The organism is Mesorhizobium sp. WSM4837 (genome assembly GCF_055811435.1).
Genome location: NZ_JBVVQE010000010.1, coordinates 1 through 55351, shown reverse-complemented (window position 1 = coordinate 55351; position 55351 = coordinate 1). Strand labels below are relative to the sequence as shown.

Annotated in this window: 58 protein-coding genes and 1 pseudogene (1 of these 59 cut by a window edge); 30 read left to right on the top strand and 29 right to left on the bottom strand. The window is 62.4% G+C overall.

The window, feature by feature from the left end:
• A protein-coding gene (gene pstS, locus AC0L3D_RS08030; protein WP_473629791.1) for a phosphate ABC transporter substrate-binding protein PstS crosses the window boundary here: on the bottom strand, positions 1-754 show its 5' portion. Its footprint begins 332 nt before the window's first position; the window shows 754 of its 1086 coding nt (coding positions 1-754); its start codon is at positions 752-754; its stop codon lies beyond the left edge, outside the window.
• Positions 755-1212: 458 nt separating this feature from the next.
• Positions 1213-1953 carry a 2OG-Fe(II) oxygenase gene (locus AC0L3D_RS08025; protein ID WP_473524574.1) on the bottom strand — a complete coding sequence of 247 codons (741 nt, stop codon included), beginning with the start codon at positions 1951-1953 and terminating at the stop codon, positions 1213-1215.
• 184 nt (positions 1954-2137) lie between these two features.
• Here AC0L3D_RS08025 and AC0L3D_RS08020 point away from each other — a divergent pair, with 184 nt between their 5' ends.
• The 4 genes from AC0L3D_RS08020 (at position 2138) to AC0L3D_RS08005 (ending at position 7109) form a co-directional block, all read left to right on the top strand.
• Positions 2138-3535, top strand: coding sequence for an NfeD family protein (locus tag AC0L3D_RS08020; RefSeq protein ID WP_473629792.1), 1398 nt, complete (start codon positions 2138-2140; stop codon positions 3533-3535).
• Positions 3532-4296 (top strand): slipin family protein, encoded by a 765-nt coding sequence (locus AC0L3D_RS08015; protein ID WP_023799095.1) that lies wholly within the window; start codon positions 3532-3534, stop codon positions 4294-4296. Before AC0L3D_RS08020 ends, AC0L3D_RS08015 begins: the two co-directional genes overlap by 4 nt.
• Before the next feature lie 293 nt (positions 4297-4589).
• Complete coding sequence (locus AC0L3D_RS08010) at positions 4590-5120, top strand: putative pterin-binding protein (RefSeq protein WP_419693942.1); 531 nt, start codon at positions 4590-4592, stop codon at positions 5118-5120.
• Positions 5121-5141: 21 nt separating this feature from the next.
• Complete coding sequence (locus AC0L3D_RS08005; RefSeq protein ID WP_473629794.1) at positions 5142-7109, top strand: putative bifunctional diguanylate cyclase/phosphodiesterase; 1968 nt, start codon at positions 5142-5144, stop codon at positions 7107-7109.
• Positions 7110-7179: 70 nt separating this feature from the next.
• On the opposite strand, the gene AC0L3D_RS08000 is transcribed toward AC0L3D_RS08005, so the two are convergent.
• Positions 7180-7446: a hypothetical protein gene (locus AC0L3D_RS08000; protein ID WP_023799099.1), complete on the bottom strand. Its 267-nt coding sequence runs from the start codon at positions 7444-7446 to the stop codon at positions 7180-7182.
• A gap of 148 nt (positions 7447-7594) precedes the next feature.
• On the opposite strand from AC0L3D_RS08000, the gene AC0L3D_RS07995 reads away from it, so the two are divergent.
• The 5 genes from AC0L3D_RS07995 to AC0L3D_RS07975 all read left to right on the top strand — a co-directional run bounded on the left by AC0L3D_RS07995 (position 7595) and on the right by AC0L3D_RS07975 (position 12484).
• A complete protein-coding gene (locus AC0L3D_RS07995; RefSeq protein ID WP_023799100.1) occupies positions 7595-8530 on the top strand; it encodes a hypothetical protein in 936 nt (311 codons plus the stop codon).
• A 105-nt stretch (positions 8531-8635) separates the two neighbouring features.
• Positions 8636-9496 carry an FAD binding domain-containing protein gene (locus AC0L3D_RS07990; protein ID WP_473643806.1) on the top strand — a complete coding sequence of 287 codons (861 nt, stop codon included), beginning with the start codon at positions 8636-8638 and terminating at the stop codon, positions 9494-9496.
• Positions 9496-9972: a (2Fe-2S)-binding protein gene (locus AC0L3D_RS07985; RefSeq protein ID WP_128173039.1), complete on the top strand. Its 477-nt coding sequence runs from the start codon at positions 9496-9498 to the stop codon at positions 9970-9972. The genes AC0L3D_RS07990 and AC0L3D_RS07985 overlap by 1 nt, the downstream gene beginning before the upstream one ends.
• Before the next feature lie 2 nt (positions 9973-9974).
• Complete coding sequence (locus tag AC0L3D_RS07980; RefSeq protein ID WP_023799103.1) at positions 9975-12251, top strand: xanthine dehydrogenase family protein molybdopterin-binding subunit; 2277 nt, start codon at positions 9975-9977, stop codon at positions 12249-12251.
• Positions 12239-12484, top strand: a complete 246-nt coding sequence (locus AC0L3D_RS07975; protein ID WP_473643804.1) for a MoaD/ThiS family protein — start codon at positions 12239-12241, stop codon at positions 12482-12484. The genes AC0L3D_RS07980 and AC0L3D_RS07975 overlap by 13 nt, the downstream gene beginning before the upstream one ends.
• Positions 12485-12691: 207 nt before the next feature.
• Here the strand turns inward: AC0L3D_RS07975 and AC0L3D_RS07970 are convergent, their stop codons facing one another.
• From AC0L3D_RS07970 to AC0L3D_RS07955, 4 genes are all read right to left on the bottom strand, one after another.
• Complete coding sequence (locus AC0L3D_RS07970) at positions 12692-14248, bottom strand: serine hydrolase (RefSeq protein WP_473643803.1); 1557 nt, start codon at positions 14246-14248, stop codon at positions 12692-12694.
• Positions 14249-14374: 126 nt separating this feature from the next.
• Positions 14375-14557 (bottom strand): hypothetical protein, encoded by a 183-nt coding sequence (locus tag AC0L3D_RS07965; RefSeq protein WP_287284381.1) that lies wholly within the window; start codon positions 14555-14557, stop codon positions 14375-14377.
• 344 nt (positions 14558-14901) lie between these two features.
• A complete protein-coding gene (locus tag AC0L3D_RS07960) occupies positions 14902-15543 on the bottom strand; it encodes a peroxiredoxin-like family protein (RefSeq protein ID WP_473643883.1) in 642 nt (213 codons plus the stop codon).
• A 513-nt stretch (positions 15544-16056) separates the two neighbouring features.
• The gene (locus AC0L3D_RS07955; RefSeq protein WP_473643801.1) at positions 16057-16947 is read right to left on the bottom strand and encodes a LysR family transcriptional regulator; all 891 of its coding nucleotides are present in this window, start codon (positions 16945-16947) and stop codon (positions 16057-16059) included.
• Positions 16948-17050: 103 nt separating this feature from the next.
• Between AC0L3D_RS07955 and AC0L3D_RS07950 the strand changes: the two genes are divergently transcribed.
• Together AC0L3D_RS07950 and AC0L3D_RS07945 are read left to right on the top strand one after the other, a co-directional pair.
• Positions 17051-17920: an SDR family oxidoreductase gene (locus AC0L3D_RS07950; RefSeq protein WP_091599220.1), complete on the top strand. Its 870-nt coding sequence runs from the start codon at positions 17051-17053 to the stop codon at positions 17918-17920.
• 39 nt (positions 17921-17959) lie between these two features.
• Positions 17960-18433 carry an AtaL-like protein gene (locus AC0L3D_RS07945; protein WP_473643799.1) on the top strand — a complete coding sequence of 158 codons (474 nt, stop codon included), beginning with the start codon at positions 17960-17962 and terminating at the stop codon, positions 18431-18433.
• Positions 18434-18534: 101 nt separating this feature from the next.
• On the opposite strand, the gene AC0L3D_RS07940 is transcribed toward AC0L3D_RS07945, so the two are convergent.
• From AC0L3D_RS07940 to AC0L3D_RS07915, 6 genes are all read right to left on the bottom strand, one after another.
• Positions 18535-19293 carry an ABC transporter permease gene (locus tag AC0L3D_RS07940; RefSeq protein WP_473643797.1) on the bottom strand — a complete coding sequence of 253 codons (759 nt, stop codon included), beginning with the start codon at positions 19291-19293 and terminating at the stop codon, positions 18535-18537.
• Positions 19290-20066: an ABC transporter ATP-binding protein gene (locus tag AC0L3D_RS07935; protein WP_473643795.1), complete on the bottom strand. Its 777-nt coding sequence runs from the start codon at positions 20064-20066 to the stop codon at positions 19290-19292. The genes AC0L3D_RS07940 and AC0L3D_RS07935 overlap by 4 nt, the downstream gene beginning before the upstream one ends.
• The gene (locus AC0L3D_RS07930) at positions 20066-21112 is read right to left on the bottom strand and encodes an ABC transporter substrate-binding protein (protein WP_473643793.1); all 1047 of its coding nucleotides are present in this window, start codon (positions 21110-21112) and stop codon (positions 20066-20068) included. Before AC0L3D_RS07930 ends, AC0L3D_RS07935 begins: the two co-directional genes overlap by 1 nt.
• A 68-nt stretch (positions 21113-21180) precedes the next feature.
• Positions 21181-21618 carry a VOC family protein gene (locus tag AC0L3D_RS07925; RefSeq protein ID WP_023799114.1) on the bottom strand — a complete coding sequence of 146 codons (438 nt, stop codon included), beginning with the start codon at positions 21616-21618 and terminating at the stop codon, positions 21181-21183.
• Positions 21619-21620: 2 nt separating this feature from the next.
• Positions 21621-22349 carry a FadR/GntR family transcriptional regulator gene (locus AC0L3D_RS07920; RefSeq protein WP_473521433.1) on the bottom strand — a complete coding sequence of 243 codons (729 nt, stop codon included), beginning with the start codon at positions 22347-22349 and terminating at the stop codon, positions 21621-21623.
• Between the two features lie 11 nt (positions 22350-22360).
• A complete protein-coding gene (locus AC0L3D_RS07915) occupies positions 22361-23812 on the bottom strand; it encodes an FAD-binding oxidoreductase (RefSeq protein ID WP_473643792.1) in 1452 nt (483 codons plus the stop codon).
• Positions 23813-24003: 191 nt separating this feature from the next.
• Between AC0L3D_RS07915 and AC0L3D_RS07910 the strand changes: the two genes are divergently transcribed.
• The 4 genes from AC0L3D_RS07910 to AC0L3D_RS07895 all read left to right on the top strand — a co-directional run bounded on the left by AC0L3D_RS07910 (position 24004) and on the right by AC0L3D_RS07895 (position 27726).
• Positions 24004-24744, top strand: coding sequence for an ATP-binding cassette domain-containing protein (locus tag AC0L3D_RS07910; protein ID WP_023799117.1), 741 nt, complete (start codon positions 24004-24006; stop codon positions 24742-24744).
• Positions 24734-25843 (top strand): ABC transporter permease, encoded by a 1110-nt coding sequence (locus AC0L3D_RS07905; protein ID WP_473510536.1) that lies wholly within the window; start codon positions 24734-24736, stop codon positions 25841-25843. The genes AC0L3D_RS07910 and AC0L3D_RS07905 overlap by 11 nt, the downstream gene beginning before the upstream one ends.
• Before the next feature lie 53 nt (positions 25844-25896).
• A complete protein-coding gene (locus AC0L3D_RS07900; RefSeq protein WP_287307569.1) occupies positions 25897-26901 on the top strand; it encodes a sugar-binding protein in 1005 nt (334 codons plus the stop codon).
• Between the two features lie 75 nt (positions 26902-26976).
• A complete protein-coding gene (locus tag AC0L3D_RS07895; protein ID WP_091599240.1) occupies positions 26977-27726 on the top strand; it encodes a glucose 1-dehydrogenase in 750 nt (249 codons plus the stop codon).
• A 69-nt stretch (positions 27727-27795) separates the two neighbouring features.
• On the opposite strand, the gene AC0L3D_RS07890 is transcribed toward AC0L3D_RS07895, so the two are convergent.
• The 4 genes from AC0L3D_RS07890 to AC0L3D_RS07875 all read right to left on the bottom strand — a co-directional run bounded on the left by AC0L3D_RS07890 (position 27796) and on the right by AC0L3D_RS07875 (position 30216).
• Positions 27796-28326 carry a dihydrofolate reductase family protein gene (locus AC0L3D_RS07890; RefSeq protein WP_473643881.1) on the bottom strand — a complete coding sequence of 177 codons (531 nt, stop codon included), beginning with the start codon at positions 28324-28326 and terminating at the stop codon, positions 27796-27798.
• Between the two features lie 168 nt (positions 28327-28494).
• Positions 28495-29028: an SRPBCC family protein gene (locus AC0L3D_RS07885; protein ID WP_473643790.1), complete on the bottom strand. Its 534-nt coding sequence runs from the start codon at positions 29026-29028 to the stop codon at positions 28495-28497.
• Positions 29025-29432, bottom strand: coding sequence for an ArsR/SmtB family transcription factor (locus AC0L3D_RS07880; RefSeq protein WP_023799123.1), 408 nt, complete (start codon positions 29430-29432; stop codon positions 29025-29027). Before AC0L3D_RS07880 ends, AC0L3D_RS07885 begins: the two co-directional genes overlap by 4 nt.
• A gap of 148 nt (positions 29433-29580) precedes the next feature.
• A complete protein-coding gene (locus tag AC0L3D_RS07875; protein WP_128246956.1) occupies positions 29581-30216 on the bottom strand; it encodes an ankyrin repeat domain-containing protein in 636 nt (211 codons plus the stop codon).
• 407 nt (positions 30217-30623) lie between these two features.
• Here AC0L3D_RS07875 and AC0L3D_RS07870 point away from each other — a divergent pair, with 407 nt between their 5' ends.
• From AC0L3D_RS07870 to AC0L3D_RS07855, 4 genes are all read left to right on the top strand, one after another.
• Positions 30624-31862, top strand: coding sequence for an MFS transporter (locus AC0L3D_RS07870; protein WP_473643788.1), 1239 nt, complete (start codon positions 30624-30626; stop codon positions 31860-31862).
• A gap of 90 nt (positions 31863-31952) precedes the next feature.
• Positions 31953-32522, top strand: coding sequence for a histidine phosphatase family protein (locus AC0L3D_RS07865; protein WP_473643786.1), 570 nt, complete (start codon positions 31953-31955; stop codon positions 32520-32522).
• Positions 32523-32609: 87 nt separating this feature from the next.
• Positions 32610-33002 carry a VOC family protein gene (locus AC0L3D_RS07860; protein WP_473643784.1) on the top strand — a complete coding sequence of 131 codons (393 nt, stop codon included), beginning with the start codon at positions 32610-32612 and terminating at the stop codon, positions 33000-33002.
• Positions 33003-33050: 48 nt separating this feature from the next.
• Positions 33051-33206 (top strand): hypothetical protein, encoded by a 156-nt coding sequence (locus AC0L3D_RS07855; RefSeq protein WP_473643782.1) that lies wholly within the window; start codon positions 33051-33053, stop codon positions 33204-33206.
• A 149-nt stretch (positions 33207-33355) separates the two neighbouring features.
• Here the strand turns inward: AC0L3D_RS07855 and AC0L3D_RS07850 are convergent, their stop codons facing one another.
• Positions 33356-34498, bottom strand: a complete 1143-nt coding sequence (locus AC0L3D_RS07850; RefSeq protein ID WP_210334896.1) for an MFS transporter — start codon at positions 34496-34498, stop codon at positions 33356-33358.
• 475 nt (positions 34499-34973) lie between these two features.
• Between AC0L3D_RS07850 and AC0L3D_RS07845 the strand changes: the two genes are divergently transcribed.
• Positions 34974-35984: an Lnb N-terminal periplasmic domain-containing protein gene (locus AC0L3D_RS07845; protein WP_473643780.1), complete on the top strand. Its 1011-nt coding sequence runs from the start codon at positions 34974-34976 to the stop codon at positions 35982-35984.
• 157 nt (positions 35985-36141) lie between these two features.
• The gene (locus AC0L3D_RS07840; RefSeq protein ID WP_473643778.1) at positions 36142-36996 is read left to right on the top strand and encodes an aldo/keto reductase; all 855 of its coding nucleotides are present in this window, start codon (positions 36142-36144) and stop codon (positions 36994-36996) included.
• A 117-nt stretch (positions 36997-37113) separates the two neighbouring features.
• Here the strand turns inward: AC0L3D_RS07840 and AC0L3D_RS07835 are convergent, their stop codons facing one another.
• From AC0L3D_RS07835 to AC0L3D_RS07825, 3 genes are read right to left on the bottom strand one after another with little or no spacing between them, the layout of a single operon-like run.
• Positions 37114-37932: a hypothetical protein gene (locus tag AC0L3D_RS07835; protein WP_473643776.1), complete on the bottom strand. Its 819-nt coding sequence runs from the start codon at positions 37930-37932 to the stop codon at positions 37114-37116.
• Positions 37929-38369, bottom strand: a complete 441-nt coding sequence (locus AC0L3D_RS07830; protein ID WP_473643774.1) for an alpha/beta fold hydrolase — start codon at positions 38367-38369, stop codon at positions 37929-37931. Before AC0L3D_RS07830 ends, AC0L3D_RS07835 begins: the two co-directional genes overlap by 4 nt.
• Positions 38311-39258, bottom strand: a complete 948-nt coding sequence (locus AC0L3D_RS07825; protein ID WP_473643772.1) for an AfsR/SARP family transcriptional regulator — start codon at positions 39256-39258, stop codon at positions 38311-38313. Before AC0L3D_RS07825 ends, AC0L3D_RS07830 begins: the two co-directional genes overlap by 59 nt.
• 176 nt (positions 39259-39434) lie before the next feature.
• On the opposite strand from AC0L3D_RS07825, the gene AC0L3D_RS07820 reads away from it, so the two are divergent.
• Positions 39435-39773, top strand: a complete 339-nt coding sequence (locus AC0L3D_RS07820; protein WP_473643770.1) for a hypothetical protein — start codon at positions 39435-39437, stop codon at positions 39771-39773.
• Positions 39774-39842: 69 nt separating this feature from the next.
• Here the strand turns inward: AC0L3D_RS07820 and AC0L3D_RS07815 are convergent, their stop codons facing one another.
• The 3 genes from AC0L3D_RS07815 to AC0L3D_RS07805 form a co-directional block, all read right to left on the bottom strand.
• On the bottom strand, positions 39843-40148 hold the full coding sequence (locus AC0L3D_RS07815; protein ID WP_023799134.1) for a hypothetical protein: 306 nt from the start codon (positions 40146-40148) through the stop codon (positions 39843-39845).
• Between the two features lie 139 nt (positions 40149-40287).
• The gene (locus AC0L3D_RS07810) at positions 40288-41094 is read right to left on the bottom strand and encodes a class I SAM-dependent methyltransferase (protein WP_473643768.1); all 807 of its coding nucleotides are present in this window, start codon (positions 41092-41094) and stop codon (positions 40288-40290) included.
• A 160-nt stretch (positions 41095-41254) separates the two neighbouring features.
• Complete coding sequence (locus AC0L3D_RS07805) at positions 41255-42307, bottom strand: acyltransferase family protein (protein ID WP_473643766.1); 1053 nt, start codon at positions 42305-42307, stop codon at positions 41255-41257.
• A 391-nt stretch (positions 42308-42698) separates the two neighbouring features.
• Between AC0L3D_RS07805 and AC0L3D_RS07800 the strand changes: the two genes are divergently transcribed.
• Entirely contained in the window at positions 42699-42851 is a 153-nt protein-coding gene (locus AC0L3D_RS07800; protein WP_473643764.1) for a hypothetical protein, read from the top strand.
• Positions 42848-43249, top strand: a complete 402-nt coding sequence (locus AC0L3D_RS07795; RefSeq protein ID WP_473643762.1) for a DCC1-like thiol-disulfide oxidoreductase family protein — start codon at positions 42848-42850, stop codon at positions 43247-43249. The genes AC0L3D_RS07800 and AC0L3D_RS07795 overlap by 4 nt, the downstream gene beginning before the upstream one ends.
• A 191-nt stretch (positions 43250-43440) precedes the next feature.
• On the opposite strand, the gene AC0L3D_RS07790 is transcribed toward AC0L3D_RS07795, so the two are convergent.
• From AC0L3D_RS07790 to AC0L3D_RS07775, 4 genes are all read right to left on the bottom strand, one after another.
• Positions 43441-44838, bottom strand: coding sequence for a thiol-disulfide oxidoreductase (locus AC0L3D_RS07790; RefSeq protein WP_473643760.1), 1398 nt, complete (start codon positions 44836-44838; stop codon positions 43441-43443).
• A 429-nt stretch (positions 44839-45267) separates the two neighbouring features.
• Positions 45268-45456, bottom strand: a complete 189-nt coding sequence (locus AC0L3D_RS07785) for a hypothetical protein (RefSeq protein WP_023799140.1) — start codon at positions 45454-45456, stop codon at positions 45268-45270.
• Between the two features lie 266 nt (positions 45457-45722).
• Entirely contained in the window at positions 45723-46973 is a 1251-nt protein-coding gene (locus AC0L3D_RS07780; RefSeq protein WP_473643759.1) for an NAD(P)/FAD-dependent oxidoreductase, read from the bottom strand.
• A 10-nt stretch (positions 46974-46983) separates the two neighbouring features.
• Positions 46984-48372: an aminotransferase-like domain-containing protein gene (locus tag AC0L3D_RS07775; RefSeq protein ID WP_473643757.1), complete on the bottom strand. Its 1389-nt coding sequence runs from the start codon at positions 48370-48372 to the stop codon at positions 46984-46986.
• Between the two features lie 315 nt (positions 48373-48687).
• On the opposite strand from AC0L3D_RS07775, the gene AC0L3D_RS07770 reads away from it, so the two are divergent.
• Genes AC0L3D_RS07770 through AC0L3D_RS07755 form a run of 4 tightly spaced genes read left to right on the top strand, consistent with a single transcriptional unit; the run spans position 48688 to position 53037 of the window.
• On the top strand, positions 48688-49869 hold the full coding sequence (locus AC0L3D_RS07770; RefSeq protein WP_473643879.1) for an ABC transporter ATP-binding protein: 1182 nt from the start codon (positions 48688-48690) through the stop codon (positions 49867-49869).
• A gap of 5 nt (positions 49870-49874) precedes the next feature.
• Entirely contained in the window at positions 49875-50924 is a 1050-nt protein-coding gene (locus tag AC0L3D_RS07765; RefSeq protein ID WP_473643755.1) for an ABC transporter substrate-binding protein, read from the top strand.
• Positions 50925-50929: 5 nt separating this feature from the next.
• Positions 50930-52210 carry an ABC transporter permease gene (locus AC0L3D_RS07760; RefSeq protein WP_473643753.1) on the top strand — a complete coding sequence of 427 codons (1281 nt, stop codon included), beginning with the start codon at positions 50930-50932 and terminating at the stop codon, positions 52208-52210.
• 2 nt (positions 52211-52212) lie between these two features.
• On the top strand, positions 52213-53037 hold the full coding sequence (locus AC0L3D_RS07755; protein ID WP_091599287.1) for an ABC transporter permease: 825 nt from the start codon (positions 52213-52215) through the stop codon (positions 53035-53037).
• 44 nt (positions 53038-53081) lie between these two features.
• Here AC0L3D_RS07755 and AC0L3D_RS07750 read toward each other — a convergent pair whose 3' ends face one another.
• Positions 53082-53420, bottom strand: coding sequence for a winged helix-turn-helix transcriptional regulator (locus tag AC0L3D_RS07750; RefSeq protein WP_473643751.1), 339 nt, complete (start codon positions 53418-53420; stop codon positions 53082-53084).
• Positions 53421-53557: 137 nt separating this feature from the next.
• Here AC0L3D_RS07750 and AC0L3D_RS07745 point away from each other — a divergent pair, with 137 nt between their 5' ends.
• Together AC0L3D_RS07745 and AC0L3D_RS07740 are read left to right on the top strand one after the other, a co-directional pair.
• Positions 53558-53851, top strand: a complete 294-nt coding sequence (locus AC0L3D_RS07745) for a glycosyltransferase (protein ID WP_473643749.1) — start codon at positions 53558-53560, stop codon at positions 53849-53851.
• 677 nt (positions 53852-54528) lie between these two features.
• Positions 54529-55280 (top strand): annotated as a pseudogene (locus tag AC0L3D_RS07740) (IS256 family transposase); the annotation flags it as partial.
• Between the last annotated feature and the right edge of the window lie 71 nt (positions 55281-55351).

The following is a 55351-nucleotide window of genomic DNA, read 5'->3' as shown; positions in this document are numbered from 1 at the left end:
TCAGCGCATAGGCAAGGTTGGCGCGCTGGGCCTGGCCGGATTCGGCATAGGCGATCGCGCCCTTCGTGTCGTGCACGGTTTGAATAAGGTTCTGTGTGCCTTCCGCGTCAGTGCCGAGCGGCCACGAGATCAGTGTATTGGCGCCGTATTTGGCCTTCCACTCCCCGCTGACCGCCGACAGGTATTCGGTGAAGACAAAGGTCGAGCCGGAGCCATCCTTGCGGTGAACAACGCTGATCCTGAGATCGGGCAGCGTCAGGTCCGGATTCACCGCCTTGATCGCGGGATCGGACCATGACTGGATCTTGCCCAGATAGATGTCGGCCAGCACCGGCCCCGTCAGGCGAAGGCTTCCCGGGCCGATGCCGTCGAGATTGACGACGACGGCGATGGCGCCCATCACGATCGGAAACTGCTGGCGGCCAGCTTTCCCAAGTTCGGCGGCATTGATCGGCGCATCCGTCGCGGCAAAGTCGATGTCCGGCTGGTCGAGACGCAGAACGCCGGCGAGCGAGCCAACGATTTCGTAGTCGACCTTCCAGTCGGGCGAGACATAGTCCCCGCCGTCGGCGCGGGCGCTCTCGTAGGCCGTTGCCCATTTGCCGATGATCGGGGCGGCCAGTGTCGATCCGGCGCCGCGGATAGGCTCAGCCTGCGCAGCGGCCCCGACCATCAAGCCAACAGCAAGCGCGATGGCGCCGCTTATCTTCGCCGATTTGCGCCGCAGTGATGCAAAGCTTGCTGGAAACATCATGGCGACCCCCGACGCGCGAACAAATAGCTACTTTTCAGTCTTGGCAGATATCGACAGTCATCCGCCCGGCGAACGAACGCCGTCAGAGAAACAACATCGCTCACCGTATGAACCTTGGTTAACGATCGGATGACAAAGATCTTTGCGGGTGAGATTTTTTATTTTTCCGCGATTGCCGCGGTTGCCTGAAGAATTGTTCGGCAGCCAATCGCTTCAGCTTTGCGCTGCCCCTCACCTGCCTGCCGGCACCCTCTCCCCGTATAGTGACGGGGAGAGGGGCGCTCTCATCGATGGTTTCGCCAATCACCAGCGTTGCAGAATATCCGCCACGGTGCGACCAGTCCCTTCTCCCCGTCACACGGGGAGAAGTGCCCGGCAGGGCGATGAGGGGCGGCGCCGACTCCGACAACTGATCCCCTTGGCACGAAGTTGCTGGTCGCCTCCACGCAGGGACAGCCCTATTTCGCGTCGTGGAAGATAATGCCGACGGTATGGCGCAGGCCGGAGCGAATCCGGCTGACGCCGTGCCTGAGATTGACGCGGTAGCTGCCTTTGCTGCCCTGGACCGGACGATTGTGGACCGCGAAGGCGACTGCGTCGCCCTGGCGCAGCGGCACCACCTCGGCGCGGCTCTGCATGCGCGGGCGCTGTTCGGTCAGCACGAACTCGCCGCCGGTGAAATCCTTATCCGGTTCGGACAGCAGGATTGCCACCTGCAGCGGGAACGCAAGCTCGCCGTAGAGATCCTGATGCAGGCAGTTGAAGTCGCCGGGACCATATTGCAGCAGGAGCGGCGTCGGCCGCGTCTGGCCCTGCTCGTGGCATTGCTTGAGGAACGCGGCGTGTTCGTCCGGGTAGCGCTGCGCGACGCCCATGCGTTCGTTCCAGTCGTTGGCGACGGCGGCAAGGCGCGGATAGAGCGCGGTGCGCAAGCCGCCGATCAGCTCGGGCAAGGGATAGCGGAAATAGCGGTACTCGCCCTTGCCGAAGCCGTGCCGCGCCATGTGGACATGGCTGCGGAAATGGCTTTCGTCGGGATACAGCCCGGCGATCTCCCGGCATTCTTCTGGTGTCAGCAGCTTTTCCATCACCGCGCAGCCATAGAAGCTCATCTCCTCGGCCAGTGCCTGCCAGTCATATCCGGCGACGCGCGCTTCCGCCGATCGGACCGCTGCTGCTGGAACCGTGTGCATGGTCATAGCTCTGCTCCTCTGGCTTCATCGGCTTCTGCCATCAGATGGGTGAAGCAGCGCACACAAACCACCCGTTTCCTGCCAACCGGTTTAGGCACAACGCAAGGTTGCCATGGATCAGCTTCACCGCCGCGACGCAGCATGGATTTTGGCAAAATCGAGCCCATATCCCTGATAGGGAGCTTTGAGCGTGAAACTCGCGCGTGTAGCCCTGATTGCCGCGGCTTTTGTAGCCGCTGTGGCTGTTTGTTCTTCTTCCGCAGCAACAGGAGAAGCAAACGGCCAAGGGAGGACTGCGCTGCGCATCGAGATAGACGGCGCCATCGGTCCGGCGAGCGCCATGCAGTTCGAGGAAGCGCTGGCGGTGGCCGCAGAACGGAACGCCGAGGTTTTCATCCTGCAGATGAACACGCCGGGCGGGTTGGTCACCAGCATGCGTGAGATCATCGCCGACATCCTCGCCTCCCCGGTTCCCGTCATCGGCTATGTCGCGCCCGCCGGGGGGCATGCGGCGAGCGCCGGAACCTACATCCTCTACGCAACCCATGTGGCGGCGATGGCGCCCGGCACCAATCTGGGCGCGGCAACGCCCATCGAGATGGGCGGGCCGATGCCATCCTTTCCCGGCGACGACAAGAACAATGGCCCGGAAGCCGGCAAGGACCCGAAGAATCCACCGGCGGGCAATGCGATGATCGCCAAGGCGACGAACGACGCGGTTGCCTTGATCCGCAGCCTGGCCGAACTGCGCGGGCGCAATGCCGATTGGGGTGAAAAGGCGGTGCGCGAGGCGGCCAGCCTGTCGGCCAGCGCGGCACTGCAGGAAAATGTGATCGACTTTGTCGCCCGCGACACGACCGAACTGCTTCAGCTGGCCGACGGCCGGACGGTCGAGATCGCCGGCAGGAAAAAGGTGCTGGCGACCAAAAGGCTGCCGGTTGAAACGCTCGAGCCTGGCTGGCTCATCCGGCTTCTCGCCGTCATCACCGACCCGAACATCGCCGTCATCCTGATGCTGATCGGCGTTTATGGCCTCGTCTTCGAGTTCACCAGCCCGGGCGCGGTCGCGCCAGGCGTGATCGGCACGATCTGCCTGCTGCTCGGGCTCTATGCGCTCAATCTCCTGCCGATCAGCTATGCCGGCCTTGCCCTGATGCTGCTTGGCATCATCTTCCTCGTCGTCGAGGTCTTTAATCCCACAGTGGTGCTTGGGCTGGGAGGCGTGGCTGCGTTTCTGCTGGGCGCTGCCATGCTGCTCAGGATCGAAGGTCCCGGCTTCGAGATGTCGTGGGCCGTCATCGGCACCGCCGCCATCCTGACGCTCGGCCTGGCGCTGCTGACCGGCAGCTGTCTGTGGGCGGCCCGCAAGAACGTTCCGCGTGTTGGCGCCCAGGCCATGCAAGGGCTGCCGGCCAAGGTCCTCGACTGGCAGGGCAGCGAGGGACACGTGCTGGCCCGGGGTGAGCGCTGGCGGGCGAAAGCCGACGAACCCATTGCGGTGGGCGACAGCGTCGAGGTGGCTGATGTCAGGGGTCTCGTGCTGACGATACGGCGCCGCAATGTGCGAAGCGATGGAGCAAGGCAATGATGCTCGGATATGTGGCCTATCTGGTGGCAGCGCTCGTCGTGGTCATGTTCCTGTCCGCGGCCATTCGCATCCTGAGGGAATATCAGCGCGGTGTGGTCTTCACGCTCGGCCGCTTCACCGGGGTCAAGGGGCCCGGCCTGATCATCCTCATCCCTTTCGTGCAGCAGATGGTGAAGGTCGACCTGCGAGTGGTGGTCCAGGACGTGCCGCCGCAGGACGTGATCTCGCGCGACAACGTCTCGGTGAAGGTCAACGCAGTGCTGTATTTTCGTATCGTCGACGCCGAGCGGGCGGTGATCCAGGTCGAGGACTTCATGACCGCCACCAACCAGCTCGCACAGACCACGTTGCGCTCGGTGCTCGGCAAGCATGAACTCGATGAAATGCTGGCCGAACGCGACAAGCTCAACAGCGATATCCAGGAGATCCTCGATCAGCGGACCGATGCCTGGGGCATCAAGGTCTCCGATGTCGAGATCAAGCATGTCGACCTCAACGAGAACATGGTCCGCGCCATCGCCAAGCAGGCCGAGGCCGAACGGCTGCGGCGTGCGAAAGTGATCAATGCCGACGGCGAACAGCAGGCGGCGGCAAAACTCGTCGAGGCCGGCAAGATGCTGTCCGAGACCCCGCAGGCCATGCAGCTGCGCTATTTCGAGGCGCTCCATGACATCGCCGGTGAACGCTCGTCGACGGTGGTGTTTCCGGTGCCGATGGATTTGCTCGGCCATTTCATCAGGCCGACCGGCGAGAAGACGTGAGCTCGAAGGCCGGCGATCCTTCAACCCCCTCTGCCCTGGCAGGCATCTCGCCCCACAACAATGGACCACTTCGTGGGGGCGAGGAACCCAAGCTGGAATGAGGCCGCGATCCTTCATGCCGGCCATCTCCGCCACGAGCGGAGATCGGCAGGTCGCCGCTGCGCGCCAATCAACCGTTCGTTGGCCGAACAGGGCTAACGGAAAAATCAGACATTCATGGCAATGTTGAACCCGCCCGAATGAAAGTCAGGCGACGGCTGGGTGCTGGCCCATCGAGAAGAAAAGGATTGCGCATGTCATCCTTGCTCAACACCGGACGTTCATCGCTCAAGCGCAGTCTGATCATGCTGGCAGTCCTGGCCTTTTGCATCTTGCCGGCCGGGGCGTTGGAGCCCGTTGATCTCCCGGAATCGCCAGACACTGTGGCCTTCAATGTTCAGAACAACGGCAAGTCGGTCCCAGTCACGTTGCGACAGCTGGAAAAGCTCGGTCTCTACCGGGTCACCACCGCAAGTCCATTTGAAAAAGGGCAGCTGACATTTGAAGGCGTCCTGTTCCGCGACGTGCTCAAGCTCGTTGGATTGGAAGGCGAGGATTCCGTTGTTCTGCGGGCGGTGGACGAATATGTGCAGATAATTCCGCGCCAGGATTGGACGGAAGGTCCTCTCCTGCTTGCCACCCGCCAGAATGGAAAATTGCTGACCCGGCGCACGCAAGGTCCGACCCGGCTGGTCTATCCGCTCAACGACCACCCGGCCTTCGACACGCCAGTCCACAAACCACGGTGGGTCTGGCTGATCAAGACGCTCGAGCCTGGCGGCTGATCGAGCTCCGGCGTGGCTCGAATGGCACGCTTTGAAGGCTGGCGCGTTCCCGTCACCTACGGGACCGCCATCGCGGCTGCAGCAGCCAGCTCTGCGGTCCTGATCACCGTACTGTTTCTCAGCCTCAGCAAGATCGAATATTCGCTGCCGCGGTTCGGCTTTTTCGCCATCCGCGAGTTCCATATTGCAATACGCGATGTAACTCACCTCAAGGACATGACATCGCTCGCCAAGGCCGCCCCCGGCTCTGCAGACAGCCTTGAGCAGTTATCAGCGGCGAACGACCTGGTCTACATCCGCTTCAAGCGGATCGACGGCACCGGGACGGCAAGCGAGATTCCCGCCTACGCAAGTATCGTTCCGCGTATCGTTGACGCGGTGACACGGCTTGATGCCATGATTGCGGCCGGGCTGCCTCTCGACGAAAAGATTTTGAAGGAAATGGGGTTGGAGCTCGAGCATCTCGTAGCGAGGATGAACGACGAATATTACAAATATGGAGATGAGATCAACGTGGATCTCTATTCGGCGGAAAAAAGCCTGAAGAAATTCAACTACCAGATTGCATTCGCTCTGGCGGTCTTGTCGCTGCTGGCGATCGGAACTGCCGTATTGCTTATCGGCCGTCGGGAAACGATAAGGAAACTGGAGTTTCTGGCCTGGCGCGACGCGACGACGGAACTGAAGAACCGTGCCTGGATGTCAGCCAACAGGGACGTGATGCTGGACCGGGCAAGGCTGGCCGGCAAGCAGCTCCGCCTTTTCCTGATAGATTTGGATCATTTCAAGAGCGTGAACGATACGTTCGGTCATCACATCGGTGATCTCCTGCTGAAAGCCGTCGCCGAAATCCTGCAATCGGTCGAACGGCCCGACGAAGTTGTCGCCATCCGTCTGGGCGGCGACGAGTTTGCCGTCATGGCGATCGGGGACCGGCACGCGGCAGCCGATGCGCTCGGCGATCGGCTTCGCGAGCAATTGAACCGGTTTGCCGAACTCGCGGGCCACCACGTGCGGATGGGAGCCAGTATCGGCATGGCGTGTTTCCCCGAACATGGTTCGGATATTTCCACCCTGTTGCGCAACGCAGACAGCGCTCTTTATGTCGCCAAAGCGGAAGGACGTTCTGGCTTCGTGACGTTCTCGCCTGCAATCCTCAATCAGTTCGATATGCAGCTCGGCGAAGAGGCCGGGATCAAGCGTGCGCTTAACTGCGACGAGTTCTTTCTGGTTTGGCAACCGCAGTTCGAGCTGGCAACCGGCCGCATGATCGGCGCCGAGGCGCTGGTGCGCTGGCGCGACCCCGCTTCGGGAGCGATTCGTCTGCCGATGTCATTCATTCCAATTGCCGAACGAAGCGACCTGATACTTGAAGTCGACAAGGTTGTGCTGAGCAAGGCTTGCCTGCAGGCAGCTCGATGGGCGCCACTATCTGCCGATGATCTCGTTTGCTCGGTCAATCTTTCGGGCAAAAGCCTTCAGAACGATGCGTACTTCGCCCACCTTGTTCTGGTGCTGCAACAAACAGGACTGCCGCCGTCGCGCCTGCAACTGGAAATAACCGAGGGGGTGCTTATCCAGAACAGCCGAAACGCCTTGAACATGCTGACGGAAATTCGAAATATCGGCGTCGGTCTGGCACTCGACGATTTTGGATCCGGCTATTCAAGTTTCGGCTACCTTGCCGATTTCAACCTCGATCGGCTGAAGATCGACCGATCGTTCTTGAGCGGTCTGGAAGCGTCGAAGAAAAAACAGAACGTCGTTCGAGGCATTATAGCACTGGCCAATTCCCTTGGCTTGACCGTTCTGGCAGAGGGGGTGGAAAACGAAGCGCAGCTCGATTTCCTGATCGCCGAGCGTTGTCACAGCGCTCAGGGGTTTTTCCTGTCACAACCGATCGAAGAAAATCGGCTGACGAACCACCTGGCTGCGAGGCGAGGCAGGATGAAAGATACGGACAAGTTCAGGCTGGGCCTTTCTGCGTAGAGCATTTGCACAGAAGATGTGGTCCTAAGCCTGAAAGCGTCGCTGCCGGCCGGCCTGCAGATGCGAAATCCTATGCGAACAAGCCGACCGCTCGATCGTAAAAATGGTCGAGGGCGCAGCGCCTGGCGGCAATCCGGGCGGCTTCAAGCAATTCCTCGCGGCCCGAGGCGCCGTCCTTGTAGGTTGCGATGACCACACGCGCGATCCTTTCGGCGTCCTCGTTGTCGAGCTCCGCTTCGCCGGACCGCAAAGTTTCCCGCACCACACCCCTCAAAAGATCCAGTTCAATGGTTGAGAAGACGCCCATATAGGGCGCGGATTTGCACTCCACGGCCATCTGAATTCCTCCCACTGTCACGATATCAAACACGCGGCAGATTACAACTAAAGTATTAGGCGAGCGCACGCTTTTGGGGGCGCCCGTAGGCGTTGAAACGGAATGGGATTAGTCTGCGCGGTCTCGGGCTTCAGGACGCGGCAAAAGAATGGATTTCAGTTCAGGGCAAGGCTATTTCCTCATCGGCGGCCTCATCCTGGTCGGTGCCGGGCTGCTGATCCTTTCGCTGATCGTCAATGCTCGTGTGGCGCACAGCGTGCGCCACGACATGCGCCATCGTGAAAAGCTGCTGGAGTATTATCGCAACATCTTTTCCCAACTCGGCGTGATCCTGATCGGAATTGGCGTTTCCCTGTTCATCTTCTTTTTTCAGCAGAATTATCAGGAGCAGCGCAAACGCGAAACCGAGCTCCAGCTGGTTCTCGCCAAACTGGCCGCGCGCATTGCTCGCGGGGCGGCCGTCGTCGAATACCTCAGCGAATTCGATGCGCTGCTGGATGATGGCGGACCCTATATCAGTCCGGAACTCGGTGGAACCAACGCCGCGATCAGCGCGCACGGGGCGGAAGTCGGCAAGCAGGTCGCCGAGATCCTTTTGGTTGAGCGCGATGTTGAGGTTCAAGGGTTCGAGATCCTGAACCTATCGCGCGACTTCGAGGCATCGTTCGTCGTCAACGAGCTCGATCCCGCGCTGTGGTTCAACATCGTCCGGGATGAGAGCGAGATCAAATATGCCACCACTCAGCTCGCCCTCGACTACAAGGACCTGCAGGATGCGATCGGCGGAGACTCGATCGCGGTTGCGATCGCAAATCCTGAAAAACAGGCAAAAATCAAGCAGGAGGTGCTCGACATCTTTTATGATGCCGACCTCTTGCGCCAGCGCAGCCGAAGACTTCTCGGCCGTGCGTGCTGGCTTTTCAGCAAGGGGCGCAGCTTCGTCAAGCTTGGACCGGTCGACGAGATCGAGGCCGAAGCCAGGTCGCACCAGGAATGGATCGATCGGTCGAAACGTTTCCTGACGCAGTTGAAGTCGGGAAGCGGCGATTGTTTCAAATTGCTCCAGTTCAACCCGGCGCCCTGAACGCGGACGCGCCTGGCCTAATCGCTGCTCATGCAGAACCGGATGACCATTCCAATCCAAGGCTCTATAACAGGCCGACAGAATTGCGATGATCAAGGGGAGACGATGCGCTACATACGTCCGCTTTCAATGGAAGATGCCGTTGGCCAGTTGGCCGGCTCGCCCGGCACCGCCGCCATTCTCGCCGGAGGCAGCGACCTCCTGGTGAGAATGAAAGGCGGCTTTATCGAGCCCGACCTTATCGTCGACATCAAGTCGATCGACGGACTGGGCGAGATCGGGGAAACGGCGGAGGGCTTCAGCATCGGTGCCGCGGTCCCCTGCGCCCTGATGGGAGAGAGCGCGGTCTTGAACAGGGAATGGCCGGGCGTCGTCGAAGCGGCCAAGCTGATCGGCTCCAAACAGGTGCAGGGACGCTGCACGATCGTCGGCAATCTTTGCAACGCCTCGCCGGCCGCCGACAGCGTGCCGGCGCTGGTGGCCGCCGGCGCCAGGGCATCGATTGTCGGGCCAGGAGGCAGGCGCACGGTCGCGGTGGAGGCAGTCCCCACCGGGCCTGGCAAGACGTCGCTCGCCAAGGGAGAAATCATCGAGGCGATCCTGCTCGACAGGCGGGCGCCGCGCTCCGGCGATGCCTATCTGCGTTTCATTCCACGCACGGAGATGGATATCGCCGTGGTCAGCGCCGGGGTGAACCTGACGCTCGATGAGCAAGGCGTCGTCAAATCGGCCCGCGTGGCGCTGGGCGCAGCGGCACCGACGGTGCTGCTGGTGGAAGAGGCGGCCGAGGCCCTCATCGGCAGGAAGCTGGACGAAGCAGCACTTGAGCGGCTCGCCAAGGTCTGCTCGGGGGCCTGCCGCCCCATCGACGACAAGCGGGGCACCGTCGAGTTCAGAAGAAAAGTTGCGGGTGTGCTGGCCAGGCGGGCCGCCACGACCGCCTATGCGCGTGCAGGAGGCAAGTGATGGCTGGTGTAGCAGTTTCAACGACAATCAACGGCGACAATGTCGAGTACCTTTGCCAGCCGGACGAGACGCTGCTCGACGTGCTGCGCGACCGCCTCGGGCTGACCGGCGCCAAGGAAGGCTGCGGCACCGGCGACTGCGGCGCCTGCAGCATCATCCTCGACGACCGGCTGGTATGCTCGTGCCTGGTGCTTGGCGCGGAGACCGAGGGCCGGCGCGTCGAAACCATCGAGGGCATGGCGCACGGCGACAGGCTGCATCCGCTGCAGCAGAAGTTCCTCGAACACGCAGCGCTGCAATGCGGCGTCTGCACGCCGGGCTTCCTGATCGCGGCGAAAGACCTGCTGGCCAAGAACCCCGACCCGACCGAGGAGGAAATCCGCTTCGGCCTCGCCGGGAACCTCTGCCGCTGCACCGGCTATGACAAGATCGTGCGCGCCGTTCAGGACGCCGCAAGCGTGATGAAGGGAGCCTGACGATGAACTTCGATCCGCGCTATTCCGGACGCAATTTCGCCTCCGTCGGCACGCGTCCCATCCGCCCCGACGGCGTTGACAAGGTAACGGGCCGCGCGCGCTATGGCGCGGATTTCAACATGGCCGGCCAGTTGGTCGGGCGTGTCCTGAGAAGCCCGCACGCGCACGCCACGATCAGGAAGATCGACACCTCGAAGGCGGAGAAGCTCAACGGCGTGAAGGCGGTGATCACCGCGGCCGACCTGCCCGACCTCACCGACGGCGATGCCGCCATGTACGACATCCTCGACAACTGCATGGCGCGCAAGAAGGCGCTCTATGACGGCCATGCGGTGGCCGCGGTCGCCGCGGTCGACGCCCGCACGGCAAGGCAGGCGCTGAAGCTGATCGAGGTCGACTATGAAGTGCTGCCGCACGTGACCGATGTCGACGAGGCGATGAAGCACTCGGCGCCCGTGCTCGACGACACCATCTTCACCGAGGGCCTTGAGCAAAAGCCCGTCAAGCCGTCCAACGTCACCAAACGCAGCCAGTACGGCCATGGCGACATCCATGAGGGATTTGGCCAGGCCGATTACGTCGTCGAACGCTCCTTCAAGACCGAGCAGACGCACCAGGGCTATATCGAGCCGCATGCCTGCGTGGCGAGCGTCAGTCCCGACGGCACCGCCGACCTCTGGGTCTGCACGCAAGGCCATTTCGTCTACCGCCAGCACTGCGCTCAGCTGCTTGGCATGGAAGCCTCCAAGCTGCGCGTCACCTCGTCGGAAATCGGCGGCGGTTTCGGCGGCAAGACCCACGTCTGGGCCGAGCCGGTGGCGCTGGCGCTCTCGCGCAAGGCCGGCCGGCCGGTCAAGCTGGTGATGACGCGCGACGAGGTGTTCCGCGCCTCCGGGCCGACCAGTGCCACCTCGATCGACGTCAGGATCGGCGCCCGCAAGGACGGCACGATCACCGCGGCCGAGGCGACGCTGCGCTATTCCTGCGGCCCCTATGCCGGCATGTGGGCCGAGCTCGGCGCCATGACCGCGTTCGCCTGCTACAATCTCGCTAACGTCAGGACGGTCGGCTACGAAGTGCTGGTCAACCGGCCAAAGACGGCGGCCTATCGCGCGCCATCGGCGCCGATGGCGGCGTTTGCAGTGGAAAGTGCCGTCGACGAGCTGGCCAAGGAGATCGGCATGGATCCGGTCGAGTTCCGGATCAGGAACGCCGCCCAGGAAGGCACCCGATCGTCCTACGGCCCGGTTTACGGCCCGATCGGCATCGGCCCGACGCTGGAGGCGGCGAAGAACCATCCGCACATGCAGGCGCCGCTGGGCAAGAACCAGGGCCGCGGCATGGCTTGCGGCTTCTGGTTCAACTTCGGCGGCCAGACCTGCACCGACCTCAACATCGGCATGGACGGCTCGGTCTCGCTTGCCGTCGGCACGGTCGATGTGGGTGGTTCCCGCGCGTCGCTGTCGCTGGTGGCGGCGGAGGAACTCGGCATCGCCTATGAGCAGATCAAGGCGGTGGTCGCCGACACCTCCAGCCTCGGCTACAACGACATGACGGACGGCAGCCGCGGTACCTTCTCCTCCTCGATGGCGACGATCTCGGCCGCCCGCAACGCCATCAAGATCCTGCGGGAACGCGCCGCGCAGATGTGGGATGTTCCCGTCGACGACGTGCTCTGGGAAAACGGCCACGCCATCGCCAAAGGCGAGAAGTACGGCAACCTTGCGGCGCTGTCTCTGAAGGAGATCGCGGCCGGGTCAGGAAAGACCGGCGGGCCGATCGCCGGCCACAGCGAGCTCGTCGCCGATGGCGCCGGCGTCTCCTTCGCCACCCATATCTGCGATATCGAGGTCGATCCGGAGACCGGCGCCACGAGGGTGCTGCGCTACACGGTCGTGCAGGATGCCGGCAAGGCGGTGCACCCGACCTATGTCGAGGGGCAGTACCAGGGGGGTGCCGCGCAAGGCATCGGCTGGGCGCTCAACGAAGAGTACGTCTACGGCAAGGACGGGCGGCTGCAGAACCCCGGCTTTCTCGACTACCGCATCCCGGTCTGCTCCGACCTGCCGATGATCGACACGCAGATCCTCGAGATCCCCAATCCCAACCACCCTTACGGGGTGCGGGGCGTCGGCGAAACCTCGATCGTGCCGCCGCTGGCGGCGATCGCCAATGCGGTGTCGAACGCCGCGGGCGTGCGGATGACGCATATCCCGATGTCGCCGCCGCGGATTCTCGCGGCGATCGAGGCGGAACGGGGAGGCCGATGGTCGAAGTAACGCTCTGGGGATCCCTCGGCGCGCTCGCCGGAGGCAAGAGCAAGGTCGAGATCGAGGCGAAGGATATTCGGGAGCTGTTCAGGAAGCTGGCTGAGCAGTATCCCGGCTTCGAGCCCTACATCGACCGCGGCATCGCAGTCGCTATCGACGGCGTCATCTATCGCGACACCTGGTCGAAGGAATTGCCACAAGGCGCCGAGATATTTCTGCTGCCGCGGCTGGCGGGGGGATAACTGGCACAATCTTACCTCGGAGCGCTGCTGCGGTGCAGAACCTTTGATCGCGGAGGTACAGCGCGAGGGGGGCGCGAAGGATCGCTACAGAGCGCTTTTATTCTGAGCCGCAGCATTCTTCGGCTTATGTAACGGAATGGATCCCAGGGTCTGCGCCGCGTCGCTTCGCTCCTTGCTCCGCCCCAGGATGACGAAGGCGCAGGGGAACTAATCACCGAAGCGCTTCAGTGTGCCGAGATTGTTATCGTCGAGAAACTCTATGGTCATGGCCGACGCCTTGCCGTCGGGGCCGATGTCGAAGCCTACGGCCGAGGGCCTGTCCGGCGTCTCGGCGTCCGGGAAGGTCAGGAAAAGGTCGCCGTCGAAATGCTTCAACGAATAGGACCGGGCGCCGGCTGGCCCGACCTTGAGCGCAAGAGCGTCCCCCGCAGTCGACACGACCGCATCGCCGATGAAATCGTTGAAGTAACGGCCTGCATAGGCACTGGCTGGCCGGGCCGGACTTGCCGGAGACGGTGGCGCGGCATAGGTGGCCTTGGCCGCCGCGACCGCCGGGCCGAACAGGCTCGCATAGATATCATCCCATGCCTTGATCCAGTCCTTCTCGACCGTTCCGTCGAAGACGAGATCGGCGAAGCTGTCGGATAGACCTTCCGGCACGCCTGTCGAAAAGGCGTTGGCGACGATGACGATGCCAAGCTTCTTCTCCGGAAAGAGTGTCACCAGGGTACGGGCGCCGACGCTGAACGCGCCGGCATGGCCCCAGCTCAGGCCGTGACGGCCGAATTCGATATTCCAGCCGAGACCGTAGAAGGACTCGCCGCCGGAGACGGGGTTCTTGCCGCGCGCCATCAGCGGCACATGCGTCTGGTCCAGCGCATCGGCCTTAATGAGGGTCTCGCCGGCATAGACTCCGTTGCCGAGCACGAGGCGCACCCATTGCGAGAGATCGCGTGCCGTGGAGCTGACGCCGCCCGCCGGCGCCTGCGCATCCGGATCGCGCTTTACCTTCGCGGCCCAGACGCCGTCGATCTTGACGTGGAGCGCAGCGCGATTGGCATGCTTGATGAAGTCCGCATGACGGGAGCTGGTCGAAACCATTTTAAGCGGCCGGTAGAGTTTCTCCTCGGCGACCTCTTCCCAGGACTTGCCTGTCGGCTTCGCGGCCGCGACGGCACCCTCGGTCAGTCCGAAATTGCTGTAGGAATAGCCGGCGCGAAAGCTCGACGATGGCGACACGAACCGCAGGCGACGCAGGATCTCGGCGCGATCGTAGCCAATGTCCTCGAGGTCGTCTCCGGCGGTGCCGGGAAGTCCGCTGCGGTGCGAAAACAGGTCGCGGACCGTGAGTTCACTGGTCGGATAGGGCTCGGACAGCCGGAAGGCCGGATCGAGATCGACGATTTTCGCGTCCCAGGAAACGATGCCCCCGCTGACCAGCGCCGCCACTATCGTTGCCGAGACCGGCTTGGAGAGCGAGGCGATCTGGAACACCGTATCGGCGTCGACGGTCTCCGGCTTACCGGCCTCGCGACGCCCGAACCCCTTGAGGAAGACCACCTTGTCGTCATGGACGACGCCGATGGCGAGACCAGGCACCCCACCATCCTCGACGACGCCTTCGGCGAGCGCCTCGAGCTTAGACAGGGCTGCCGCGATCCGGTCAGGCGTAATGGTGTCGGCCGACGACGCATGCGGCGAAAGCACCATGACGGCGATGAAGGCCTGCGTCCCCCAACGGCGGAAATTCCGACCCAACCCCACGCTCGAGCTCCTCCCCTGCAAGCACTGTCATACTACAGGCCGACGCAGGGAAGGCCAGCCCTCGCCTGCGCGATACAGCAAAGTCCGCTGCGCGACGCCAAGCGGCCATCCCCGGGAGCCAACCGGTCAAAAATATCGAACGGACCATCGCTCGGCGGCGACGACCGTCATGAAGAACCCGAACGACAACAGCGATGAGAGCACGATAGCGGCGTCGAGCCGGTCGAACCAATAGTTGAAGGCCGCGTCGACGATCGTCGCCAAGACCTTGTCGGACCCGATCCATTCGCCAACGATCGCGCCGACCACCGCGGTCGCATCGCGGCGGTAAGCCGCCGGAGGCGGCGCCTAGTGCTGAAAGCCTGACGCTTGCTACCCGACGCGTAGGGCAGCTCAGGGTGGAAACTTGCCGTATGCGCGCCTGTCGGAACGACGTGATTGCATTGCGGCAAGGAGCGGACGTCGCCCCGCCTAAGCGGCTTGCTCACTCTAGCGTCGGGGCGGTCCGCAGACCGTTGAATCGAAATCGCTACGAAGCCCACGGGCAGACCTTAGCCTCCCGCGCTGAGCATTTCGATGATTGTTAAATCCAAAGAATCACCACAGGACGGTGGCCGTCGAGCGAGTTTTCAGCAGCCCATTTCCGCAGCCTATTAATGTGCAACTTGGGAAGCTGCCGACATCAATTCCTCGGGATTCGGCGCTCTGAAGGTGTTGAGGCCATCCTCCAGAACTTCAGTGAAGTTCCAGCGTACGATGCCCGCCCGGTCGATTAGGAACTGACCGACAAGCTGCGCCTGGCTGGAAGCCATCGCCTGCTGATCGACTTCCGTAATCTCATATCCTTCCTTCTTGTTAAGAAATTCATTCATTGCCATGACGTCCATAGGCTCGGGCAACTCGCCCGGGAGATGGAACGGTATCGCCATGACCGTGTCCATCCCGACCTCGCGCAAGCCGAAAGCACGGTGCGAGGCTCGCTCCGGGTCGGATGCGGCGAGAAGATCGGGTGCCGGGTGGTAACGGAAATAGAGCCGCGCCCGCTCGACCGGCGTATTGACCACAGCCAGGCATTCGACGCCTTTCTCACGCAGGGCCGGCTTGAGTTGCGCCATCGCCGCGACATGGCGCCGGCAGAACGGACAGTGCAGGCCTCGGAACAAACCGATCAACAACGGGCTTCGGCCTCGAAAATCATCGAGCGCGATCTTGCCTTCGCGTGAGATCGCATTGAGCACAACATTCGGTGCCCCGTCGCCCGGCTGCAGCGGGCGGTCAACACTACTCGTGGACATGGACAACCTCCTCGCCCCGGGGTCAGTCAGGGAAAGCAGCACACCCAGCGTTTCGGAGGCGATCAAGTGCTGGGGCGAAAGCTTCCTGTGCCAAGGCAATAGCTTTCGACCTCTGCCATATTGCCGAGGTCGAGATTACGCGCGCTGCAAGCCCATCATAACACGAAAAAGCATCTGCGGGTGCCGCCAAATGTGGTGAATTACCTTACGCGAGCGCACTCCCGAATGCTCTTGCGCTGAAGGTCAGGTTCCCGACCTCGATTTGGAGGTTCAAGTCTGCAACGCCCAAGGTCGTCAACGGGTCGGTTCTTGCCGTCCACCGGCACCAAGCGTCAGACTTTCACCCCTAGGTTCTGTTGACAAAGTGCATCGGAAGACAGGCCATAGTTCCAGCACATTTTGCTAAGCAGGCTGGCATGGGACGTGAGTTCATCCATGACGCTGGCAAAGCGCTTCTCAGTTTTCGTTTTTTTGTTGCATAGGACTTTCTACGCCCGAACGCGGGTTCGGTCATCACCTGCCAATATAGGCGGCTAGTTCGTCCGGCGTCCCATTTGGGAAGGCCTGTTTTAGAAAATTCAAGAACGCCGACACTCGCGCGCTGAGTAGCCGCCGAGATGGGTAGAGCGCCCATAGAGCGATCTCGGGGCCGTCGATATCCCCCCATAGTACCAGCGTGCCGTCAGCCAAGTCGTGGGCCACCAACGAAATGGGAAGACGTGCTGCACCGACGCCGGCTCGCACCGCATCCCGGACCATGATGAGCATCGACAAGGCGAGGACAGGCTCGATTGCAATTGTTGACCGGCCACCTTGTGTCTTCACGTGCCATGTTTGCCGATCGCCCCCCCAGCGCGCGACGCCAGGAGCGGCGAGTCCACCACTCGCGCGAGGAAGGTCAGGGCTCGCCACTACGACCAGGCGGTCGCGGAGAAACGCCCGTCCAACCAGGCTTTCGTCGGGATCTGGATTGACTCGAATTACCAGATCGTAGCCTTCCTCGATCATGTCAACAGGCCGATCCTCAGTCGTAACCTCCAGCCTCACCTCCGGATATTTAAGGGCAAACCCCGCAGCAATCCTCCCCATTGCGGTCTGAGAAAAAAGCAAAGGTGCGCTAATCCGTAATCTGCCCTTGGGTCTCTGACCGCCCGAGGCAATCGCCGAAGCTGTCTCGTCCAGTTCGGCAAGCAGCGCCCCTGTCCGCTCGAAGAGCGCCCGTCCTTCTTCGGTGAGCTTCAGGCTACGCGCACCCCGTTCAAACAGGCGCAGATCAAGGCTGCTTTCCAATTCTCCAACGCGCCGGGACAGGGTCGCCTTAGGCCGGCCGGTGGCCCTTGCCGCTTTGCCGAAACCACCGTGGCGGGCAACGAGATTAAAATCGGCGAGGGCAAGAAGATCCATGTATGTTCCACCAGCGAGACGGTGCGTCTAAAATTTCAGCCTGTTGGACGCTCAGTGAGCCACACATATTAGCCGTGTCAAGCAACCCAACAGGAGAAATTTCATGACCATTCTCGTTACCGGGGCCACAGGCAATATTGGCCGCCAAGTCGTCGAACACCTCGTCAAGCGCGGCGCTGATGTACGTGCTCTCGTCCGCGATCCGTCGAAAGCCAACTTCCCGGCAGGCGTATCCGTCGTGCAAGGCGACTTTCTCGATGTCGATTCGCTGCGCAAAGCCATGTCTGGAGTTTCCACTCTGTTCCTTTTGAACGCCGTAGTTCCGGACGAATTCACCCAAGCTTTGGTCGCGCTGAACGTCGCCCGATCGGCCGGTATCGAGCGGATCGTATATCTGTCGGTGATCCACGCTGACGGCTACGTGAACGTGCCCCATTTCGCTGGCAAGTTCGGCGTCGAGCGAATGATCGAGCAGATGGACTTCAAGGCTACGATCTTGCGCCCAGCTTACTTCATCCAGAACGATCTGATGATCAAAGACGTCATCACCGGCTATGGCACCTACACAATGCCGATCGGCGACAAGGGTCTCGCCATGATCGACGTCCGTGATATCGCCGAGATCGCCGCCCTTGAGCTGCTGCGCCGTGAACAGGCCGCAGAGCCGCTTGCGATCGACTGGATCAACCTCGTCGGTCCAGAGACACTGACTGGGGCGGATATCGCCGCCATCTGGTCAGACGTGCTCGCCCGCCCGATCAACTACGGCGGCGACAATACCGAGGATTTTGAGCAAAATCTCAAGCAGTTCGTGCCCGCCTGGATGGCCTACGACATGCGTCTGATGGGCGAGCGCTTCTTCACCGACGGGATGCTGCCTGGGGCCGGCGACGTCGAGCGCCTGACTGCCCTGCTCGGACGTCCACTGCGCCCATATCGAGCCTTCGCCTCGGAAACCGCTGCCTCCGCCTGACGGAAGCGCAGCCCCTGTCTGATCACAAGGACTGTCATCATGATTTATTCAACTGCCACAGTTCCGGTGAACCGGGAAGGCGAAGTCCCATTGACGCGCGCTCAAGTGTGGAAGGGTCTCGAGCTGAAAGCACGCGACGCCCGCTTGTTCCTTGTCACGGGTCTCTGCACCCGTTGCGACGTTGCGGAGGAAAGCGCTACCCACTTCGTGCGGGAGGCCACGATCGGTGGCCACGACCTGCGCGAAATCGTCACGCTCGAGCCGGAAAGCAAGGTCACCTTCTTCCAGGCATCCGGTCCGCGCGAGGGAGCGATTGTCAACGAACTGTTCGAAGATGGAGAAGGCGCACTGCAGCTTCGCTTCTACTGGTACATTGGCCTGCGCGGCAAAGAGCCAAACGGTCGCGAGGAGCAGGCCGAGCAGGCTCAGTTCGCCAGCGAAAACGGCTACAAGGCCGCCCTGCTGTCGACGCTGAAGCGGACCCGCGAACTGCTCGCAGCGGGAAAGCTCTAATCATCGCCAGAAACACAAGCAACAGGGCGGCTCTCAAGGAGGCGCCCTGCCTTCGCGGGAACAAATGATGCTACGTCCGTCGCCGACGCGTTCAGCCGCCTCTAACGGTATCGAACCGACCATCGCTCAGCGGCGACGACGGTCATGAAGAACCCGATCGACAACAGCGATGAGAGCACGATGGCGGCGTAGAGCCGGTCGGACTGGTAGTTGAAGGTCGCCTGGATGATCAGCGCGCCGAGACCTTTGTCGGAACCGATCCACTCGCCGACGATCGCGCCGATCACCGCGGTTGCCGAGGCGATCCGCAGCGAAGCGAAAAGCATTGGCAGCGCGCGCGGCAGGCGCAGGCGCCAGAATACTTCCCAGCGCGTCGCCGACAGCACGCGGAACAGCTCGTGCTCGCTGGGGCTCGCCGATTCCAGACCCCGGATCATGTTGATGAGCGTTGGGAAGAAACAGATCACCGCCGCGATCACGATTTTGGGCAGCATGCCAAGGCCGAAGATCAGGATGACGACCGGGGCCAGCGCAAGGACCGGGATCGTATTGAAGAACAGCACGACCGGAAAGTAGGCAGCCTGCAGCGTACGGCTGTGCACGAAGACGACCGCCAGCAGCATTGCGGCGAGGTTGCCGAGCACGAAGCCGGAGAGCGCCTCGATGGCCGTCGGCCAGAGGTTCGACAGGAGAAGCGATCCGCTCCTGGCAAACACGCCTGCGATCGCGGTCGGCGTCGGAACGATGTATGCGGGCACGCCGGCAAGCGGTAGCAGGACCTGCCATGCGAGAATGAGCGAGCCGGCGCCGAAGATCGGCAGCGCAGCCTGTGCGAACGGCGAAAGCGGGCCTTTTTTCACGAGGCCGCTCCAAGGGCGGAGCGCATCCTGGCCATTGCCGCGACGATCGCCGGATCCTCGCGCGAGCATCTGTTGTCCGGCCACTTCAGCGGACGAAGGTCGTGGTCGGCGACGATCCGGCCGGGATGGGCGGCAAGCACGATCACACGCTGTCCGAGATAGACCGCTTCGGCAATGGAATGCGTGACGAACAGCACGGTCGTTCCGGTCCGCCGCCAAAGATTCAGCAGTTCGTCGTTGAGGCGATCGCGGGTGATCTCGTCAAGTGCGCCAAAGGGTTCATCCATCAGAAGCAGACGTGGCTCGCCAAGCAGCGCCCGGGCGATCGCCAGCCTTTGGCGCTGTCCGCCGGAAAGCTGATGCGGCAGGCGCTCACTGAGGGCCGACAGGCCGACGAGTTCGAGCAGCTCGTCGGCCCGGTCGTCTATCATGCGCGACAGGCTGCGGCGGCCGACCTGGATCGGCAGCCGAACATTCTCGCGCGCCGTGCGCCACGGCAAAAGGGTCGAGTCCTGGAAAACAAAACCTACGCCGCGGCCGGAGCGCACCGCCGACGGCGTTTCGCCCATCACGCGTATCGTGCCCGCGAGCGGCGCCAGAAGATCGGCGACAACCCGCAGAAACGTCGACTTTCCGCACCCCGAAGGCCCGAGGATCGACAGGAACGTCCCGGCCTCGACTGTCAGTTCGAGGCCGGAGATCACCGTCACGGGCGAGCGCCGGCCGGGATAGCCGACGTCGAGCCCGGAGGTTTCGATGGCCGGCGCGGCCATCAAGAGGCGGGCGCGCCGAGCTTCGGCCGTTCAGCCGCAGTGAGTTCGAGAAGCTTCGTCGTATAGACGTCCTCGGCCTTCGGCCTGCCGTTCGGGTATTGGCCAATCTGGTCAAGCAGCGCGATCTGGCTCTCGATCGAGGCAGGATCGAAGGTGCCCCATCCATCCTTTTTCGTGTTGTCGTCGAACGACAGTTTCAGCACCAGGGGGATCGTCTTCTTTTCCCAGCCCGCGTCGATCTCGGGATAGGCCGCGACAAGCTTGTCGACCGCCTGCTCGGGATTGGCGTGGACCCAGCCCCATCCTTTGGCCACCGCGCCGATGAATTTCGCCAGGGTCGCGGAATTGGATTCGATGGCGCTGTCGGTCGCGAAATAGACATTGGCATAGGACGCCAGGCCGAGCTCCGACAACAGCAGATCGATGCGATCGTCACCGACGACGCTGAGCGCCTGCGTGTTGGTGATCCAGCCGCCGATCGCATCGACGTCGCCACGAACCAGCGGCGCCTTGTCGAACCCGACATTGACGATGGTGACCTCGGAAGGGTCGATCTTGTTCTTCGCGAGCATCGCGTCGATGGCGAAGCGCGCGGTCGGCTGCGTGCCGATCCGCATCCCCTTCAGATCCGCCACCGACCGGATCGGCTTCTCCGGTTTCGACGTCAGCGCATAGGGCCCGGTGCGATAGCCGCAGGCGATTATCCTCACCGGAACGCCGCTCGCCCGCGCGGCATAGAGTTGAGGCGATTCGGAGAATTGGCCGAGCTGAGCGGCACCGGACACCACTGGCGGCACGGTGGCGGCGTTCGGCCCGCCGGGGCTGAACTCCACTTCAAGCCCAGCTTCGCTGAAGTAGCCATTGGCGACGGCTGCGACGTCGCCGATCTGGCCGTTCGACATCAGCCAGTCATACTGGACGACGAGCTTGGCGGCTGCCGAGGCGCTGGCGCCGAACAGCTGAAGTCCCGGCCCGAAAGCCGCCAGGCCGGCGGCGCCGGCCTTCAGGATCGATCTGCGATTCCACTGCGATGCGTTCCCACTCATCTTCTTGCTCCTTTGTTGGACTGCTTGCATGCGGCGCGGCCCTTTCTTGCGAGGCCGTCGCGATCCAATCACACTTGCGTGTCGTGATAGTCGCCCGGTCCCGCGCCGGTCCAGGCATAGAGTTCCCACAGCGTCCCGTCCGGATCGTGGAAGTAGGCGCAACGCGCGTTCCAGACATAGTCGCCGGGCGGCCCGACGAACGGCACGCCCTTGTCCGACAGTTCGGCGTAGAGCCGGTCGACCTCGCCGGCGCTTTCGAGTTCCATGGCGACGCACGCCTTGTGCGCCTGCTTCGGTGAGCGGACATTCGAGACGCCGCAGTGGCGATTGATGTGGTCCAACTGCCATGCGGCGAGCGTCACGCGCTCGGAATGAAAATCGACAAAGCCCTCGGCGCGGCGTCTGATCCGGTAGCCAAGCTTCTGCGTGTAGAAGTCGATGGTGCGGTCGATATCCTCTACAAGCAGGCAGATATCGGTGATCGCCTTGGTCTGCCCGAGCGACATGGTCATTTGCCTCGATTGATCGCGGTGAGCTCGACACCTACGCGCGATGCGGCGCCTTCGATGTGCCGGCGCATCGCCTCGCCGGCAGCTTGTGGATCACGCGCGGCGAGCGCGTCGTAAATCCGCACGTGTTCGGCGACGTTGACCTCGACCAGGTCGTGGAGCGGATTGGTGAGGCGGGCATAGTGGATCGACTGGCGGATCTGCTCGCAGACGAAGGAAATGAAGGTGTAGATGTAACTATTGCCGGTCGCCCGGGCGATCGCCCGATGGAAAAGCAGATCGGCCTCGATGCTGCCATCCTCCCAGCGCTCCTCGCCGCCCATGCGGTCCAGCGCAGCCTTGATTGCGTCAAGATCATCGGATGTACAGCGCGCCGCGGCCAGCGTGGCGGACTCGGTCTCCAGGATGCTGCGCAGCTCGAAGAGCTGCTCCATGTTGCGCTGGTCTTTCAGCGCCTCACGGTCGATCCGGATGGCGGTCCGCTGTTCCGGCGCCATGACGAATGCCCCTACGCCCTGACGCGCCTCGATCATGCCATCGGCGCGAAGCTGCGCGATCGCTTCCCTGACAACATTGCGGCTGACGCCGAACTTGTCGGCGAGCTGGCTTTCGGTGGGGAGCCGGGCTCCCGGGATGATGTCGCCGCCCTCGATCTCGCGGCTCAGATGCGAAGCGACGCGATGCGGAAGCGCCTCCACGCTGCCGATGATGGACGAACGCTGCTTCATGCGGCTTTCCCCTACAAATCGCCCGGACCAGGCATGAGACACGCGGGATTGAACAGGCCTGCCGGATCGAAGGCTGCCTTGATCGCGGTATGAAGCTGCCGTTCGCGTTGCGACAGGCCGGCCCAGAACACGTGACTGCGGTTGCGACCGACGCCATGTTCGGCACTGAACGAGCCGCCGAGCGCTCCGACCAGCTCGTAGAGCCGGGCCAAAACCGCCTGCCCCACGGTCCTCGCTTCGCCGGGCTCGCAATCTATCGGAGGCAGCACGTTGAAATGGATGTTGCCGTCGCCCGCATGGCCATAGGTCAGGGATGCCCAGCCAGGCCAGTCGCGCACAATGCACGCGCGTGCTTGCTCGATCAACGTCGGCACCTGGCTGAGGCGAACCGAGAGGTCGGTGCGGACATGAAAGCCGCGCCGCGCCTGCCCCTCGACCAGGCCCTCACGGATGGCCCAGAATGTGGCGGCCTGCGAGCGGCTTTGCGCGACGACGCCGTCCTTGATCAGGCCGGTCTCAAGCGCGCGCGCCAGCATAATTTCAAGAAGGCCGCCCGCATCTATCCCTGGCCCACAGGCGAGTTCGACGATCGCGTGTACCGGACATTCTCGCGTCAACGGCGAGCGCAGATTCGGATCGATGAGATGGACCAGCGGCAGGCACTCCTCGCCGATGACCTCAAACGCGCTGAGAAGGTCGGAGCAGAGATGCCTTGCCATCCGGAACAGCTCGCACGCCTGGCGGAAGCTGCCCAGTCCGACATAGGCGGTCTCGACCTGCGTCGGCCGGGGCGAGAGCCTTACTTCGACGCCGGTGACGACTCCCAGCGTCCCTTCCGAGCCGATCATCAATTGCTTCAGGCTGTAGCCGCGATTGTCCTTGCGCAGCCCGTTCATGCCGTTCCAAAGGGTGCCATCCGGCAGGACCGCCTCAAGCCCGAGCACCAGGTCACGCGTCATGCCGTAGCGCAGCACATTGATGCCGCCGGCATTGGTCGCGACATTGCCGCCGATCGTGCACGATCCCTGTGCGCCAAGCGCGAGCGGGAAGGTCATCTCGGATGCTTCAGCGGCGTCCTTGACGTCCTGCAGCACGGCCCCGGCATCCGCTTGCAGCGTGAAGTCGAGCGGGTCGACGCGGCGTATCCGATTGAGACGCTCGAGCGACAGCACTGCGTAGTCCGAATTGTCTGGAATGGCGCCACCGGCAAGTCCGGTATTTCCACCCTGTACGACGATGGCGATACCGCTCTGCGAGCACCATCTCACAAACGCCTGGACGTCTTCCACCGATCCTGGACGCACGATGAAGCGGGCACTTCCGCACCTGTCGCGGCCCCAATCGATGAGGTAGCGCTCCGCCTGGGGCGACTGGCCGTCTATCAGCGCATCACCCGCCAACTGCGCAGGCAGCTCAGCAATTGCGCCGGAAGCTTCGCGTTGAGAGGGGCGATCCGTGATCATCGGGTCAGATCATACGGTCATCCTACAACTTCGCAAGTCCTATTCTTCTCGATGCTCCAGGGTCCACCTGCCCCGCTAAAAACGGATGCCGGTCTCCTTCGAATAAGGATTGTGTCGAATACATTTCGCTGATTAGCTATCTTGCATAAGTCCGGGACAAGATTGGCAAATGTTGTCCGGGGAGGACCGCGATGCCGGTGCTTGAGGTTCGCCACGTTTCGAAGAATTTCGGGGCCATCCAGGCCCTGAGCGACGTCAGCTTCCAGGTGGAGCGAGGCGAAGTCGTGGGTCTGATGGGGGACAACGGCGCCGGCAAGTCCACCGTGGTCAAGACCGTGGCTGGCAATTTCCCGCCGAGCGACGGCGAAATTGTCGTGGACGGCGAGGTTTGCCATTTCCATAAACCCGTCCAGGCCCGCGCCAAGGGGATCGAAGTCGTCTATCAGGACCTGGCGCTCGCCGACAATCTGACGGCGGCGCAGAACGTCTTCCTCGGCCGCGAGATCAAGAAAGGTTTCTGGCCGATCAGAGTGCTTGACAAGCAGGCGATGATCGACCGCTCGGCAGCGCTGTTCAGGGAACTCAAATCGGAAACCAGGCCGCGCGATCTGGTCAAGAAGATGTCCGGTGGGCAGCGCCAGGCGGTAGCCATTGCGCGAACCCGGCTTTCAAACGCCAAGCTGGTGTTGATGGACGAGCCGACCGCCGCCATCTCGGTGCGCCAGGTGGCGGAAGTGCTCGAATTGATCCGGCGCCTGAAAGCGCAGGGCGTCGGCGTTATGCTGATCAGCCACCGCATGCCTGACGTTTTTGCCGTCGCAGATCGCATCATCGTGCTCAGGCGAGGTTCCAAGGTTGCCGACAAGGACACCGGCAACACATCACCGGAGGAAATCACAGGACTGATAACGGGAGCCATCCGTGGCGAATAGTGTTCAGGAATCGGCCGGGAACGCCGGCCAGCCGGCCATGTCGGACTTCGTCCCGACCAAGGAACAGACAGCTTTCCAACGCGTGATTTCAAGTCAGCCCTTCTGGGTGACGATCGCGCTGATCGCGCTGGTCATCTTGATGACAGCGATGGAGCCTAGCTTCGGCACCTCCGAAAACGTCGCCAATGTGACGCGCAATCTTGCGCCTTTCGGCATCATGGCGCTCGGCATGACGGTCGTCATCATCACCGGTGGCATCGATCTGTCGGTCGGCTCGATCATGGGCCTCGTGGTCATCGTCGCCGGCCTGTTCCTAACCTGGCATTATCCCTGGTACATCGCTTTCGCCATGGGCCTTTTTTCCGGCCTGGCCTGCGGCGCGGTCAACGGATTTTTTGTCGCCTATGTCGGAATGCCGTCCTTTGTCGTCACCCTCGGCATGCTGTCCGTCGCGCGCTCGCTGGCGGTGGTGTTCTCGGCCAACCAGATGCTTTACCAGTTCGGGCCCGATGCTCCGATCGTGAAGGCGATCGGCCAGGCGAAATGGCCCCGGCATGGACCCGAGGACTGGGCGCCGCACTGGATACCGGAACTGTCGTCGCAATTCTGGACCATGGTGGTCCTGGCGCTGATTGTCGGCTTCGTGTTCAATTTCACTGCCTGGGCCCGGCATCTGTTCGCCATCGGCGGCAATGAGGAGGCGGCGCGGCTCACCGGCGTTCCGGTCGACTGGATCAAATTCCAGGCCTACCTTTTCTCGGCCTTCACCGCCTCGATCGCCTCGCTCCTGCTGCTCGGCTACAACGGCTCGGCCATCAATGCGATGGGCCAAGGCTATGAGCTGCGCGTCATTGCGGCGACAGTGATTGGCGGCGCCAGCCTGATGGGCGGCGCCGGCACGGCTTTCGGTGCCGTCATCGGTTCGGCGTTCCTCGAAGTGATCAGGAATGCGCTGCTGATGGCCGGCATCGATTCAAACTGGCAGGGTGCCTTCGTCGGCGCCTTCATCGTTCTTGCGGTTCTTTTGGGCATGCAAACCGGCGGCAAATCGATCCTCGCCGCGTCGCTGGCAGTCCTGATGCCCAAAAAAAGCCGCTAGAAACCCGCCGGCGGGAGGCCTGCGGGACATCACACCAAGGAGGAGAACTTCACATGAAGAAACATCTGCTGACGGCGGCTGTCGCGCTTGGCGCCATGGTGCTCGCCGTTTCCGGTGCCGAGGCGAAATACACCTTCGCCCTGGTGCCGAAGAATATGAACAATCCTTTCTTCGACCAGGCACGCGACGGCTGCAAGAAGGCCGAAGCCGAATCGAATGGTGCCCTGGAGTGCATGTATATCGGCCCCGGCGAGCATGGCGGCGGCGACGAGCAGGTACAGATCGTGCAGGACCTCGTGGCCAAGAGGGTGGACGGTATCGCCGTGTCGCCATCGAACGCTGCGGCGATGGCGGTTGCGCTGCAGGCCGCCAAGGACGCGGGCATTCCGGTCCTCACCTGGGACTCGGATCTGCTGCCCGAGAACAAGGACCTGCGCGTCGCCTATATCGGCACGCACAATTATGAGATCGGCACGAACCTCGCCAAGCTCGCCATGCAGATCAAGCCCAAGGGCGGCACGATCTGCATCCAGTCGGGCGGCGCGGCGGCGGCCAACCACAATGAGCGCATGCAGGGCATTCGCGACACGCTTTCGGGGACCAAATCGGCTGCCTCACCCGGCGACCGCCTGACCGGACAGAACGGCTGGACCGAAATCGAGGGCTGCCCACTCTACACCGACGACGACTTCCCGCGCTCGGTGCAGCAGTTCGAGGACATCATGGCGAAAAACCCGAACCTCGATGCGTTCATCCCAACCGGCGGCTTCCCGCAGTTCATCCCCGATGCCAACCGCGCCGCGGTCGCGCCGTACAAGGACAAGATCGCCTCGAAGGCCCTGGCCCTGGTCGTCGCCGATACGCTTCCCGTACAGATCGACCAGATGAAGGAAGGGTTCTCGCTCGGCCAGGTCGGCCAGCGGCCGTTCGAAATGGGCTACAAGACGATGATGGCGCTGAAGGACATGAAGGACGGCAAGGCTTCGCCGGCCGACCCGACCTATACCGGCCTTGACATTTGCACGCCGGAGACAGCGGATACCTGCATCGCTAAATAGCGCTCCAAATAGCCTCATTGGGCGGGAGGAAACTCCCGCCCTTTTCATAGCCCGCCCTTTTCTTGGGGGATATCAATGTCGGAATTGTTCTCGCTCAACGGCCGTGTCGCGCTGGTCACCGGTGCTTCGCGTGGCCTCGGCTTCGCCATGGCCAAGGCACTTGCGGAAAACGGCGCGACGGTGATCGTCAATGCCCGCGATCCGGCCGCGCTGTCCGCGGCGGCCGAAAGGATCGGTGCCGAAGCCCAGCCGTTCGATGTCACCGACGCGGCGATCTCGAGGGCGTCGCTCGAAGGGATCGTCGAACGCCACGGCCGCCTCGATATTCTGGTCAACAACGCCGGCATCCAGCATCGAAGTCAGTTGGTCGAATGGCAGGACGAGGATTTCGACCATGTGATTGCCGTCAATCTTTCGGCTTGCTTCCGCATGATGCGCGACGCGGTGCGCCTGATGCTGCCAAACAAGTTCGGGCGCATAATAAACACTGGATCGGTTGCAGCGATCCTTGGCCGTCCCACCATTCACGCCTATGTGGCGGCAAAGGCGGGCCTGCACGGGCTGACACGCTCGACCGCCGCTGAACTGGGCCGTCACGGCATCACCGTCAACGCGATCGCCCCCGGCTATTTCGCTACCGAGCTCAACACCGCACTTATGAGCGACGAGGCCTTCACCAAATGGGTCGAGGCACGAACCCCGGCGGGCCGCTGGGCCCAGCCTGAGGAACTCGGCGGAGCCGTGGTGTTTCTCGCCTCAGACGCTGCCGCCTACGTCAACGGCCATGTGCTGGCCGTCGACGGTGGGCTGTCGGTTTCCCTCTGACCGGCGACGTGCCTTTCAGGAATAAATTTCAGCCGGGCAGCGCTGCGAAATCTGCGAAGACCGGCTGAGTTAGCCAATTCCAAAGACCAGGCTCACGCGCCCATCTGTGAGCTGCTGAACCTTCCGCAGTTCAAGCCCACGACGATTTTGCGTTGCTCCAAACAGCGCCTTCCCTTCGCCGACGAGCAGTGGATAGAGGATAAGCCGCAGTTCATCCACCAGCCCGGCATCGATGAGGCTCGCGGTCATTCGCGCACCGCCCATGAGATAGATATCCTTGCCCGGCTGCTGCTTGAGGCCAGCGATGTCTTCGAGGCTCCGCACGACGCGCGTCTTTGGCCAGGCCGCCGAAGTCATCGTGTTCGACAGCACATAATGCGGGGTATGTTCGGCAAAGCGGGCCCATTCGAGCTCCTCCGGCGTCGGCAATTTGCCGGTCATCGGCAACGGCTTGTCCGGCTCATTCTGGATCGCGCTCCAGTAGCGCTCGTAGCCGGCGTACATGATGCTCCCGAGCAGGCAGGCATCGATTTGCGGCATCAGCCCATACTCCTCCGACCACGCGTCGACCCATTCCGCGTAACCCTCGGGTCCCTCCATCTTGCTGTCGACGGAAATCTTCATTCCGGCGATCAATTTGCGCATGACTTCCTCCATCAGGCTTGCCCAATGCAAGCACGTTTCATCGTTTCATCGTTGCTGGTGTGCGAGCCTCCACGGGCGAATGCCGGTGGAGGCTGGGCGGTGACTTCAGCCGACGCGGTCGTGTCAGGCCGGCAGGCGGCGGTCGTATTCTGCCCGCAGGCGGCTCCAGCCATCCCAGAACGAGGTCGGCGTCTTTCCGGCGAGGCGGGCGGCCAGCATGTCGAGGTGCATGTGCCAGCCGGCGGTGACGTTGAGCTGGATTGCGCGTTCCGGCAGCCGGCGATGGATGACGGTGAGCAGCACATCATTGCCCTTCGGCTCCAGCAAGAAGGAAACCCCGCCGGTGTTTCCCCAGGTAATGGCGAGCTTGCAAGGTTGATCGAGCTCGGTGATCCGGCCCTCCATCCGATGCTCTTCGGGAAAGCCCGCGGGGCGCTGGCCGGGCGGATCGGTCAGTTCGTCGTTACGCCAGATCAACTCGAACGACGTGCCGGCCTTCATTTCCATCTGGCCAGCAGCCATCCACTGCCGGCGCAGGTCGCTCTCGGTGAGATAGGCCCAGACCCGCTCGATCGGGCCGGGCAAAAGCCGCTGGATGGTGAACGTCGCGGGCTCGGTCAGCTCGCCATAGGCTTCGATGGTTTTCATCTGGTTCATTGGTCGTCTCCTTCTTTTGAGGCGGGCGATTTCCTGGAATCATCCTGGGCCCAGGAATCACCCGGGGCTTTGCGTGCGTCCTGCTCGCGAAGCAGACGCTCGAGGACGTCGAGACGGTTGGTCCAGAAGCGCTCGTAGAAGCCGAGCCATTGGTGGGCGCTGGCCAGCGGTCCGGGTTCGAGGCGGCACAGATGTGTGCGGCCCCTCACCTCGCGACGAATAAGCCCTGCATTCTCCAGCGTCTTGATGTGCTTGGAGGCGGCCGCCAACGACATGGCGAAGGGTTCCGCCAACTGGCTCACCGTTCGCTCGCCGCCGGCGAGGTCGCGAAGCATGTGCCGGCGGGTGGCGTCGCCAAGCGCGTGAAAAACCGCGTCGATCTGGGGTGTCTCTAATTCAACCATGTAGTTGAATATGGAGGCACGCTTTCGAATTGTCAACCGATTGGTTGAATGATCTTGGAAGGGAGTTCCACAGGCGGTCTGCGGCGATCGAAGACATTCGGCAAGTGCAAGGGCCGCGGACATGGTCACCGCGGCGGAAGCGGGACCTTCACTTGCCTTCGAAGAAAGTATGAATCGAGACTTCCAGCTTTTCGATGAGTTGAGGGTTATGGCAGCTTCCAGCCCAGATCAGGGCGTTCAGTCTCATATCCTTGTTGAGAAAGTTCATTTTCCGGGAATCAAGCAGGTATCCCGCGACCTCGTAGTGCCGTCCCTTGATAGCCTCGATAAGCGCGTTGTTTCTTCCGGTCTTGTCAGTAAGATTCACGTCGGCGCCATTCTCGACAAGCAACTTAACGACATCCAGATGCCCGTTCTTTGCTGCTTCAATAAGGGCCGTTCTGCCGTAGTAGTCGGCTCTTGCATTAATCTCTATTTCGGGATGTTTCACGAGGGCTAAAATAGAGGAGTAGTGGCCCTTGGCCGAAGCAAGGCTCAAAGGCGTGCTCTTCCATTTGTTTCTGGAATTCACATCGATTGCTGGGTGTTCGATCAACGCCTCGACCGCCGCGGTGCGGGCATTGAGGGCTGCGAGATGAAGGGCTGACCAGCCGCCGCCGTCCGCCTCGTTGATATTGGCGCCGGCCGCCAATTCCGCTCGAACGGCCCCCGCATCGCCGCTTTCTGCCGCGATCAGCAGATTCGACCAACCTCTCGCCCCTTCGACTTCCAAGCTCTCGGTCAATGCAGTCGCCTCCCCGAACGCTCCCTGCAGGATACCATTGTTCCGGTTCGGCCGACATCCACCGAATGACCGGCTTCCATCGAAAAGCCTTTCTCATTCGACGGTGTCCGCAAATACAATCCGAGAGGGGAAGAAGGAGAAGATAGCGAACCTGAGCTTGAGCGAGAGGCATGATGCCTTTGAGTGCCTGACCTAAGAGCGCAACTGCGTCCGACTGACTTCACTCGCAAGCAGAGTGGCGAGGACGCCGAAGTCGGACTGGCTGGTTGGTAATCGGCATGGAAGTTCGACCGGCTCGAACGTGAAGCCAGGCCTCTGATCAAAGCGGAACTGGCCGATATCCTCCGGCAGCGGAGGCCGATAAAGACGAACAGGAAGCGCGCACTCTATCGAGAAACAAAGGGATCATGCAGTCCTTCAGTGCATTCGTCGTCAACAATGTCCGCTGGCTCGCGGGCGCCTTTTTGCTGACCCTCGTCTCGTCTTTCGGGCAGACCTTCTTCATCGCCTTGTCGAACGGCGATATCCGCGAGACGTTCGGGTTGAGTCACGGCGAGTTCGGCGGGCTCTACATGCTGGCAACGCTGCTTAGCGCGGCGACCCTGCCGTTCCTGGGGCGGCCGCTGGACCGGTATTCGACAGTGACCATGGCGATCGCGACGATGCTCATGCTTGCCTGCGCCAGCATTGCGATGGGGTTCGCCGGGTCGCTGCCAACGCTGCTCCTTGCGCTCTACCTGCTGCGCCTTTTTGGCCAGGGCATGATGACCCAGACCGCTCTGACGGCAACAGGCCGCTGGTTCGCCGCGAACCGGGGCCGCGCCGTCTCGGTCGTCACGCTTGGCTTTCATGTCGGCGGCGCTCTGCTGCCTTTCCTGTTCGTCCTCGTGGCTGGCATCGTCGGCTGGCGGGGAAGCTGGTTCGTCTGCGCAGCCTTCATCCTGGTCGTGGCCTTGCCTCTGGTTTGTGCGCTGGTCCGGAAGGAACGCAATCCGCAGAGCGAGGCCCAGCCGAGGGCGCAACGCGCAGTGAAGCACTGGACGCGGGCGGAAGTCCTGCGCGATCCGACCTTCTACGCCATCTGCCTGGGGGTCCTGGCTCCCGCCTTCGTCGGCACGACTATCTTCTTTCACCAGGTCTATCTAACCGAGCTCCGGGGCTGGCCGCTGCAACTCTTCGCCGGCGGCTTTGCCGTCCTGTCCGCCACGACGATGGGTTTTGCGCTTCTGGCCGGGTGGCTGATCGACCGCTTCTCGGCGGTCCAGCTGCTGCCTCTATTCCTTTTGCCGCTGGCGCTGGCATGCTTCGCGGCTGCCTATCTGACGGCGCCTTTCGCCATCTTCGTCTTCATGGCGCTGCTTGGCATCAGCTACGGCTTCTCCTCGACCCTGGAGGGCGCCATGTGGCCGGAGATCTACGGCACCGCGCATCTCGGCGCGATCCGCTCGGTTGTGGTAGCCGTGATGGTTCTGGCCTCGGCGATGGGCCCCGGCATCACCGGATACCTGATCGACGCCGGCGTCGACTACGCGCTGCAACTGGCCTTGATGGGCGTCTACAGCCTGGCCGCCGCCTTGCTGATGTGGCGGGTATCGCGGAAGCTGACGCGGGGCCTGTCTCGCGGCTGGAATCTTTCCAGCTCCTGATCGGTCCTGAAATCGTCGACACCAACATTTATGTCGCTACTTGCGGAATGAAGTGCTGGTCCGCGTCAGGCTGCCAATCGGAAAGGTGAGATGCGAATTGGACGTCGGCGATTTCTTGTCCTGTCGCTCGGAGCGGCTGCCTTCGGCACAGCCCAAGCCTCCGGGCCACTCTGGGCAGCCCTGCGATCTGGAGAAGCCATTGCGCTGCTGCGCCATGCCGCGGCCCCAGGCTCCGGCGATCCACCTGGCTTCAGGCTCGGTGACTGCAGCACCCAGCGGAATCTGTCGGAACAAGGTCGTGCGCAGGCCCGCGCGATCGGCGACCGGTTCCGTGCGAATGGCATCTCGTCGGCAGCCGTCTATTCGAGCCAGTGGTGTCGCTGCCTCGATACCGCTCGCCTGCTCGGGATCGGCGACGTCGTGCCTCTTGAGCTGCTCAATTCGGTCTTTGGCGACAGTTCGGCCGCAGAAGTGCGCACCGCTGCCCTTCTGGCCTGGCTCCGCGGGCAGCGTTTCGGCGGACCTGTGGTGCTTGTCACGCATCAGGTCAACATCACCGGCTTGACCGGCGAGGTGCCGGAGAGCGGCGAAATGATCATCGTCCGTATTCACCAAGCTGACCCCGTGCAGGTCATCGGGCAGGTTGCCACGCCGGCTTGAGCATGATGGCCTTCGACCCCATCTCGTGCAGCATCGCTTCAGTCGTGGAACAACGACATGCGAGGAGAGATCGAAGGGAGTGATGGCATGGCTATCGATTTCAACCACACAATACTGCCGGCCCGCGACAGCGAGGCGTCGGCAAAGTTCCTGGCGGAAATGCTTGGCCTTTCCGCCCCGAGGCGCTGGGGGCCTTTCCAGATGGTCACCACCGAAAACGGTGCCAACCTCGACTACATGGATACCTCAGGCGAAATCAGGCCGCAGCATTACGCCTTCCTGGTCAGCGAAGCCGAGTTCGACGAGATCTTCGCCAGGATTCGTGAACGGGACCTGCCGTACTGGGCTGATCCTGGCCGGACGCAGCTGGGCGCGATCAATCGCCACGACGGCGGCCGCGGGGTTTATTTCGAGGACCCCAACGGTCATCTACTCGAGATCATTACCCGTCAGTACGGCAGCGGCGGATGGAACCCGTGATCGCTCGGTGGCGTAGCCAGGCGGCGGACGTCTGCGAGCCTTGTCACGGTGTTCTGCCGCAGCCAGCCGATCAGTCTGCTGAAATCGCGTCCAAAACTCGTCGCGGTCGTGACCCGCTCGGTCGAAGCGGTCACCGTGTGCCAGGCAGGTGCTGTGGAAGGCTTCCAGTGCGCGCTCGACATCGACACCGGCGTGCACCGATGATGCCGGATAAAGGGCGGCGAATAACGTCAGCAGGAAGCGAGGCGACATTTCACGCTCCGAGCCAGCTCAAAACGGTCGACACCTTTCAAACGCTTTGCCGCCGCGATCGATCCCTCCTGGCTAAACGCCCCAAACCGACAAGGCTGGCCTCACCGCTCCTCTGGGGGCTTCAAGTGCCGGAACTGCAGCAGCAGCAGCAGGTCATAAATGATCTTCAATGCACCGCAGATGAGGAGGGGCCAAGCTCGGAAAGAGGCAGCAAGCAGAGCGCCCGCCAGCGCCGGACTGGCTGCCGCGGCCAGACTGCGCGGGACAGATGTGAAGCTCGCGGCCGCCGCCCGCTCCGCTTCCGTGACAACGGCCATGACGTAAGATGAGCGCGTCGGGACGTCCATCTGCGAAAGCGCAGCGCGGACCAGCAGCAGGGCCAGTGTCAGAGGTAGCGTCGGCGCAAGCGCCGCCAGCATCAGGGCGATGCTGGACGGAATGTGTGTGAACACCATCGTGTTGATGAGTCCGATGTGCCGGGACAGCCAAGCTGCAACGGGGAATGAGAACGCCGAAAGCACGCCGGACCAGAAGAAGAAAAATCCCGCTTCCGAAAGCGACAGGTCGAATTTTTCGAACAGCCATAGGGCAAGCAGCGACTGGACGACAAAGCCGCCGGCGAAAGCATCAAGGCTAAAAAGAGCCGCAAGCTTGAGAACGATATTGCGCGAGGGGCCGAGCGCGGACGCGGTACCTGTGTCCGAGGTGGGACGGCGCTGCGGGATCCGCGCGTAGAAGAGGCCGCCGAGCAGGCCGAGCAACGCGTAGAGCACGAACATGGCCTTGATGCCGGTGAGTTGGTCGAGGCCGGATGGAGCAACAAGATCAGGGGTCGCCGAAGCGAGTGCGCCAACGGCGCCTGCAAGCGCGCCCACCAAGCTGTAACGCGCGAACATCTTGGTCCGGGCTGCATCAGTGACTTCGCGTGTGAGCACGGCATGCTCTAATGGCACGAACACGCTGACGCTGCCGGCCGACGGGTTGATGGTGCCTGCGAACGCGATCACCAAAAGCAGCGCGTAGTCATGAACCAGGGCAAAGGCCACACCCGTGGCGACCATCAGACTGGTGGCGGCAAGCAGGAGACGGCGGTGATCGTGTCGGGCACCAAGGACTCCGACGGCGATGGTCAAGAGCGCTGAACCGAGTAGCGATGCGGTCGCGATGATGCCGACCTGCAGAGGCGTGAAACCCAATGCGAGCAGGTAGACTGGCAACAGAACGGCCACGAACCCATCGCCCATATCGCGCAGGGCTCGGGCCGCAAAAAGAAAGGTCGTCGGGTGGATCCGCTGCACTGGCCTAGCCTACTCTCATGACCTGCGTCGGCGTCACCGCGCTCGGCAGCGACGCTCGGCAAGGTGGAAAGATCATGACGGAGTCGCGTTAGATATTCCAGCGAGGCGAGTATCGGTTTTGTTGGACTGGAACAGAGAGAACCTGTTCCGGGTAGATTGACGGGCGTTTGAGGTACGGATGGATGGATGAAGGATCTTGTTAGGGCCCGTGAGCTCGCGCGCTCACTTCATCGAACGGCCGATGCCGAGCGCGTCCGTTTCGCGTGGGCACCTTCTCGCTCGCTCCACGCCTGCGAAATCCGCGGCGAAAATGGTATCGGACCGATTGGTGCTCCAATATGGACATGTAGAGTTGTTGTCTTCGAGCGTTCCGTGAGAAATGGCATCCAGGCAATGACAGACTGCCAGAGGGGGGGAATAAATGCGTCGCATCGCTCGGATCTCGCTTGCCATCATCCTTTCGCTGGCCGTCGCAATCCTGACTGCCTGGGCCGGACTTGCCATGTGGTATCGTCTGCCTGTGGCTGAGCTTGGACGGGCTCTGGCCGGCGTCCTGTTCATCTTGTTCGGCCTCGCCACTATCATCGCCCTCTTCAGCCGGTTTCGCATCAGGGCGCTTGTCCTGTTTGCAGCTGCGTTAGCTGTGGTTCTGGTTTGGTGGAGCACCATCAGGCCTTTCGATCACGCGGACTGGGCGCGCGACGTCGCCCGTCAGGTAACCGGCACACGCGACGGAAACCTGTTGACGCTGACTGATGTGCGCGACTTCGAGTGGCGTAGCGCTACTGATTTCACCGAACGCTGGACAACGCGGACCTACGATCTCTCCAACGTTCAGACGGTCGACCTCTTCATGTCTTATTGGTCCGGGACCAAAATCGCCCATGTCATCATAAGCTTCGGCTTTGCAGGAGGTGACTATCTTGCCTGGTCGATTGAGGTGCGGCGCCATGGAGGCGGCAAGTTTTCACCCGTGGCAGACCTGTTCAAGAGCAATCCCCTGGTCATTATTGCGGCTGACGAGCGAGACGTCGTCGGCGTCAGGTCAAACGTTCGCGGAGAGGATGTCCAAATCTATCGGCTAAAAGTATCACCGGAAGCGGCCCGGGCGCTCTTGCTGGAATACGTCTTGGACGCAAATGCACTTTCCACGACTCCAGAATTCTATAATTCCATCACGACGAACTGCACGACCACGATCGTCAAGATGATGCGAGCTGTCGGTGACGTGGTCCCCCTTGACTGGCGCCTCATCGTTAACGGCTATCTTCCCGAGTATGCGTATGCACGGGGTGCGCTCGATGTCAGCTTGCCGATGTCGGTTTTGAGGGAGGCAGCCCACATCGACGGCCGTGCGCGGGAGTCAGGCCTTTCGCCTGATTTTTCGAGATCGATCCGGATTGGCGTGCCATCCACCGGTCCAATGTATTGATCTCTGGAATCGTGTTTGGAAACGCTGGGCCGTTCGAACCGGACCTCATCCCGGCTTCACGGCGCACTTCTACTTCTCCACCTGTCGACTCGCATTGGCGGACGCCGCGCCTAGATAAGCACTGCGCCGGGGCGGAGCGATGCAGAAGGACCTGAGCATGCCTGAACAAATTACCCTGACTAAAGTTGAGCAGATCACATTGAATGATGGCTCAGCCATTCCCCAGATCGGCCTTGGCGTTTGGCAGGTCGATCCAGCCATTACGGCCCAAGTCGTGAGTTGGGGAATCGAGGCCGGCTACAGATTGATCGACACCGCCGAAGGCTACCAGAACGAGGAAGGCGTTGGGCAGGCGATCCGCACGGCTGGCGTACCGAGGAGCGAACTGTTCATCACCTCGAAACTGCGCAACGGCGCGCATCAGCGTGACGCCGCCCTGCGGGCTTTCGACGAGACGATGAACAAGCTCGGCATCGAGCAGATCGACCTGTTCCTGATCCACTGGCCAGTGCCCAGCCAGGGCAAATATGTCGAGGCGTGGAAGACGCTGATCGAACTCAGGCAATCCGGCCGGACCAAGTCGATTGGCGTTTCGAATTTCAACCACGACCATCTGGAGCGGATCATCGGCGAAACTGGTGTCACACCCTCAGTCAACCAGATCGAACTCCATCCCCGGTTTCAACAGCGCCAGACCAGAGAATTTCACAGCACGCACAACATCCGCATCGAAAGCTGGAGCCCGCTGGGCAGCGGCCTGCTGTTGAGCGACCCGACCCTCGAAAAGATCGCCGGAAAACACCGCAAGTCCGTGGCGCAGGTGATCATCCGCTGGCATCTTCATGAAGGGCTGATCGTCATTCCAAAGTCGATCCACCAGGACCGGATTGCCGCCAATTTCGACGTCTTCGATTTCGAGCTGGATTCAAAGGACCTCGAGCTCATTCGAGGTATGGATTCATCAAACGGCCGTACGGGCGCGAACCCGGCCACGGCTGCGTTCCTGTTCTGACGAGCGACGGACATCGGTCAGATCAGCGAAGGCGGATGGCGTGAGGGCAGCGGCCGCTTGGCGACGGCCGGCTGCCCGATGCCGAACCTGCACGCCGCGATTTGTTGTCGGCCAATGTCAGACAGCCAGTTTACTGACGGAAAAAAGCTGCAGGCCACCGGGCAGCCCGCTCGCTTCCAGTTCGCCATGCCCTTCGAATGTCAGGCCGGAGCCGACTACCAGATCGCGCACCGTCCGCGACGCGATGATCTCGCCCGGCCGCGCGTGATCGAGCAGCCGCGATGACAGCTCGATCGCAACGCCAGTGAAGTCATCGCCGCGCACTTGGCATTCGCCGGTATGGACTGCCGAGCGGACATCGAGACCGGAATGCCTCAGGCGATGACGGATCGCGATCGCGCACTGGATCGACCGCGTCGGCCGTTGGAACACGGCGAAAAATCCGCTTGCGGAGCGCCTGATCTGTCTGCCTTCGGCAGCGAGCAGTTCGCCGCGGATCTCTTCGGCGTATCGCTCGATCAGATCTGCGCCAACACCAGAAGGGGGGCCGGCTATCTCCAGGGACAGCACCGACACCAGAACCCCTTCGCCCGCTGCCGGCAAGGTGCCGGTGACGAAGGTCTGGATCTCGTCGACCAGGCGATCGGAATTCTCGCCCCAGATTACGTGATCACGGCCGGCAAGCTCGATGTATTTGGCGCCTTCGATATGCGTTGCCAGGTAGCGCCCCTCTTCCGGTTTTACCCAGCGGTCGCCCGCCGTCTGCACGATCAGTGTCGGGACGTGAATGGCTGGGAGAAGGGCGCGAACATCGATTTCGGTGCCCCAGCGCCACAGCGCGATCGCGTCGGCTGGCGAGGCTGAACTCCTGAGGTAAGCGGCGAACCATTCTCTTTCGAACGCGTCGTTCATCAGGCTGGGTGCCGCATTGCTCATATCCGCCGGCTCCCCCACTGTCGCTCGATGGCGGCCAGGTCTTCTTCCACCTGCTCGCTTGTCCTTGCCCAGGGGTAATCCTTCGACCATCTGCCCCTGGCATAGGTTCCGTTGAGCACAAGTGCCGCCGTGCGCTCGGGATAGGTCGCCGCGAACAGCATGCACATGGGACCGCCCTCGGAGCTGCCGAACAGAACCGTGCGCTTCGAGCCGACCGCATCCAGCACCGCCCGCATGTCCTCCATCCGCTCTTCCAGGGTCGGCAAACCGACATTTCGATCGGACAGCCCCGTGCCGCGCTTATCCATGCGGATCAGGCGCGAGAAGGCGCTGAGGCGATGGAGCACATGCAAAAGCCGCGGCGACGACCAGGCAAGGTCAAGGTTGGAGACCCATCCAGGCACATAGATCAGGTCGACCGGGCCGTCGCCGGTCACCTGATAGGCGATGTTGATCCCGGCCGATTTGACGTAATGGGTCGCGGGGCGCATCGGCTCGGCCGGGAACGCCGGCCGCTCGCCGGTTCGGGCTGGCGACGGTGGCGGCGTCTGGGAAGACGACGCCGAGGCAGCTGCCCGGGAGGCGGCTTGCGGGTGTCATGCGGCGCGTCCGCAGGTCTTCATAGAGATGTCGGGTTTCCGGCTCGGGCTGCAGGTTCAGTTCCCGCTGCAGCGCACCGCGGCAATTTTCATATTGCTTCAGCGCGAGAGTGAGCCGGCCCTGAGCCGCATAGGCTCGCATCAGGGCGCGGTGGATATCCTCCCTCAGCGGCTCCATGGCGAGCAGGCGCGTTGTCGAGCGCACGCATGAGGCAGGATCGTTCGTGGTGCAGTAATGCGCGACGAGCTTGTCCAGTGCCGCGACGGCCATCGCCCTCAGGCGCTCGCGCTCGACCCGCAGCCAATCCTCGAACGGCTCCTCCTTCAGGCCGAAGCCGTCGAGCAGGTCGCCGCGATAGACGACAAGCGCCTGTTCGAGGTGCTCCGGTTCGGAACCGGCGGCCAGCGCCTCGAACCGCACGACATCGAAATCAAGATCGTCGATATTGAGGGTAATGCTCTCGCCGTCGGTCAGGAACGTTCGGCCATCGGATCCGTCCATCCCTTTCCTGATAGCCGATAGGGCCTGTCGAAGGCTCATCCGCGCCTGGGCCTCACCGTTGCCGCCCCACAAAAGCGCGGCAAGCTTCTCGCGTGACTGCGAGTGTCCGGATTGCAGGGCGAGATAAGCCACCATAGCGCGCGCCTTGCGGCTGAAAACCGGGGTCGCCGCTGCGCCTCCGGCGAAGTCGAAACCGCCCAGCAGACAGAGATGAGGGTGCGACATCGGGTCCGCCCACGGCCACCACTTTGGTTGCGATCCTTTCCTGTAGTTGTCCCTAATTCAACCGTCATTTTCATCGGCCTGGCGTTTTCACGAATCCTTCACGCTGGCTCCAACGCGCCTCTCACGGCCGTGGTGGAGATTGTCCGGACGAGCAGCCCTTATTTCAGGAGGACACTATGCTACGCCCGAGTTCGTCCGAATGGCCCATCTGGCATGATGATCCCGGTCAAAATGAGCAGCCGCGCGGCGGCCCGTTACGCCACGATATTGCACTTACGCATTATCTCGAGAAGCAGCGGGCCTGCCGGGTATCAACGGTCCGCTCGTTCGATTTCCGGACCACCGCGATCCGCGCATGCGCGCTGATCGCGCGACTTGGGCGTGATTTTTTCCGGCGACTGCAGCCATTCAAACCGCGCATCGCTATGAAAAATACACTTAAGTTGACAGACGATATTGGCTTGAGGCTGGCGCAGATCGAAGCAGAGATAAGCAACTCGTTCTGGCGCCGGTGAGCACGACAGCGGGTTTCGGCTCGATCCCAATGGCCTTTTTAAGGTGAAAACTCCCCTTCGCGCTCAGCCTCATATCCCCGATCCATCCAGCAGCGGGACATCTTCTTCGTCCCAGGGGCTCGGCAATGAACCCTTGCTCAGATTGGCGGTCGGCAGCGGCATCCAGCATTTCAGCTCGGGTTCGGCGTATTCAACCACGCGTCCGGGCGACGAGTCGGAAGCGCGCCAGCCTTCGCTGCCGAACTGGTCGGCTCGAGACCAGTAGGCCAGGTCGACTTCCGCCGGCCCCTGCTCAGACGGCCGAACCGTGACAAGGATTCGGCTGCCATCCCTTGGCGCGCTCGACATGTGACGCCAGCGATCGGGCTCGTCCATCGTAATCTCCTCGCGCAATCTGCATCTCGGCTGTCCAGACGAATAGTCGCTTCGCGCACAAGGCCGGTCAACCCGAACTTTGCGCCGGCAGTCTATGATTGGCCGCCTGCCGGTCTGGCGCGACATGGGCTGCCGGTCATCAGCGCACCTTCGCCTTGACTGACCAGGCTCTCGTTTTCAGGGGAATGGACCCGCCCTCGCCGCGCGGCAGACTGTCGCGGAGCCTCTCCATCAATCTCTGGCGAGCTGCGGGTTCGAGACTCATGCAGTAGCCGGGCGCTGGTCCCGCACCCAGGGTGAAGGGACGCCAGTAGTCCTCAAAGTCCTTGAACACGGCCGGCATTTCAATCCGGGTGGAGTCGATGGAGCCCAGGCCCGCCTTCTCCGCCAAATCGGTCAATCCATCTTGTGTGCAAAATGGAAAACGTCTGTCCTCGGTAAGGTCGATGGCACCGGGGTCAAGCGCCGTCGCAGCGGTCCAGAAGGCCCGCATGAATTCCACCCCGCCGCCAGGATAATCCCACACATAGAATCCAATCGTCGCTCCAGGGCGGGCCACCCGCCGCATCTCGGCGAGCGCCTTTTGCCTGTCGGGGACGAAGTTGAGGACAAGCGCCGACACGACCATGTCCTTGCTGCCCGATTCGACTGCCAAGGCCTGCGCATCGCCTGCGAGAAACGCGACACGCTTGTCCGGCACGTTTGCCCGCGCCTTGGCGAGAAACCCCTCCGACGCGTCTATGGACACCAGGCTCCTGGGATTGCAACGGGCCAGGATGGCTGCCGACAGCGCCCCGGTTCCGCAACCCACCTCCAGCCAGTCCAGATCCTCCGCCGGATCGAGCCAATCCAGGAAAGGTGGAGCGATCTGACGGCTCCATCGCCCCATATAGAGGTCGTAACTATCCCCGGCCTGCCAAGCGTCGTGGCGCGTTGCCTCAGCCATCGCAATCTCCTCCCCTGATGATTTTCGACCCGTCGGACCGCGAGAATACGCCCGCCGCGCTCGCGGGAACAGGGGCCAGGAAGGTCTGCCCGGGGGATCGTAATCGGATGCCGACACGCGCACGCCCCGGGCCGGCAAGGCAGACGATCCGCGTCCTTGCTCAGCCTGCCCGGAAGGCGAGGCTCCGCCTCATCAGTTGGATGCTGAGCGCCAGGTCTCCGCTTCCGATGAACCAGGGCGACAGTATCCGGGACGACCTCAGTCCGCGATAGAGCAGATAGGGAAGTCCGAGCGACAGGGCGATCAGCGCCAACTCGGAAGACATTCCGAAGTCCCGCAGCGTGAAATGAACGAACTGATGGACGAACATGATCACCAGGGAGGCTGCGCCGATTTCCGCCAACGGAGCGATGCGCAAGCTCGGCATCGCCATGAAGCGGACGAGGCCGAGGATAAAGGTCGAGATCGCCAATGCAACGAGCAGGCCGAGAAGCGGCGGGCCGAAGATGGCGTTCTTCATGCTGAAGGTAAAGTCGGACCCCGACCGCGCCGCCGCGAGCGCAACCCCGGCAACCGCCACGACAAACACCGCCGACCACAGCGCGCTCATGCCGCGTTCGCGCAGGAAATGTCCGAACCAGAATGCGCCGATGGCGAGCGGCACATTCGTCAGAGCCAGCGGCGCGCGCACGTCCTGCCAGTAGGCCTGGATTGAATAGGCGAGGCCGACGGATGCGCCGACGAAGATCAGCATTCCGGGATCGGTCGGTCCGCTGGTCCTGATCGCGACCTCGTTATAGACAAGTTGCGTGGCGACGAGGCAGGTGACGAACCAGAACACGCCGAGTTCGCGCGTCAGGTGCCGTCCGCCCAGCAGCGCGTCGGTGATGAGTTCCCTGATCTGCCAGGGCGCCGGGGTGTCGCCGCGCAAAAAGTCCACAACGAGCACGCTCGCCATGATCGCGCCGAGAAACATTACATAGGGAATGAGCAGGCCCTGGACGCGCTTCCGGAAAAGCGCCTTCCTCTCCGTGACGGCAAAAAGGTAGCCGGATATGATGAAGAAGAACGGCATGAAGAACAGCGATGCCGTAAAGTAAATCGGGTGCGCCCAGCGCCAGGTGCTGTGGTCGAGGACGTGGGCCATGACGACAAGGGTGATCCCCAAGCCCTTGGCGGTGTCCAGCCAGGTCTCACGTATGGGCAGGTTCAACTTCAGCGTTTCCTGGATACGGCTTATCGGCCGGCCCGGTCCTTCGGTTTCGATGGCGATTGTGCATTGCATCATACTGTGTGGCAAGTGCGAATTGGCTCGGAGGTCCGCATTGCCGGTTGCCGCCGACGCAATGTCGCAAAAGTCGGCGAAATTTAGCATTCCGCTTGATTTTCCGCCGATCTTCACCCATTGTTGCGTTGCACAATAACAGGCTGGTGCCGACTATGGCAGTTCAAGCGATAGGAAACCTTGGCCGGCACGGGCTGCCGTTCTTGCAACCAGCCGGCTGTTGAAATCGATCGCGCTTTGACCTCGGATCGACCAGGTCCGATTCAAGCAGCAAAGGACCAAGATGCTTCGCGACTTGTCCGCCTATAAGAAAATGTTGATGCTCGGCATTGTCGGGCTGGTGCTCGTCGCCATCGTCGACGCCTTCAGCAACCTGCCCGTCGTCTCCGGCTGCGCGTTCTACAGCAATTGCGCGATCGATAGCTCCGTAGAAGCACCGATTGAGCAAAGTCAGGATCCGACGCTGCAATGAAGCCCCCCGGCAAGTCGGCGCTTATCGTCTATGACGGCGACTGCATCTTCTGCCAGAGCTTTGTCCGCTTTGCCCAGCTGCGCGACGCGGTCGGTCCTGTCGAGTTGCTCGACGCGCGCTCCGGCGACCCGCGCGTTGTCGGGTATCAGCGCCAGGGCTTCGACCTGAACGAGGGCATGCTCTTCGTTTTCGAGGATCGCGTCTACCACGGCGAGGAAGCCATCAATCTCCTGGCGATCCTCAGTTCCTCTTCGACGTTTTTCGGCTGGCTCAACCGCAGGATTCTCTCGAACAGGACGGCCGCGCGGCTGATCTATCCGGCGCTCAAGCTCGGACGCCGGGCCACCCTGAGGCTTCGCGGCCGCTCGCTGATCCCTGCCGACCTCGAACGGCGCTAAAGCATGTTGCCCAAAAGCATGCCCTCGGGCCCTGACCCGAGGGTGCGCAGCGGTTTTGCGATAGCGACCATGAACTTAAAGCGGCGCGTTAATCTTACAGGCGCGACGCGCTTTGGACATTTCCTGACGAAATGGATGGCTTAAGTCGACGGCCCGGCGACATCTACCAATTTCATTCGTGAGAGCGGCGTTCAGTGGGTGCAGGCCTTCGGCCGCGAGAAATCCACCAACTTGAACACAAGCAACTTGCGTTCGATGAGGCTGGGCATTTCGCCCGCGAAGGTCGACGCGTTGGCGCGGGTAATCGTCTCGCCATCCTTCACGTAAGTCACCCAAGCCTCGGGCTTCCGGCGCAGCTGTTTCTTCAGATCGAGGAGGACGTGGTAATTGCCCGCCAGCGACTGCCGGACGAGATGGGGCTCCGAGGAATCAACGATCTTCACCACCTCGTTTTGATAGTTGAACATGTATGGTGGCCTGGGAAAGAGCAGATGGTTGGTCTGGCCGGCTTCCGTGTGCAGATTGCTGAACATGTTGATGGAACTCTCCGTCTTGAGCCCGACATAGGGTGACAGGCAGGAAAGGAAGAACAAGCCCGGCACCAAATAGACCCAGAGCGGCTGGCGCGGCGAGGAAACGGTCTGGCAAGGCAGATTCTGCAGAGCCACATGGGCCAGCACGACCATCGCCGCGCCGCCCACTACCGCCCAAATGAGGATCCAGACGGAGTGGACCATCATGTCGAAGGAGCGCCCGGGAAAAGCATAGGTGAGCAGAATGACGAGAGTGACCGCGAACAGCATCACGGCGGCGCCCGGCAGCAAGATCCCGATCCGGCCGAACGTCTCGCGCAGCGGATTGGTAAACTCCAGCGAGCTGCGATAGAGCGCCTCGCTGGCGGGCGTGGGGATGCTCAGCACATACAGCGCGAACACCAGGCTGGAAAAGTCCATGTACCAGGAATAGGCCGAGATCGGGATCACGTAATGGAAGACGAGTGCGAGGATGAACCCCACGGCGAAATAGCGCTTCCAGTAGAGAGACACAATCGCGATCGCCTCAATGACGAAGGTGGCGAAGATCGCAAGATACCGGCCAAACAGATTGTCCTCGAGGCCGAACGGACGAGCCAGCGGAGCGTAGAGGCCCACCGCGCAACTCACGGAAGGATCGAGGAAATCGGTGTTGATCTTGTGGAAGATGCCGTAGAAATACATGATGGCGAGCAGCGCCCGGGCGACGATCCGGATCTGTTGATAAAGCTCCATCCGGGCCAGCGCGGCGCCGCGGCCGGCGGCCCGCAGATAGAGCACTGCCGCACTGAGCAGGATAGCCCCGTTCATCACCGCCGTGATCGTCTTGTTGTTCGAAGCGACCGGCATGCGCAGCGCGTACAGCACAAGCGATACCATCACGAGCCCGATCAAGAACTCGGTTCGCCGCGGGTACAGCAGGAGTAGCAGGCTGAACAGGACGACCGACCAGCTCAGAGCGGCAAACAGCGGCCCCTTGTAGCCAAGCATGGAGTAGATATCACCGGCGATACTGAAGATCGCCGCCATTGCCCAGAACGGGGCAAATGCGGTCAATCCGTCAAATGTATCGTCCCGTCCTCTGACTTTCGTGATCTTGCTGCGACCAACGTTCCATATCGGCGTCGCGCTTGAATACTGCTGCTGCCCAATAAACACCAGTTAGCCCCCGCTGCCCTATGTTGCACTGCAACATCAGCACGAGCGCAGAGTAAGAGTCAATCCGCCGTCGTCGGTAGCTCCTGCTGCCGAGCATCAGCCATTGGGAGAGGTGCGGCGGACCCAAAGCGGGATGCGTTTAATTTGAACTGGCCATCCCGCTCCATTTGTTTCGCCCGCGACTGCATGTCGCCCAAGGCATGCCCTCGGGCCTGACCCGAGGGCGCGCAGCAGTATCAGGACAACGACATGTCAACACAACGACATGTATGAAAACAAGAACTTGAAGCGGCGCATTAATCTTGCGGATGCGCCGCGCTTCGCCGACTAACGCTGCTTTGCCGTTCTGGGAAATTCCACCACGTCAGCGGGCGGACGCTTGTACTGGGCTGCGACAATTGCATCGATCAGGATGTCCAGGGCGGCGCGCGCCGCGCTGCTCGTCTCGTCATCGCCGCGCAAATAGTGACAGGCTCGTTCAAGATGGAGGTGGGCTGCGGCAAAGTCACTGGTCATGGATTCTCCTTTTGCCCGCCGCTGGACAACGATGGCCCATTTCGATTTACCCAAAGGCGAACATCCACAGCTGGATTTGAATCAAATATGGCGGGTTAACCAGATCTTCAGCATCGCGAGGTGACCTTGCGGCTGCGGACATGTGTTGAGTTCCGCCTCAGGCAACAGACCCGCTCCGGAGACGGGGGCGGGTTTTTGCTTGAATGGTGCCGAACTGCCTGTCCAATGCTCACGCGCTACGCTGCCGCGGCGGAGCCGACCTAGCGTCAAGCAGCGAAGCGGCCCACCGCAAAGGGCGCGAGGCAGTCAGGATCGCCGCGCCCGGCAATGAGGTCGGCGACCAAGCGGGCGGTGATCGGCGCCAGAGTGAGGCCGAGATGACCATGACCGAAGGCATGGATCACCCTGCGGCCGCCACGTGACCGACCGATGACGGGCCGGGAATCGGGCAGCGACGGCCGGAACCCGAGCCATTCGGATGAGGACCGGCCCAGTGAGGGGAAGAACTGCCTGGCACCGCGATCCAGCAGCGCCAGCCGGCGCGGATTTGCCGGCGCTGCAAGCCCGCCGAGCTCGACGGTTCCGGCGACACGCAGCCGGCCGGTCATCGGCGTCATGTAGAAGCCGAGATCGACAGGACAGACCGGACGATTGAGCAAAGGCGCTTCGGTCGGGAATTCGAGATGATAACCGCGTTCGGTCTCGAGCGGGATGCTGTCGCCGACCTGCATAGCCAACGCCCGCGATTGCGCACCCGCGGCGATCACCACCGTATTCGCCTTGATGCGAAGGCCGGAACCGCTGAGCCTGACACCGTCCGCCTCGACCTGCAGCCCTGATATGGCAGCCTGTGCCACCGACACGCCGCGGGCGGTTCCGGCATCGAGCAGCCGCCGCATCAGCGTCTTTGGATCGGTGACATTCATCGAATCCGGGAAGTACAGTCCGCTGGCCCCGGTCGTGGGCAGGCTCGGCTCGAGCGCGGCCACCTCTCCCGGCGTCAGAACCTCCTGATGCACGCCAAACCCGGCGCGCAGCGCCCTGCCACCGGCCGCCCTGGCGAAACCGCTCTCGCGACGATACAGGTAGAGGCAGCCGTTGCGGCGCAGCAGGTCGACCATATCGGCCTCTTTCGCCATCTCCTCCCAGGCCGGCAGGGCCTCGGCGAGAAGCCCGGCGAGCGCCAGCGCATTGGCCCGGGTGGCCGCCGGAAGCGACTCTCTGACAAAACTGACCAGCCACGGCGCCAACTGGAACAGAGCCGGCCAGCGAAGCGAAAAAGGGCTGTCTGGATCGAGCAGCAGTTTTGGCAGCGCGCGCAGAACGGCCGGATTGCCGACCGGCATACAGGCATATTCGGCGATCGTTCCGGCATTGCCGAACGAAGCGCCGGAGCCCGGCTCATTGGGGTCGACAAGCAAGACTTCGCGGCCCTCGGCGGCAAGGCGGAGCGCCGTCGCAAGCCCGATAACGCCAGCGCCGACAATGGCGATTTCAACGGTTTCCGCTGCTGCCACGACTAAACCCCTAGACGAAGCCAGGCAGTTGCAGATGCCCGGCCGCGAGCAGTTCGGCCATGGTGTTCAGCGCGGTGCGCAGATCGTCGAGCGAGCGCGCGGCGCCGACATTGATGCGCACTCCGTGCTGCACCGGCTCGCGCCCGACCGCGAAGGCATCGCCGGGAAGAACGGCAACGCCACGTTCCAGGCAGGTACGAGCGAAACCCGCGCCGCGCCACGGCTCCGGCAGGCGCAGCCAGGCATGCGTCGAGGTGGCGTGGCTCTGGACATCGTAGCGGCCGAGGATTTCGGTGAGGATGGCCTGGCGCTGGCGAAGCTCCTGCTTCTGGGCTTCGATGATACGCGCCGCCGAGCCCTCTTCTATCAGCCGTGCGCCGATCAGCGCGGTCAGAGGGCTGATGCTCCAGCAGTTTATGCGCAAGGCCGCAGCGACCTGGCCGGCTATGGCGCGTGGCGCGATCACAAAACCGAGGCGCAGTCCCGGGGCAAGGCATTTCGACAAGGCGCCGATGTGAACCGTCAATTCGGGCTCGAGGCTGGCAAGCGACCGCGGCGGATTGTCCGCCAGCGGCCGATAGACGTCATCCTCGATGATGAGGACGTTATGGCGACGGGCGACAGTCACCAGCTCGTGCCGGCGCTCCTCGCCCAGCGTGATGGTGGTCGGGTTGTGCAGGGTCGGCACCAGGAAGACCGCGCGCGGGCGCAACTGCACGCAGGCCGCCTCGAACGCGTCGGCCCGCATGCCGCCACGGTCCATGGCGATGCCTCTGAGATCGAGCCCGTGCACCCGGCACAGTGCATTGATGCCCTGATAGGTCACTTCGTCGGCGAGCACGACCTCGCCCTGCCTGGTCACCGCGCCAAGCACGCAATCCAGCCCATGCTGGGCGCCCGTCGCCAGCACCACCCGGCCGGGATCGCCGGCGCCGGCGACCGGCTGCATCCACTCGGCGATCGCCGCCCTCGCCCACAGCGGCCCCTCGGGCGGGTGATAGTCCTGAAGCGTAGCGTAGTGCCGGTCCTTGGCCAGGCGCGGCAGCAGCAGGGCCAGGGCATCGAGATAGGCCGAGGTTGCCGGCCGGTTGACGGAAAGGTCGATGACGCCGCTGTCGTCGCTTGGCGCCGACACGAAACCGGGTCCTTCGCCGCCATTGCGGGCAGCCACCGTGGTGCCGCGTCCGGGCCGCGCTTCGAGCAGGCCGCGCTGCTGCAGCGTCGACAGCGCCCGCGTCACCGTGGTGACGTTGATGCCAAGCGCGCGGGCAATCTCGCGCTGCGGCGGCAGTCGGTCTCCAACCGCAAGCGTGCCGGCGGTAATCCGTTCGGCAATAGCGTCGGCAAGGCGCCGGTAGACTGGGCCTTCCTCCGAGGCGAGTTGCAGGTCCTGAAGCATGCGGATTAGCGGTTTCGGTGTGTTGACACTCTGGCTACCGGCGCATCTAGCATAAGACAATGCTCCGGACAATAGCGCTTGTCCGGTGCCTTAATCCGAAATCCGAGCTAAAAATCTCACACAATATCGAAGAAAGCTGCTTGACGGGCAAACTTGTCTGCATCTATGGTTCTTTAGCGATTGATTGTGTGAGCATACAAGTTTTGGTTTGCCGCCATGCGCGGCCAGCGTCAAGCGAGACCGGCACATGGACGGCAAGCACCACCTCGTTTCGACAAGCGGCCATCGCCGGCGCTCAACGGATTTCCGTCCGTGATCGCCGAAGCGACAGGCCTGTCACGCGACAGCGCCGGTCCGGCACCGGAAGCCAATGCCGGCAGCCCCAATGCCGGTGGCCGGGGATTTGTCGAGTTCGTCGATGTCGAGAAATCCTATGACGGCCGCACTTTCGCGGTGACACGGCTGAACCTCAGCGTGGCGCGCGGCGAGTTCCTCACCCTTCTCGGCCCCTCAGGTTCGGGCAAGACGACGACGCTCAACATGCTTGCCGGCTTCGAACGGCCGACCAGCGGCGTCATCACGCTTGAAGGCCGGTCGGTCGACAGGCTGCCGCCCTACGAACGCAACATCGGCATGGTATTCCAGAACTACGCGCTGTTTCCGCACATGAGCGTCGAGGAGAACGTCGCCTTCCCGCTCTCGGTCCGCAAGACCACCAGGGCGGACGTGGCATCCCGCGTCGGCCGCGCGCTCGACATGGTGCGGCTGCGGCAATTCGGCGACCGGCGGCCGGCACAGCTTTCCGGCGGCCAGCAGCAGCGTGTCGCGCTTGCCCGCGCCCTGGTGTTCGAGCCAAGCCTGGTGCTGATGGACGAGCCGCTCGGCGCGCTCGACAAGAAGCTGCGCGAGCACATGCAAATCGAGATCAAGCAGCTGCACACCATGCTCGGCGTCACCATCGTCTATGTCACGCACGACCAGAGCGAGGCGCTGACCATGTCGGACCGCGTTGCCGTGTTCAATAATGGCGGGATTGCCCAGCTCGGTTCGCCTGACGATCTCTACAACACGCCGGAGAGCTCGTTCGTCGCCAGCTTCATCGGCGAGAACAACACGCTGGAAGGCAAGGTCGAGCGCGTCTCCGGCAAGGAGTGCCGCGTCGCGCTGCACGGCGGCGGTTCGGTCGCCGCGCTGGCCATCGGCGTCGCCGAAGGCGCGGCCTGCCATGTCGCCATCCGCCCGGAACGGTTGAAGCTCGCGCCCGCTTCGAACGGTGCAAATGCGTTAGCCGCCACGGTCGAAGGCCGCATCTATCTCGGCGACCACCAGCGTCTTCTGGCCAGGCTGGAAAGCGGCCAGGTGCTGACCGTCAAGGTCGGCCCCGAAGCGACCATGGGCAACGGGGAACCGGTCACGGTTTCCTGCGCGCCCACCGACTGCCGCGCCTTTCCGGCCGATGCCGGAACGGGCGGTTCCATCTCGAAAACAGGGGAATAAGAACAATGAAAATCACAAAAGCCCGGCTGTTCGCCTTCGCGGCAGCCACAGCATTCATCACCATGGGAAATGCCGCTTTCACGGAAGAGCTTTCGATCATGGCCAGCGGCGGCGCCTGGCAGGATGCCCAGCGCAAGGCATGGTTCGAGCCGTTCAGCAAGGAAACCGGGATCAAGATCGTCGAGCAGGAATATCTTGGCGATCTTGGCAAGGTCAAAGCGATGGTCGATACCGGCAACGTGCCGATCGATCTGGTGACGGTCGAGACCGCGACCGTGCTGCAGGGTTGCGACGCCGGCATTCTCGAGCGGCTCGACTATTCCAGGATCGCCCCGCGTGAAAAGTTCATCGAAGGTTCGGCGCTCGACTGCGGCGTCGGTCTCGACGCCTATGGCGATGTCCTTGCCTATGACCCCAACGTGCTGAAGGAGGCGCCAACCTCGGTCCTCGACATCTTCGACACGACGAAGTTTCCGGGCAAGCGCGCGATGCGCAAGTTTCCGGCACAGAACCTCGAATGGGCACTGATGGCCGACGGGGTCGCGGCGGCCGATGTCTACGAGGTGCTGGCAACCCCCGAAGGCGTCAACCGCGCTTTCAAGAAGCTCGACACCATCAAGCAGGACATCGTCTGGTGGGATGCCGGCGCACAGCCGCCGCAGCTCCTCGCATCCAAGGAAGTGGTGATGACCACCGCCTGGAACGGCCGTATCCAGAACGCCATCGACAAGGACGGGGCGCCGTTCAAGATCGTCTGGAACAACCAGATCCTCGAATATGACATGATCGCCATTCCGAAGGGCGCCAAGAACCCGGATCTGGCCTACAAATACCTTGCCTATATCAGCCAGCCGGAAATCAACGCCAAGCTCGCCAGCTACATCACCTACGGGCCGGTGCGCATCGATGCGGCGTCCTTCGTCGCGCCGGACGCCCTGCCGAAATTGCCGAACGCACCCGACCACATGACCGCTTACCTGGTCGCCGATACCGAATTCTGGGGCGACTATGGCGAGGATCTGGTCAAGCGCTTCAACGCCTGGCTCGCGCAGTAGGGAAAATGTCGGCGCTCGAGCCCACGAAACTGGACCGGCCGCGGGCAAGCCGCGACTGGTCGGCCGCCGATTCCGGCACAGCAAAGTCGGTTGCGGCTGCACTTCGCCGCGCCGATCTCGGCGACCGCCTGCGATCGCTGACGCTGGCGGCACCTTTGCTGGTGCTGCTGGCATTGAGCTTCGGCATCCCGATTGTCCTGTTGCTGTCGCGCGCCGTTTATGATCCGACGATTGCCGACGCCTTGCCGCAGACCAGCCAGGCATTGCGCGGCTGGAACGGCACCGGACTGCCCGACGATGCTGCGTTCCTGGCCCTTGCCGCCGATCTCCGCAGCAATCAGGCCAAGGGCACCGCCTACGAACTCGCCAAGAGCCTCAACGCCCGCCTCCCCGGCGCGCGCAGCCAGGTGCTCAAGACGGTGCGCCAACTGGATTCTGCCGACCGGCCGCCGCTGGAGGTGATGAAAGCGGTGCCGTTCTGGTCGGCGCCGGGCACATGGCCGGTCATCGAGAGCGGCACCCATAGCGTGACGTCGTTCTATCTGCTGAGCGCGCTTGACCTGCGCTGGAATGCCGATGGCGGCATCGAAAGAGTGCCACCCGAACAGGCGATCTTCGTGCAGGTGTTCATGCGCACATTTTTGGTCGCCGCAGCCGTGACGCTAGCCACGCTGGTCCTGGGCTTCCCCCTCGCCTATCTCATCGCCTCCGTGCCCAAGGGCCTCGCCGCAATCCTCATCGTTGCGGTGCTGCTGCCGTTCTGGACGTCGATCCTGGTGCGAACCGCGGCCTGGACGGTGCTCCTGCAGAAATTCGGCCTGGTCAACGACCTGCTGCTGTGGCTCGGCGTCGCCGACGACCGGTTCGATTTGATGTACAGCCGCATCGGCCTGATCATCGCCATGACCCACATCCAGCTGCCGTTCACCCTGCTGCCGATCTACAGCGTCATGCGCACCATCCAGCCCTCGCAGATGAAGGCTGCCTATTCGCTCGGCGCAAAACCTTTCACCGCGTTCCGCCGCGTCTACCTTCCACAGGTCTTTCCGGGCGTCATGGCCGGCTGCCTGCTCACCTTCATCCTCTGCCTCGGCTACTACATAACGCCGGCGCTGATCGGCGGCGCCAGCGATCAGCTGATCAGCAATTTCATCGCCAGCTATGTCAATGTCGAACTGAATTGGGAGATGGCGGCGGCGCTCAGCTTCATCCTGCTCGTCTTCACCCTGGCGCTGTTCGGCATCTTCGCCCGCATCCTCGGCCTCGACCGTCTCAAGCTGGTGTAGCCATGTTGCTGTCTCCCTATCCAACGACAGGCGAAAGAATCCGCATCACCCTGCTCTGGCTGTGGTGCGGCATGGTGATCCTGTTCCTCCTCGTGCCGATCCTCATTCCCGTTCCCTTGTCGTTCAACAGCGGCGCCTTCTTCATCTTTCCGCTGGAGGGAATTTCGACGCGCTGGTACGAGGTCGTGCTCGGAACCCAGCGCTGGCAGGCAGCCATCGGCAACAGCCTGATCGTTGCGTTCGGGACGACGCTGATCGCAACGATACTCGGCACGTTGACGGCGATCGCACTTTCCGACGAAAAATTTCCCGGCCGCCGCATCGTCATGCCGCTGCTGCTGTCGCCGTTGATCGTGCCGGTGGTGATCACCGCCGTCGGCTCGTATCTGTTCTATGCGCGCGTCGGCCTCGCCAGCACCTATGCCGGGATCATCCTGGCGCATACCGCACTCGCCAGCCCGTTCGTCGTCGTCACGGTGGGGGCGAGCCTCTCCGGCTTCGACCGCAATCTGATGCGCGCCGCCGCCATCTCCGGCGCAAGACCCATCACATCGTTCTTCAGGGTGATGCTGCCGCTGATCCTGCCCGGCGTGCTGTCAGGGGCGGCCTTTGCGTTCGTCACCTCGTTCGACGAGGTCGTCGTGGCGCAGTTTCTGGCCAGCGCCAATCAGCGCACGATGCCGCTCGAGATGTTCATCGGCCTGCGCGAGAAGCTCTCCCCCGCAATCACCGCCGCCGCGACGCTGATGATGGCACTGTCGATCGTGCTGCTGGTCGTCGCCAATGTTCTGGCCCGCCGTGGCAAGCAGCGACCGCGTATTGATTAGCCTTCGCGCGGCGGTCGGCCCGAGCCGCTATAGGTCTTCCTGCATCAGGCCGCTTTACGTTGCGATTTCCATGTCTCGTGGTGCTTGCCCCAGGCCGACATGACCGTCACCGCATCGTTCAGGCTAAAGCCGAGCGGCGTGATCGAGTATTCCACGCGAGGCGGCACTTCGTCATAGGCGCGCCGGCTGATCAGCCTGTCGGCTTCCATCTGCCGCAATTGTTGCGTGAGCACCTGTTCGCTGACGCCAGGCAGCAAACGGCGCAGTTCGGCGAAGCGGTAAGGCCGCAGGTGCAGTTCCCATAGCAGCGAGGTCTTCCATTTTCCGCCGATTGCCTGCAGCGCGGCAGCAAAACCACAGCTGTCCGGTTCCTTGCGCCTCATTTGGCAGCTCCTGTCATGATGGCGATAGCTTACCTCAAGGTGCGTACTTCTCAGAGAACGAACGGAAGTTCTGAGTACTCGCGCCCTATCTCAGAAATGTACAGGGCCAGGGCGGCGGTCGAAATATCGCTGAGGGAATGTCGCCGCTCAAGATCTTCGAGTATATGGCGCACGGCAAACCGACAGTATCCTCCGACCTGCCAGTTATCCGTGAAGTTTTGAGGGATAGAGTTAACAGCGTTCTGGTGTCCCCAGACAACTTGTCGGACTGGGTCAAAGCCCTTCAGCGCCTGCGCGAAAACAAGGTGTTTCGGGATCAGATTGGGCTGCAGGCGAAGACGGACTTTCTGGCCAAGCATAGCCGCATCGCACGCGCAACCAACATATTAAAGGAAATCGAAAAGCGGATGCCGTCGAGCGGAAGCTTATAGGGCTGCACAGTTTGTCTTGTTTGGCGGCCGTTGATCCAAGTGTCGGGCATCGCGCCTGCAGTCAATGTCGTCTGCTACGCCATCAAGTCCATTGCGGGCAGCGAGATTTCGAACGAGGTTGCCGAGGTCGCAATGTCGTCTTTTCGATAAAGGATCTCGTGGACGGAGTGGACCGACACGCCTGCGGCTATGGTTACCAGATCAACGTCAGCCAATTGATGCACTCGGGCAGCGGCGAACCCTACCGGATCGCGATCTGCGGCGGCGAGTCGACGGAACCGTGGCCGGAACCGACGGCTCCGGTCGAGGCCGGCCTGCGCGAGAAGGCGATGGACTTGGTCGGGTGGAGCTACGAGGAAGCAGGGCTGAGGCCGCAGCCGGACCTCGAAGTCGGCGGAACGCAATGTCCCACCTGTTTGTTGCACTTGACCTGGCTTCCGGAGGGGCTTAGGCCGTGGCGATGGCGAGCAACGCCTAAACGCGACCAGAGCGGACCGTAAACCCTCTTCACCGCGAGGAGTGGTCGTGTCCCACCGCGTGGTGTAGGTCGGCGATAGCGAAGCCGCTCGCGAGCGCGCCCTCAACAGCGCTGTAGCGAGCGAGCGGCGCAGCGGCGGTCATCGATGTTCTTCGGTAGGGTTGGGTTGCTGACACAACCTGATTCGAAGGAACCATCGATGACCAACGACATGATGAACCTGCGCACGCTCGTAGAGAAGACCCCCGATGCCGATATCCTGCGCGAGATGATCGGCTTTGCCGCCGAGCGGCTGATGGAGCTGGAGGTGGGCGCCGCCACCGGCGCGGCCCATGGCGAGAAGAACCCACTGCGGCTTGTCCAGCGCAACGGCTACCGCGACAGAGACTGGGAGACGCGGGCCGGCACCGTCGAGCTGCGCATCCCCAAGCTCAGGAAGGGCTCTTACTTCCCGAGCTTCCTTGAGCCGCGGCGCATGGCCGAGAGGCGCTGATCGCCGTCATCCAGGAGGCCTACGTCCAGGGTATCTCGACGCGCTCGGTCGACGACCTGGTCAAGGCGATGGGCATGAGCGGCGTCTCCAAGAGCCAGGTCAGCCGGCTGTGCGAGGAGATCGACGGCAAGGTGAAGGCCTTCCTCGACAGGCCCATCGAGGGCGACTGGCCCTATCTGTGGATTGATGCCACCTACCTGAAGGTGCGCCGCGGCGGACGCATCGTCTCGGTCGCCGTCATCATCGCCGTCGGTGTCAACGCAGACGGCTGGCGCGAAGTGCTGGGCATGGAGGTCGGCACGTCTGAGGCCGAGCCGATCTGGACGGAGTTTTTGCGCAAGCTGACCCGCCGCGGCCTGTGCGGCGTCAAGCTCGTCGTTTCCGATGCCCATGAAGGCATCAAGGCGGCCGTCACCAAGGTGCTGTGCGCGACATGGCAGCGCTGCCGGGTCCATTATGCCGATGTCCGGATTATGCCGACCTTGCGGGTGGATGTCGGCTTCGGAGGCGGTGATCGCTGCGATGGGGT

Excerpts from the sequence above, each read along its gene's own strand:
- AC0L3D_RS08015 (WP_023799095.1), top strand. The coding sequence starts at position 3,532 with ATGATGCTCGGATATGTGGCCTATCTGGTGGCAGCGCTCGTCGTGGTC.
- AC0L3D_RS07760 (WP_473643753.1), top strand. The coding sequence starts at position 50,930 with ATGTCGGCGCTCGAGCCCACGAAACTGGACCGGCCGCGGGCAAGCCGC.
- AC0L3D_RS07795 (WP_473643762.1), top strand. The coding sequence starts at position 42,848 with ATGAAGCCCCCCGGCAAGTCGGCGCTTATCGTCTATGACGGCGACTGC.
- AC0L3D_RS07885 (WP_473643790.1), bottom strand. The coding sequence starts at position 29,028 with ATGAACCAGATGAAAACCATCGAAGCCTATGGCGAGCTGACCGAGCCC.
- AC0L3D_RS07870 (WP_473643788.1), top strand. The coding sequence starts at position 30,624 with ATGCAGTCCTTCAGTGCATTCGTCGTCAACAATGTCCGCTGGCTCGCG.
- AC0L3D_RS07975 (WP_473643804.1), top strand. The coding sequence starts at position 12,239 with ATGGTCGAAGTAACGCTCTGGGGATCCCTCGGCGCGCTCGCCGGAGGC.
- AC0L3D_RS07900 (WP_287307569.1), top strand. The coding sequence starts at position 25,897 with ATGAAGAAACATCTGCTGACGGCGGCTGTCGCGCTTGGCGCCATGGTG.
- AC0L3D_RS07925 (WP_023799114.1), bottom strand. The coding sequence starts at position 21,618 with ATGTCGCTCGGGCAGACCAAGGCGATCACCGATATCTGCCTGCTTGTA.
- AC0L3D_RS08005 (WP_473629794.1), top strand. The coding sequence starts at position 5,142 with ATGGCACGCTTTGAAGGCTGGCGCGTTCCCGTCACCTACGGGACCGCC.
- AC0L3D_RS08025 (WP_473524574.1), bottom strand. The coding sequence starts at position 1,953 with ATGACCATGCACACGGTTCCAGCAGCAGCGGTCCGATCGGCGGAAGCG.
- AC0L3D_RS07815 (WP_023799134.1), bottom strand. The coding sequence starts at position 40,148 with ATGGACGAGCCCGATCGCTGGCGTCACATGTCGAGCGCGCCAAGGGAT.
- AC0L3D_RS07890 (WP_473643881.1), bottom strand. The coding sequence starts at position 28,326 with ATGGAGGGACCCGAGGGTTACGCGGAATGGGTCGACGCGTGGTCGGAG.
- AC0L3D_RS07920 (WP_473521433.1), bottom strand. The coding sequence starts at position 22,349 with ATGAAGCAGCGTTCGTCCATCATCGGCAGCGTGGAGGCGCTTCCGCAT.
- AC0L3D_RS07825 (WP_473643772.1), bottom strand. The coding sequence starts at position 39,258 with ATGTCGCACCCTCATCTCTGTCTGCTGGGCGGTTTCGACTTCGCCGGA.
- AC0L3D_RS08010 (WP_419693942.1), top strand. The coding sequence starts at position 4,590 with ATGTCATCCTTGCTCAACACCGGACGTTCATCGCTCAAGCGCAGTCTG.
- AC0L3D_RS07810 (WP_473643768.1), bottom strand. The coding sequence starts at position 41,094 with ATGGCTGAGGCAACGCGCCACGACGCTTGGCAGGCCGGGGATAGTTAC.
- AC0L3D_RS07895 (WP_091599240.1), top strand. The coding sequence starts at position 26,977 with ATGTCGGAATTGTTCTCGCTCAACGGCCGTGTCGCGCTGGTCACCGGT.
- AC0L3D_RS07980 (WP_023799103.1), top strand. The coding sequence starts at position 9,975 with ATGAACTTCGATCCGCGCTATTCCGGACGCAATTTCGCCTCCGTCGGC.
- AC0L3D_RS07985 (WP_128173039.1), top strand. The coding sequence starts at position 9,496 with ATGGCTGGTGTAGCAGTTTCAACGACAATCAACGGCGACAATGTCGAG.
- AC0L3D_RS07820 (WP_473643770.1), top strand. The coding sequence starts at position 39,435 with ATGCTACGCCCGAGTTCGTCCGAATGGCCCATCTGGCATGATGATCCC.
- AC0L3D_RS07935 (WP_473643795.1), bottom strand. The coding sequence starts at position 20,066 with ATGGCCGCGCCGGCCATCGAAACCTCCGGGCTCGACGTCGGCTATCCC.
- AC0L3D_RS07840 (WP_473643778.1), top strand. The coding sequence starts at position 36,142 with ATGCCTGAACAAATTACCCTGACTAAAGTTGAGCAGATCACATTGAAT.
- AC0L3D_RS07775 (WP_473643757.1), bottom strand. The coding sequence starts at position 48,372 with ATGCTTCAGGACCTGCAACTCGCCTCGGAGGAAGGCCCAGTCTACCGG.
- AC0L3D_RS07800 (WP_473643764.1), top strand. The coding sequence starts at position 42,699 with ATGCTCGGCATTGTCGGGCTGGTGCTCGTCGCCATCGTCGACGCCTTC.
- AC0L3D_RS07865 (WP_473643786.1), top strand. The coding sequence starts at position 31,953 with ATGCGAATTGGACGTCGGCGATTTCTTGTCCTGTCGCTCGGAGCGGCT.
- AC0L3D_RS07960 (WP_473643883.1), bottom strand. The coding sequence starts at position 15,543 with ATGTCCACGAGTAGTGTTGACCGCCCGCTGCAGCCGGGCGACGGGGCA.
- AC0L3D_RS07835 (WP_473643776.1), bottom strand. The coding sequence starts at position 37,932 with ATGAGCAATGCGGCACCCAGCCTGATGAACGACGCGTTCGAAAGAGAA.
- AC0L3D_RS07915 (WP_473643792.1), bottom strand. The coding sequence starts at position 23,812 with ATGATCACGGATCGCCCCTCTCAACGCGAAGCTTCCGGCGCAATTGCT.
- AC0L3D_RS07860 (WP_473643784.1), top strand. The coding sequence starts at position 32,610 with ATGGCTATCGATTTCAACCACACAATACTGCCGGCCCGCGACAGCGAG.
- AC0L3D_RS07950 (WP_091599220.1), top strand. The coding sequence starts at position 17,051 with ATGACCATTCTCGTTACCGGGGCCACAGGCAATATTGGCCGCCAAGTC.
- AC0L3D_RS07910 (WP_023799117.1), top strand. The coding sequence starts at position 24,004 with ATGCCGGTGCTTGAGGTTCGCCACGTTTCGAAGAATTTCGGGGCCATC.
- AC0L3D_RS07750 (WP_473643751.1), bottom strand. The coding sequence starts at position 53,420 with ATGAGGCGCAAGGAACCGGACAGCTGTGGTTTTGCTGCCGCGCTGCAG.
- AC0L3D_RS07990 (WP_473643806.1), top strand. The coding sequence starts at position 8,636 with ATGCGCTACATACGTCCGCTTTCAATGGAAGATGCCGTTGGCCAGTTG.
- AC0L3D_RS07850 (WP_210334896.1), bottom strand. The coding sequence starts at position 34,498 with ATGGGCGATGGGTTCGTGGCCGTTCTGTTGCCAGTCTACCTGCTCGCA.
- AC0L3D_RS07755 (WP_091599287.1), top strand. The coding sequence starts at position 52,213 with ATGTTGCTGTCTCCCTATCCAACGACAGGCGAAAGAATCCGCATCACC.
- AC0L3D_RS07845 (WP_473643780.1), top strand. The coding sequence starts at position 34,974 with ATGCGTCGCATCGCTCGGATCTCGCTTGCCATCATCCTTTCGCTGGCC.
- AC0L3D_RS07785 (WP_023799140.1), bottom strand. The coding sequence starts at position 45,456 with ATGACCAGTGACTTTGCCGCAGCCCACCTCCATCTTGAACGAGCCTGT.
- AC0L3D_RS07745 (WP_473643749.1), top strand. The coding sequence starts at position 53,558 with ATGTCGCCGCTCAAGATCTTCGAGTATATGGCGCACGGCAAACCGACA.
- AC0L3D_RS07880 (WP_023799123.1), bottom strand. The coding sequence starts at position 29,432 with ATGGTTGAATTAGAGACACCCCAGATCGACGCGGTTTTTCACGCGCTT.
- AC0L3D_RS07765 (WP_473643755.1), top strand. The coding sequence starts at position 49,875 with ATGAAAATCACAAAAGCCCGGCTGTTCGCCTTCGCGGCAGCCACAGCA.
- AC0L3D_RS07945 (WP_473643799.1), top strand. The coding sequence starts at position 17,960 with ATGATTTATTCAACTGCCACAGTTCCGGTGAACCGGGAAGGCGAAGTC.
- AC0L3D_RS08000 (WP_023799099.1), bottom strand. The coding sequence starts at position 7,446 with ATGGCCGTGGAGTGCAAATCCGCGCCCTATATGGGCGTCTTCTCAACC.
- AC0L3D_RS07955 (WP_473643801.1), bottom strand. The coding sequence starts at position 16,947 with ATGGATCTTCTTGCCCTCGCCGATTTTAATCTCGTTGCCCGCCACGGT.
- AC0L3D_RS07930 (WP_473643793.1), bottom strand. The coding sequence starts at position 21,112 with ATGAGTGGGAACGCATCGCAGTGGAATCGCAGATCGATCCTGAAGGCC.
- AC0L3D_RS07995 (WP_023799100.1), top strand. The coding sequence starts at position 7,595 with ATGGATTTCAGTTCAGGGCAAGGCTATTTCCTCATCGGCGGCCTCATC.